Annotated in this window: 62 protein-coding genes and 3 pseudogenes (2 of these 65 running past the window's edge); 52 read left to right on the forward strand and 13 right to left on the reverse strand. The window is 42.8% G+C overall.

Features of this window, described 5'->3' with window-relative positions; all coding sequences use genetic code 11:
- A protein-coding gene (pyc, locus tag MAMMFC1_RS14170) for a pyruvate carboxylase (protein WP_126309123.1) crosses the window boundary here: on the reverse strand, positions 1-752 show its beginning. Its footprint begins 2,698 nt before the window's first position; 752 of the gene's 3,450 nt are visible here — the first part of the coding sequence; its start codon is at positions 750-752; its stop codon lies off the left edge, out of view.
- Between the two features lie 438 nt (positions 753-1,190).
- Between pyc and MAMMFC1_RS14175 the strand changes: the two genes are divergently transcribed.
- The 6 genes from MAMMFC1_RS14175 to MAMMFC1_RS14200 all read left to right on the forward strand — a co-directional run bounded on the left by MAMMFC1_RS14175 (position 1,191) and on the right by MAMMFC1_RS14200 (position 6,663).
- On the forward strand, positions 1,191-1,868 hold the full coding sequence (locus MAMMFC1_RS14175; protein WP_126309124.1) for a response regulator transcription factor: 678 nt from the start codon (positions 1,191-1,193) through the stop codon (positions 1,866-1,868).
- A complete protein-coding gene (locus MAMMFC1_RS14180) occupies positions 1,869-3,140 on the forward strand; it encodes a sensor histidine kinase (RefSeq protein ID WP_126309125.1) in 1,272 nt (423 codons plus the stop codon). It abuts the gene before it with no gap.
- A gap of 116 nt (positions 3,141-3,256) precedes the next feature.
- Positions 3,257-4,543 carry a TolC family protein gene (locus tag MAMMFC1_RS14185; protein WP_126309126.1) on the forward strand — a complete coding sequence of 429 codons (1,287 nt, stop codon included), beginning with the start codon at positions 3,257-3,259 and terminating at the stop codon, positions 4,541-4,543.
- Between the two features lie 186 nt (positions 4,544-4,729).
- Positions 4,730-5,404: a DUF3794 domain-containing protein gene (locus MAMMFC1_RS14190; protein ID WP_126309127.1), complete on the forward strand. Its 675-nt coding sequence runs from the start codon at positions 4,730-4,732 to the stop codon at positions 5,402-5,404.
- A gap of 217 nt (positions 5,405-5,621) precedes the next feature.
- Positions 5,622-5,825: a TOBE domain-containing protein gene (locus MAMMFC1_RS14195; protein ID WP_126309128.1), complete on the forward strand. Its 204-nt coding sequence runs from the start codon at positions 5,622-5,624 to the stop codon at positions 5,823-5,825.
- A gap of 379 nt (positions 5,826-6,204) precedes the next feature.
- The gene (locus MAMMFC1_RS14200) at positions 6,205-6,663 is read left to right on the forward strand and encodes an OmpH family outer membrane protein (protein ID WP_126309129.1); all 459 of its coding nucleotides are present in this window, start codon (positions 6,205-6,207) and stop codon (positions 6,661-6,663) included.
- Positions 6,664-6,721: 58 nt separating this feature from the next.
- Here the strand turns inward: MAMMFC1_RS14200 and htpG are convergent, their stop codons facing one another.
- Positions 6,722-8,686 (reverse strand): molecular chaperone HtpG, encoded by a 1,965-nt coding sequence (gene htpG / locus MAMMFC1_RS14205; RefSeq protein ID WP_126309130.1) that lies wholly within the window; start codon positions 8,684-8,686, stop codon positions 6,722-6,724.
- Positions 8,687-9,551: 865 nt separating this feature from the next.
- Here htpG and MAMMFC1_RS14210 point away from each other — a divergent pair.
- From MAMMFC1_RS14210 to msrB, 6 genes are all read left to right on the forward strand, one after another.
- Complete coding sequence (locus MAMMFC1_RS14210; RefSeq protein ID WP_126309131.1) at positions 9,552-10,133, forward strand: TetR/AcrR family transcriptional regulator; 582 nt, start codon at positions 9,552-9,554, stop codon at positions 10,131-10,133.
- 143 nt (positions 10,134-10,276) lie between these two features.
- Complete coding sequence (locus MAMMFC1_RS14215) at positions 10,277-10,759, forward strand: LptA/OstA family protein (protein ID WP_126309132.1); 483 nt, start codon at positions 10,277-10,279, stop codon at positions 10,757-10,759.
- Between the two features lie 171 nt (positions 10,760-10,930).
- Positions 10,931-11,614 (forward strand): 4Fe-4S binding protein, encoded by a 684-nt coding sequence (locus MAMMFC1_RS14220; protein WP_126309133.1) that lies wholly within the window; start codon positions 10,931-10,933, stop codon positions 11,612-11,614.
- A gap of 481 nt (positions 11,615-12,095) precedes the next feature.
- Positions 12,096-12,668, forward strand: a complete 573-nt coding sequence (locus MAMMFC1_RS14225; RefSeq protein WP_232035818.1) for a flavodoxin family protein — start codon at positions 12,096-12,098, stop codon at positions 12,666-12,668.
- A gap of 42 nt (positions 12,669-12,710) precedes the next feature.
- Positions 12,711-12,827: a DUF2148 domain-containing protein gene (locus MAMMFC1_RS14230; protein ID WP_126309135.1), complete on the forward strand. Its 117-nt coding sequence runs from the start codon at positions 12,711-12,713 to the stop codon at positions 12,825-12,827.
- 212 nt (positions 12,828-13,039) lie between these two features.
- On the forward strand, positions 13,040-13,489 hold the full coding sequence (msrB, locus tag MAMMFC1_RS14235; RefSeq protein WP_126309136.1) for a peptide-methionine (R)-S-oxide reductase MsrB: 450 nt from the start codon (positions 13,040-13,042) through the stop codon (positions 13,487-13,489).
- A 105-nt stretch (positions 13,490-13,594) separates the two neighbouring features.
- Here the strand turns inward: msrB and MAMMFC1_RS14240 are convergent, their stop codons facing one another.
- Positions 13,595-14,944, reverse strand: coding sequence for a HAMP domain-containing sensor histidine kinase (locus tag MAMMFC1_RS14240; protein WP_126309137.1), 1,350 nt, complete (start codon positions 14,942-14,944; stop codon positions 13,595-13,597).
- Positions 14,941-15,612: a response regulator transcription factor gene (locus MAMMFC1_RS14245; RefSeq protein ID WP_126309138.1), complete on the reverse strand. Its 672-nt coding sequence runs from the start codon at positions 15,610-15,612 to the stop codon at positions 14,941-14,943. The genes MAMMFC1_RS14240 and MAMMFC1_RS14245 overlap by 4 nt, the downstream gene beginning before the upstream one ends.
- 514 nt (positions 15,613-16,126) lie before the next feature.
- On the opposite strand from MAMMFC1_RS14245, the gene MAMMFC1_RS14250 reads away from it, so the two are divergent.
- From MAMMFC1_RS14250 to MAMMFC1_RS14270, 5 genes and pseudogenes are all read left to right on the forward strand, one after another.
- Positions 16,127-16,327, forward strand: a complete 201-nt coding sequence (locus MAMMFC1_RS14250) for a hypothetical protein (RefSeq protein ID WP_126309139.1) — start codon at positions 16,127-16,129, stop codon at positions 16,325-16,327.
- A 181-nt stretch (positions 16,328-16,508) separates the two neighbouring features.
- A pseudogene (locus MAMMFC1_RS22945) lies at positions 16,509-16,814 on the forward strand (hypothetical protein); the annotation flags it as partial.
- A 317-nt stretch (positions 16,815-17,131) separates the two neighbouring features.
- Complete coding sequence (locus MAMMFC1_RS14260; RefSeq protein WP_126310625.1) at positions 17,132-18,301, forward strand: efflux RND transporter periplasmic adaptor subunit; 1,170 nt, start codon at positions 17,132-17,134, stop codon at positions 18,299-18,301.
- A 14-nt stretch (positions 18,302-18,315) separates the two neighbouring features.
- Entirely contained in the window at positions 18,316-21,486 is a 3,171-nt protein-coding gene (locus MAMMFC1_RS14265) for an efflux RND transporter permease subunit (protein ID WP_126309141.1), read from the forward strand.
- A gap of 356 nt (positions 21,487-21,842) precedes the next feature.
- Complete coding sequence (locus MAMMFC1_RS14270; RefSeq protein WP_126309142.1) at positions 21,843-22,604, forward strand: SDR family NAD(P)-dependent oxidoreductase; 762 nt, start codon at positions 21,843-21,845, stop codon at positions 22,602-22,604.
- A gap of 198 nt (positions 22,605-22,802) precedes the next feature.
- Here MAMMFC1_RS14270 and MAMMFC1_RS14280 read toward each other — a convergent pair whose 3' ends face one another.
- Positions 22,803-23,339, reverse strand: a complete 537-nt coding sequence (locus MAMMFC1_RS14280) for a DUF4405 domain-containing protein (protein WP_331852784.1) — start codon at positions 23,337-23,339, stop codon at positions 22,803-22,805.
- Between the two features lie 118 nt (positions 23,340-23,457).
- Here MAMMFC1_RS14280 and MAMMFC1_RS14285 point away from each other — a divergent pair, with 118 nt between their 5' ends.
- Positions 23,458-24,282 carry a hypothetical protein gene (locus MAMMFC1_RS14285; protein WP_126309144.1) on the forward strand — a complete coding sequence of 275 codons (825 nt, stop codon included), beginning with the start codon at positions 23,458-23,460 and terminating at the stop codon, positions 24,280-24,282.
- A 365-nt stretch (positions 24,283-24,647) separates the two neighbouring features.
- Here MAMMFC1_RS14285 and MAMMFC1_RS14290 read toward each other — a convergent pair whose 3' ends face one another.
- Positions 24,648-25,574: a C40 family peptidase gene (locus MAMMFC1_RS14290; protein WP_126309145.1), complete on the reverse strand. Its 927-nt coding sequence runs from the start codon at positions 25,572-25,574 to the stop codon at positions 24,648-24,650.
- 772 nt (positions 25,575-26,346) lie between these two features.
- Here MAMMFC1_RS14290 and MAMMFC1_RS14300 point away from each other — a divergent pair.
- From MAMMFC1_RS14300 to MAMMFC1_RS14310, 4 genes are all read left to right on the forward strand, one after another.
- Positions 26,347-26,511, forward strand: a complete 165-nt coding sequence (locus MAMMFC1_RS14300; protein WP_324332201.1) for a DUF255 domain-containing protein — start codon at positions 26,347-26,349, stop codon at positions 26,509-26,511.
- Positions 26,512-26,656: 145 nt separating this feature from the next.
- A complete protein-coding gene (locus tag MAMMFC1_RS14305; RefSeq protein ID WP_232035466.1) occupies positions 26,657-27,082 on the forward strand; it encodes a TetR/AcrR family transcriptional regulator in 426 nt (141 codons plus the stop codon).
- 11 nt (positions 27,083-27,093) lie between these two features.
- The gene (locus tag MAMMFC1_RS22950; protein WP_408631211.1) at positions 27,094-27,228 is read left to right on the forward strand and encodes a hypothetical protein; all 135 of its coding nucleotides are present in this window, start codon (positions 27,094-27,096) and stop codon (positions 27,226-27,228) included.
- 166 nt (positions 27,229-27,394) lie between these two features.
- On the forward strand, positions 27,395-28,513 hold the full coding sequence (locus MAMMFC1_RS14310; protein WP_126309146.1) for an aldo/keto reductase: 1,119 nt from the start codon (positions 27,395-27,397) through the stop codon (positions 28,511-28,513).
- A 212-nt stretch (positions 28,514-28,725) separates the two neighbouring features.
- Here MAMMFC1_RS14310 and MAMMFC1_RS14315 read toward each other — a convergent pair whose 3' ends face one another.
- Both MAMMFC1_RS14315 and MAMMFC1_RS14320 read right to left on the reverse strand, forming a co-directional pair.
- Entirely contained in the window at positions 28,726-28,935 is a 210-nt protein-coding gene (locus MAMMFC1_RS14315) for a hypothetical protein (RefSeq protein ID WP_126309147.1), read from the reverse strand.
- A 346-nt stretch (positions 28,936-29,281) separates the two neighbouring features.
- On the reverse strand, positions 29,282-29,608 hold the full coding sequence (locus tag MAMMFC1_RS14320) for a helix-turn-helix domain-containing protein (protein ID WP_126309148.1): 327 nt from the start codon (positions 29,606-29,608) through the stop codon (positions 29,282-29,284).
- 160 nt (positions 29,609-29,768) lie between these two features.
- Between MAMMFC1_RS14320 and MAMMFC1_RS14325 the strand changes: the two genes are divergently transcribed.
- The 4 genes from MAMMFC1_RS14325 to MAMMFC1_RS14340 all read left to right on the forward strand — a co-directional run bounded on the left by MAMMFC1_RS14325 (position 29,769) and on the right by MAMMFC1_RS14340 (position 32,578).
- Positions 29,769-30,422 (forward strand): GGDEF domain-containing protein, encoded by a 654-nt coding sequence (locus MAMMFC1_RS14325; RefSeq protein WP_126309149.1) that lies wholly within the window; start codon positions 29,769-29,771, stop codon positions 30,420-30,422.
- A gap of 325 nt (positions 30,423-30,747) precedes the next feature.
- Entirely contained in the window at positions 30,748-31,059 is a 312-nt protein-coding gene (locus MAMMFC1_RS14330; RefSeq protein ID WP_126309150.1) for an ArsR/SmtB family transcription factor, read from the forward strand.
- Between the two features lie 139 nt (positions 31,060-31,198).
- On the forward strand, positions 31,199-31,870 hold the full coding sequence (locus tag MAMMFC1_RS14335) for a flavodoxin family protein (protein ID WP_126309151.1): 672 nt from the start codon (positions 31,199-31,201) through the stop codon (positions 31,868-31,870).
- A gap of 249 nt (positions 31,871-32,119) precedes the next feature.
- The gene (locus MAMMFC1_RS14340) at positions 32,120-32,578 is read left to right on the forward strand and encodes a GrpB family protein (protein WP_197723822.1); all 459 of its coding nucleotides are present in this window, start codon (positions 32,120-32,122) and stop codon (positions 32,576-32,578) included.
- A 24-nt stretch (positions 32,579-32,602) separates the two neighbouring features.
- Here the strand turns inward: MAMMFC1_RS14340 and MAMMFC1_RS21545 are convergent, their stop codons facing one another.
- Positions 32,603-32,746, reverse strand: coding sequence for a hypothetical protein (locus tag MAMMFC1_RS21545; protein WP_158618781.1), 144 nt, complete (start codon positions 32,744-32,746; stop codon positions 32,603-32,605).
- 61 nt (positions 32,747-32,807) lie between these two features.
- On the opposite strand from MAMMFC1_RS21545, the gene MAMMFC1_RS14345 reads away from it, so the two are divergent.
- Positions 32,808-34,367 (forward strand): ASKHA domain-containing protein, encoded by a 1,560-nt coding sequence (locus MAMMFC1_RS14345; protein ID WP_126309152.1) that lies wholly within the window; start codon positions 32,808-32,810, stop codon positions 34,365-34,367.
- Between the two features lie 467 nt (positions 34,368-34,834).
- Here MAMMFC1_RS14345 and MAMMFC1_RS14350 read toward each other — a convergent pair whose 3' ends face one another.
- Positions 34,835-35,515, reverse strand: coding sequence for an ExeA family protein (locus tag MAMMFC1_RS14350; protein ID WP_197724010.1), 681 nt, complete (start codon positions 35,513-35,515; stop codon positions 34,835-34,837).
- 149 nt (positions 35,516-35,664) lie between these two features.
- Here MAMMFC1_RS14350 and MAMMFC1_RS14355 point away from each other — a divergent pair, with 149 nt between their 5' ends.
- The 13 genes from MAMMFC1_RS14355 (at position 35,665) to MAMMFC1_RS14420 (ending at position 46,228) form a co-directional block, all read left to right on the forward strand.
- Entirely contained in the window at positions 35,665-35,856 is a 192-nt protein-coding gene (locus MAMMFC1_RS14355; RefSeq protein ID WP_197723823.1) for a DUF255 domain-containing protein, read from the forward strand.
- Positions 35,857-35,910: 54 nt separating this feature from the next.
- On the forward strand, positions 35,911-36,741 hold the full coding sequence (locus MAMMFC1_RS14360; RefSeq protein ID WP_126309153.1) for a ParA family protein: 831 nt from the start codon (positions 35,911-35,913) through the stop codon (positions 36,739-36,741).
- On the forward strand, positions 36,741-37,901 hold the full coding sequence (locus MAMMFC1_RS14365) for a ParB/RepB/Spo0J family partition protein (protein WP_126309154.1): 1,161 nt from the start codon (positions 36,741-36,743) through the stop codon (positions 37,899-37,901). The genes MAMMFC1_RS14360 and MAMMFC1_RS14365 overlap by 1 nt, the downstream gene beginning before the upstream one ends.
- 198 nt (positions 37,902-38,099) lie before the next feature.
- The gene (locus tag MAMMFC1_RS14370) at positions 38,100-38,483 is read left to right on the forward strand and encodes a hypothetical protein (protein ID WP_126309155.1); all 384 of its coding nucleotides are present in this window, start codon (positions 38,100-38,102) and stop codon (positions 38,481-38,483) included.
- A 12-nt stretch (positions 38,484-38,495) separates the two neighbouring features.
- Positions 38,496-38,771, forward strand: coding sequence for a helix-turn-helix domain-containing protein (locus MAMMFC1_RS14375; protein ID WP_126309156.1), 276 nt, complete (start codon positions 38,496-38,498; stop codon positions 38,769-38,771).
- Entirely contained in the window at positions 38,768-39,211 is a 444-nt protein-coding gene (locus MAMMFC1_RS14380; RefSeq protein ID WP_126309157.1) for a helix-turn-helix domain-containing protein, read from the forward strand. Before MAMMFC1_RS14375 ends, MAMMFC1_RS14380 begins: the two co-directional genes overlap by 4 nt.
- A gap of 106 nt (positions 39,212-39,317) precedes the next feature.
- Positions 39,318-39,521 carry a hypothetical protein gene (locus MAMMFC1_RS14390; RefSeq protein WP_126309158.1) on the forward strand — a complete coding sequence of 68 codons (204 nt, stop codon included), beginning with the start codon at positions 39,318-39,320 and terminating at the stop codon, positions 39,519-39,521.
- Entirely contained in the window at positions 39,522-40,388 is an 867-nt protein-coding gene (locus MAMMFC1_RS14395) for a hypothetical protein (RefSeq protein WP_126309159.1), read from the forward strand.
- Positions 40,389-40,639: 251 nt separating this feature from the next.
- Positions 40,640-40,834: an IS3 family transposase gene (locus tag MAMMFC1_RS22955; RefSeq protein WP_408631212.1), complete on the forward strand. Its 195-nt coding sequence runs from the start codon at positions 40,640-40,642 to the stop codon at positions 40,832-40,834.
- A 586-nt stretch (positions 40,835-41,420) separates the two neighbouring features.
- Entirely contained in the window at positions 41,421-42,350 is a 930-nt protein-coding gene (locus tag MAMMFC1_RS14405) for an HNH endonuclease (protein ID WP_126310626.1), read from the forward strand.
- Positions 42,351-42,559: 209 nt separating this feature from the next.
- On the forward strand, positions 42,560-43,504 hold the full coding sequence (locus tag MAMMFC1_RS14410) for a phosphoribosyltransferase-like protein (protein WP_126309160.1): 945 nt from the start codon (positions 42,560-42,562) through the stop codon (positions 43,502-43,504).
- Positions 43,497-45,437, forward strand: a complete 1,941-nt coding sequence (locus MAMMFC1_RS14415) for an ORC-CDC6 family AAA ATPase (RefSeq protein ID WP_126309161.1) — start codon at positions 43,497-43,499, stop codon at positions 45,435-45,437. The genes MAMMFC1_RS14410 and MAMMFC1_RS14415 overlap by 8 nt, the downstream gene beginning before the upstream one ends.
- Positions 45,434-46,228: a hypothetical protein gene (locus MAMMFC1_RS14420; RefSeq protein WP_126309162.1), complete on the forward strand. Its 795-nt coding sequence runs from the start codon at positions 45,434-45,436 to the stop codon at positions 46,226-46,228. The genes MAMMFC1_RS14415 and MAMMFC1_RS14420 overlap by 4 nt, the downstream gene beginning before the upstream one ends.
- A 192-nt stretch (positions 46,229-46,420) precedes the next feature.
- Here the strand turns inward: MAMMFC1_RS14420 and MAMMFC1_RS14425 are convergent, their stop codons facing one another.
- The 3 genes from MAMMFC1_RS14425 to MAMMFC1_RS14435 all read right to left on the reverse strand — a co-directional run bounded on the left by MAMMFC1_RS14425 (position 46,421) and on the right by MAMMFC1_RS14435 (position 49,174).
- A complete protein-coding gene (locus MAMMFC1_RS14425; protein WP_126305554.1) occupies positions 46,421-47,221 on the reverse strand; it encodes an ExeA family protein in 801 nt (266 codons plus the stop codon).
- Positions 47,221-48,504 carry a DDE-type integrase/transposase/recombinase gene (locus MAMMFC1_RS14430; RefSeq protein WP_126305553.1) on the reverse strand — a complete coding sequence of 428 codons (1,284 nt, stop codon included), beginning with the start codon at positions 48,502-48,504 and terminating at the stop codon, positions 47,221-47,223. Before MAMMFC1_RS14430 ends, MAMMFC1_RS14425 begins: the two co-directional genes overlap by 1 nt.
- 91 nt (positions 48,505-48,595) lie before the next feature.
- Positions 48,596-49,174: a DUF6431 domain-containing protein gene (locus MAMMFC1_RS14435; RefSeq protein ID WP_126305552.1), complete on the reverse strand. Its 579-nt coding sequence runs from the start codon at positions 49,172-49,174 to the stop codon at positions 48,596-48,598.
- Positions 49,175-49,457: 283 nt separating this feature from the next.
- On the opposite strand from MAMMFC1_RS14435, the gene MAMMFC1_RS14440 reads away from it, so the two are divergent.
- From MAMMFC1_RS14440 to MAMMFC1_RS14495, 12 genes and pseudogenes are all read left to right on the forward strand, one after another.
- Entirely contained in the window at positions 49,458-50,534 is a 1,077-nt protein-coding gene (locus tag MAMMFC1_RS14440; protein WP_126309163.1) for an HsdM family class I SAM-dependent methyltransferase, read from the forward strand.
- 360 nt (positions 50,535-50,894) lie between these two features.
- Positions 50,895-51,308: pseudogene (locus tag MAMMFC1_RS14445) on the forward strand (transposase); the annotation flags it as partial.
- A 74-nt stretch (positions 51,309-51,382) separates the two neighbouring features.
- A complete protein-coding gene (gene tnpA, locus MAMMFC1_RS14450; protein ID WP_126308041.1) occupies positions 51,383-51,703 on the forward strand; it encodes an IS66 family insertion sequence element accessory protein TnpA in 321 nt (106 codons plus the stop codon).
- The gene (gene tnpB, locus MAMMFC1_RS14455; protein ID WP_126308039.1) at positions 51,697-52,047 is read left to right on the forward strand and encodes an IS66 family insertion sequence element accessory protein TnpB; all 351 of its coding nucleotides are present in this window, start codon (positions 51,697-51,699) and stop codon (positions 52,045-52,047) included. The genes tnpA and tnpB overlap by 7 nt, the downstream gene beginning before the upstream one ends.
- 80 nt (positions 52,048-52,127) lie before the next feature.
- Positions 52,128-53,675 carry an IS66 family transposase gene (gene tnpC, locus MAMMFC1_RS14460; RefSeq protein WP_126308037.1) on the forward strand — a complete coding sequence of 516 codons (1,548 nt, stop codon included), beginning with the start codon at positions 52,128-52,130 and terminating at the stop codon, positions 53,673-53,675.
- 89 nt (positions 53,676-53,764) lie between these two features.
- Positions 53,765-54,547: pseudogene (locus MAMMFC1_RS14465) on the forward strand (IS256 family transposase); the annotation flags it as partial.
- Between the two features lie 133 nt (positions 54,548-54,680).
- Positions 54,681-54,863 (forward strand): DUF255 domain-containing protein, encoded by a 183-nt coding sequence (locus MAMMFC1_RS14470; protein WP_197723825.1) that lies wholly within the window; start codon positions 54,681-54,683, stop codon positions 54,861-54,863.
- 148 nt (positions 54,864-55,011) lie between these two features.
- Complete coding sequence (locus tag MAMMFC1_RS14475; protein WP_126309164.1) at positions 55,012-55,350, forward strand: AbrB/MazE/SpoVT family DNA-binding domain-containing protein; 339 nt, start codon at positions 55,012-55,014, stop codon at positions 55,348-55,350.
- Positions 55,343-55,576 (forward strand): type II toxin-antitoxin system RelE family toxin, encoded by a 234-nt coding sequence (locus tag MAMMFC1_RS14480; protein WP_126309165.1) that lies wholly within the window; start codon positions 55,343-55,345, stop codon positions 55,574-55,576. Before MAMMFC1_RS14475 ends, MAMMFC1_RS14480 begins: the two co-directional genes overlap by 8 nt.
- A 465-nt stretch (positions 55,577-56,041) precedes the next feature.
- The gene (locus MAMMFC1_RS14485; protein WP_126309166.1) at positions 56,042-56,374 is read left to right on the forward strand and encodes a nucleotidyltransferase domain-containing protein; all 333 of its coding nucleotides are present in this window, start codon (positions 56,042-56,044) and stop codon (positions 56,372-56,374) included.
- The gene (locus tag MAMMFC1_RS14490) at positions 56,364-56,753 is read left to right on the forward strand and encodes a HEPN domain-containing protein (protein WP_126309167.1); all 390 of its coding nucleotides are present in this window, start codon (positions 56,364-56,366) and stop codon (positions 56,751-56,753) included. The genes MAMMFC1_RS14485 and MAMMFC1_RS14490 overlap by 11 nt, the downstream gene beginning before the upstream one ends.
- Positions 56,754-56,815: 62 nt before the next feature.
- Positions 56,816-56,981 carry the start of a plasmid pRiA4b ORF-3 family protein gene (locus MAMMFC1_RS14495; RefSeq protein ID WP_126309168.1) on the forward strand. It continues 923 nt past the right edge of the window, so 166 of the gene's 1,089 nt are visible here — the first part of the coding sequence; it begins with the start codon at positions 56,816-56,818; its stop codon lies off the right edge, out of view.

Here is a 56,981-nt window from a genome sequence, read left to right on the forward strand (position 1 = left end):
GATAAAGATATGCTGGGAGCAATTTCAATAACCTTTTGATGACGCCGCTGCACTGAGCAATCCCGTTCAAAAAGGTGGACGATATTCCCGAATTTGTCACCCAATATCTGAACTTCAATATGTTTAGGGTATTCAATAAGTTTTTCCAGGTATATCTCATCATTGCCAAAAGACGATTGGGCTTCGGATTTCGCCCGGTGGTACGATTCTTCCAGGGCGGCGGCAGTGCGGACAATGCGCATGCCGCGGCCGCCCCCGCCCAAGATGGCTTTGATGATGAAAGGAAAGCCGTGCTGAGCGGCAAAAGTTTTTACTTCTTCAATGTCCGTGACTGGTCCGTCGCTGCCGGGGATGACCGGTAATCCTACTTCGACGGCTTTTTTACGGGCGTTTATTTTATCACCAAACATCTGTAAATGCTGCATTTCAGGTCCAATAAAAATAAACCCTTCCTCAGCGCAGCGTTTAGCCAGATTAATATTTTCCGATAAAAAACCGTAGCCCGGATGAATGGCGTCTACACCGCGCTTTTTAGCGATTTCCATGATGCCTTCAATATCGAGATAAGCGCCGATAGGGCCTTTACCTTCACCGATTAAATAGGCTTCATCCGCTGTGTACCGGTGCAAAGAAAAAATATCTTCTTTGGAATAAATTGCTATAGTGCGTATACCTAATTCATTGCAGGCCCGGAATACCCGTATGGCAATTTCTCCCCGATTGGCGACCAGTACAGTATGTATTTTTTTCAACAATGTTCCCCTCCTTTAAGGTGAAAACAATTAAGCTAATTATACGTATCAGAAATTTGTAACTATTCGGAAAGATGCAAGCAGCTGATTTATTGTAATCAGCCGAAAAGTAACCTAAATTCTCTACAGCTTCGAAAACATTTCGCATTTTCTTACACAATTAATAGTAAGTTACCATGAAATGTACGGCTGTGCAATACTGCAAATATAAGTATACTGTATAAAGTATGCTCAAAGGTACAAGGTAGGGTGGAACAGTCAGAGGCAACGAGGGAGGGACGCCAAGAGCGCCAAGAATGCCAAAGGAAAAATAGGAGAATATGATTTACTTAAAATAGGCGGTAACGATAAAGTAAGATAAATAATTTACAGAAGAATTTCCTAAATTAAGAGTAACTTAATTTATATTTAATTTATTTATTAGATGGAGGCATTCAGATGAGAATCCTGGTCGTAGAGGATGATGAACCGCTGCGGGAGGCGGTTATGGCGGCCCTTGCGGAAGATAGTTACTCGGTTGATTTTAGCGGTTCAGGCGATGAAGGATTGTATTTGGCCAGCCAAGGCATCTACGATTTGGTGATTCTTGACGTTATGCTGCCGGGACTAAGCGGCTTAGAGGTTGTTAAGCGTTTGCGGGCCGATGCCGTCACGCTACCCGTATTGCTGCTTACAGCGAAAGACAGTGTGGCGGACAAGGTTAAAGGGCTGGACGCGGGCGCCGACGATTACCTGGTAAAACCTTTTGCCGTGCCGGAACTCTTAGCAAGGGTAAAGGCGTTGCTCCGACGGGTAAATCCCGGGGGCCGGGACGGGGATGTAAGCTATGGCGGCATATCTGTCAATTCTAAATGCAAGGATGGGTTTGTAGACGGATGTGCTCTCCAGTTAACTTCTAAAGAGTTTGAGTTGTTGGAATTTCTGATATTAAACCATGATCAAATCTTAACCAGAGAACAAATATTTGACCGCATATGGGGTTTCGACTCGGAAACAACTATTGGCATTGTGGACCTATATATTCACTATCTGCGGAAAAAACTGACTCCCTATCAGCGGGACGGCCTGATTCGAACGGTACGCGGAGCCGGTTTTATGCTGAAGGAGACAAAATAGATGTTTCGCAAAACATTATTGAAGCTAACTGCTCTCAACTCCATTGTTTTTTTTATCATTTTTATCGTTTCAGGAGCTATGCTTTACGGCTATGTGGCCAACCAGCTTCTTGACAATGTGGACAGAGACATGCGGCAGAAAAGTCAAGCCTTCCGCGTTTTAAACGGACGTCCCGGATTTGCACCCAGTTCTCCGGGCATACTGGATCCAAGAATATTTATCCTGGTCCGCGATACGGAAGGAAATATCATGAATCCATTTTCGTTTCCGTTTGCGGATATGGACCGCGTTGCTTCATTTCTGCCAGGACTGGAAACAGGAGCTTTCCAAACCAGAAAAATCAATGAACATGTTTACCGCATGCTGAGTCAACCATATGCTCGGGCTGAAAACATAATACTCCCGCCGGATGGCGCCCGGGTAATTGTTCAAGAAGTGCTGGCAGTCAGCATAGTGGACTCGGAAGTGTCTATGCTCAGACATTTGATGGTAGTCATATTGACAGACTTGATTACCGGTACGTTGGTTATTGTCCTGGCCGGATATTTTTTAGCAAGGCGGGCTTTGATCCCCATCCAGGTAGCCTGGGACAAACAGCAGCAATTTGTTGCCGACGCGTCCCATGAATTGCGAACACCGCTAGCAGTCATCAAAAGCAATGCCGAGCTTATGTTGCGGCACCCGGAACACTCTGTTGAAGATGAAAGCATAAAAATTACCAGTATTATCCGGGAAGCTATCCGCATGCGCCGTTTGGTTTCCACATTACTTACCTTAGCCCGGGCAGATGCCAATCAAGCCGAGCTTCACTTCCAGCCGGTAAATTTAAATAAGACTGTGACTGAGGTTGCCGGGCAATTCTATCCTTTAGCTGAAATGAAAGATATTTCCCTGCAAGTGAATATCGTGGGGGAATTGCGGCTAACAGCTGATAAAGAAAGGTTGCACCAGCTTCTGGTTATACTTTTGGACAACGCCGTTAAATATACCTTGGCTCAAGGTAATATTGCCGTCTCTTGTTGCCGGCAGTCCGGTCAAGCGGTAATTTCGGTGAAAGACACCGGCGCCGGTATTGCCCCGGAAGAACTGCCGCGAATATTTGATCGTTTTTACCGGGGAGATAAAGCTCGTTCCCGTGAAGACGGCGGCACAGGGCTTGGCTTGGCGATCGCCAAATGGATAGTTGAGAAACACGGCGGCAAGATACGGATGAACAGCCAGGTCGGAATTGGTACGGAAGTGGTGGTGACATTACCTTTGTCAAATTCATAGTTTAAGTTCACAGTGCCTGCTAAAACAGGTGCTTTTTTCATGCTCCTATCTAAAGAAAAACTAAAAAAAATTCTATAGAATAAACACAGCACTTTTACTTATGGGAGGAACTGCTCATGCCTAATATAAAACGTCTCAAAAAGCCGGCTGCTGCTATTTTCGCTTTCGGATTGCTGTTTATGAACGCAACTCTTGCAGCAGCCGCTTCGCCGGAGCTGTCACTGGATGACAGCATTGCTCTGGCCCTGAAAAACAGTCCCGCAATCAAAATGGCAAATGCCGATAAAGATAAAGCTGATGGTGGATTAGACGCGGCCAAAACCGGAAACTTGCCAACCTTGTCGTTAGGCAGTACCTATGCTTTTCAGCAAAGCCAGCCCACGCTGGGGGAAGACCATGACTTTAGCAATTCCTTGCGCTTAAACTGGCAGCTCTATTCCGGCGGCAGAGTAGAAGGACAGATCGATCAGGCCCGTAAAAATCTCGATTTGGCTGGACTGGATGTCAAGAAAACCGGCCAGCAGGTAATACTTGATGCTACAACGGCCTACTACAATGTGTTGCAGGCGCGGCGGATGGTCGCTGTTAACCAAGAAACGACCGACAGTTTACGAGAGCATTTAAAAGATGTTCAAGTGAAATATGAGGCGGGTGTTGTAGCTAAAGCAGACGTTTTGCGTTCGGAAGTGGAACTGGCGAATGCGGAGCAAAATTTAACTAAAGCGCAAAATGGTTATGATTTGGCTGTTGCCAGCTTGAACAACATCATGGGAGTTAACGCAAATTCAGAATATGCGTTAAAAGATGAACTGGCCTATGCTAAATATGATCATACTTTCGATGAAAGCATGGAAATCGCCATGAAAAACCGTCCTGATATTGCTCAGGCCGATATCGGGGTTAATGTTGCCCAGGACGGTGTGAAAATTGCCGACAGCGGCAGACTGCCGACAATCGCAATGACCGGTTCCACCGCCTGGAATGATTCAGTTTTGCCCGATAATAGCAATAATTGGGCAGTAGGTTTAACAGCTAACTTTAATATATTTGACGCCGGTCTTACCAAAGCTAATGTAAAACAATCACAAGCTTCTTTGGATAAGGCCCGTGAACAGGCGCAACAAACGCGGGACAGTGTACAATTGGAAGTCCGCAAAAATTACTTGAGCATGCAGGAAGCCGAAAAACGTATTGAGACCACCAATGTTGCTGTCGATAAAGCGAAGGAAGATCTTAATATTGCCCGTGAAAAATACAATGCCGGGGTAGGCATAAACTTGGATGTAATTGATGCCCAGGTGGCTTTTACGCAAGCAAATACCAACTATCTCCAAGCTTTGTATGATTATAACGTAAATAAAGCCAAGCTCAATAAAGCAATGGGCGTAAATGCAGGACAGTGAATAAAATTCTGACAATATACTAAAACAACAGGGCAGATATATTTTTATGTCGCTCTGATAATATAGATTTTTTACCGGCGTCAGCGCTAAGCTGCGCCATTTTTTTATTACTTTTATCACCTTATATGTTCACTTCGATGGCGGTATTCCGCATATATTGTAGTAGAGCGGAAGGAGGAGAGTGCAATGAAAGGAAAAACCCAAAAGAAAAAGAACCAAAGGGCCAAGGTGCAAGGTAACTATGTATACGGTACGTATACCGGCCCGCAATGTATGGTTGTACAACAAGTTGTTGGCGAAGGAGAGACACAAAAATCTCTTGATATATGCGTAATTGTGCCGCGGCGAAAACCACTGATTGAACAAGTAATTGACGTATTTGTCAAAAGGCTGCGGATCACCTGTGTTGATGTTGTTACTGATAAAGTTATCATCCGCGGCGATTTTGAACTAAAAGTTTTATATACTGCGTGTAAACCTGCTCAGCCTGTTCATGCCATGGAAGTAAGATCTGTAAGGTTTACCGCCGGCGTAGATATTTGCGGCGCACGGTGCGGCATGGACGCAGATGCAAATGTGAAAGTGGAATTTATCGATTATGACTGCGAAGAATACACCAGAGCGCAATGGTATAAGAACTTTGGCCAGTGCGGGGATCATAGCTGTTGCGACGCCCACGATGCTTGCGGTCACCACAAGCATCATGAGCATCCTCAGACTGGCCTTTGCCCTTCTTATAAAAAACCCCGCAAGTGCGCCCGGAAATGTAATGTAGCGGTTGTCCTGAAAATTACCGCTAAGGTTTTAACCAACCGTCAAGTAATGATTAATCCTGGATTGCCGTATAAACCCAAAGGATAACTACATAGCTTTGGGTGGGCGACTGAATTCAGTCGCTTTTTTTGTTACCGGAAACTATTAAAGCATTAGGGCTTGCCAGGTATCATGAAAATTGAGTGATGAACATCTCCCATTCATTTACATATTATATAACAAATTATATAAGAAGCAGTACTTATTTTTGGAGTGGCAAATTGCCGGACTATCAGTCAAATCTTATGGGAGGGAGGCTTGCAAAATGGAGATAAGCGGTAGAAATCAAATACCGGGAATGGTGAGAAGAATTGAGTTCGGCGACGTCGTATCGAAAGTCGTAATTGAATACGAAGGAGGGGAAATAACGGCGATTATTACATCAGATGCAGTCCGAGAACTTCGTTTACGACCAGGAGATTATGTTTCTGCTTTGGTTAAGGCGACAGATGTAATGATTGTAAAGTAAACAAGAAAACTGGAACGGAATAAGACTTCTGGACGACATTGCCTATGCTAAACGGGCAATGGACGATGTCGGCGTAGACAGTATCGAGACGGTTATGGCTGGGCTTAGGCCCGGCTTTTTTACTGTAATTTAATATAATCAGCAGTAACAACAAGAAAGTAATAAAACATAACAAAAGATTATAATCTAAAACAAAATTACTTGATTTTAAAAAATCAAATAATAGATATAATAGATAATTTTGCACAAGATAAAAAAAGTGTTGTTGACTTACATATGGCTTTATATTACAATTTTATTAAATGATAATGAATGTCCGATTGCCAAAGGTGAACTTAAATAAATTATTGCCGATAATGTGGAAAGAAGGGAAATAACAATGATTATATTTGTCCCGAAGAAAATAATTAGTGTGTTACTGGCAGTATTCGTGCTGCTTGGGATAACGGGTATTGCGTTTGAACCCGGCAAAGCCTACGCTGCAACGGCATCGCCGGCAGTCGGCGTCGTTAACTACGGTCTGCTGATAGAACGGCATCCGGATACGCCGAAAGCTAATGAAGCTTTAAAAACTGAAAATGAACAAGCCAAGAAGGAATTCGACGCCAAAGCCGCCGGCCTGGGTGACAAGGAAAAGCAGGATCTGAGCATTCAGCTCACCCAGCGCGTGGATCAGAAGCGGCAGGAACTGCTGAAGGGCGTTACCGAAAAGATTAACGCGGCCGTCAAGGAAGTGGCTGATGCCAAAGGGCTGACCATTGTTGTGGACAAAGGTTCTGTTGTATACGGCGGCCAGGATATCACTGACGAAGTATTAAAGAAGATTGGCGGGAAGTGAATGAATGTTAAAAGAGTGCGGCCAACTGCCGCACTCTTTTAACATATGCTATAATAACTTATTTTCCATGGCAGCGTCCCATTAAGCCGGCGACTTTGTTGGCGAAGCCGATGGGATCTTCCGGGATGATGCCTTCAACCAATAGGGCCTGGGCATATAATAATTCGCAATAATCATTAAATGTTTCCGAACCGGGAGCCGTTTCATGCAAATTCTTTAAAGCGGCAAAGACTTCGTGATTAGGGTTCAGTTCCAGTATTCTTCTGGCTTTAAACATAGTATTATTCATTTCCGCCAGGATTTGTTCCATGGAAAGACTGATGCCTTTATCGTCGCTGACCAGACAAACTGCGCTCGATTTCAAACGGCTGCTGATCTTGACATCCGAGATTTTATCTTGCAAATGTTCCTTGATTGCCTTGATTAATGATTCATTTTCTTTGGAGACGGCTTCGGCGTCTTTTTTGGCTTCAGGAGAGTCGATATTGTCCAGTTCTAAGTCCCCGCGGCTGATTGACTGGAAATTTTTCTCTTTATATTCTCGCAGGGCGTCGATGGCAAATTCGTCAACCCGGTCAAACAGATAGAGGACTTCAAGGCCTTTCTCCCGCAGCAGTTCCATTTGCGGCAACCGTTCCACGGAAGCGTAGTCCTTGCCGGTGGCATAATAAATGACTTTTTGATTCTCCGGCATCCGTTTTACATAATCATCCAAGGTTGTCAGCTCATCGGCTGAGCGAGAAGAAGAGAAAAGCAACAAATCCTGCAGCTTGTCCCGGCTTTGAAAATCTGTATATATTCCGGTTTTGATGGCTTCGCCGAATTGCTTCCAGAACTTCTCGTATTTGGGACGATCTTTTGTCAGTAAATTTTCCAGAGTTTTTAATACGCTTTTTTCCAGGTTTTTGCCGATAAGTTTCAATTGTTTGCTGTGCTGGAGCAGCTCACGGGAGATGTTGAGGGAAAAGTCGGGAGAATCGACTAATCCCCGCATAAACCTTAAATATTCGGGGAGAAGATCCTGGCAGTTGCTCATGATAAAGACGTTCTTGGAGTAGAGCTGAATTCCGTATGAAAAGTCCCGCTGGTAGAAATCCAACGGTGCATGGGCGGGAATGAACAGCAAAGTAGTGTATTCTACGGTGCCTTCTACTTTGGAATGGATGATTTCCAGCGGGTCTTCCCAGTCATGGAAGAGGTTTTTATATAATTCATCATATTCTTCTTTTTTAATTTCATTTTTATTGCGGGTCCACAAAGAAGTCATGGAGTTCAGAGTGCGGAGTTCGATAACCTGTGCCGCCGGCTCGTCTTCTATTATTTTTCCGTCTGCGTCTCGCGGTTTTTCCTCTTTGATGAAATTCATCTTAATGGGATAACGAATATAATCGGAGTATTTTTTTACCAAACTTTGAATGGTGTAGCGGTTTAAATAATTTTCGCCGGGGTGCTCGGCGGAGCGATATTCTTCGTTGAGGGTCAAAATAATAGTGGTACCCCGTTTTTCTTTAGCAAACTCTTCAATGGTATACCTGCCGTCGCCGGTGGACTCCCACTTGACTCCTTTTTCCTGGCCGGGGGCACGGGTAATCAAAGTTACTTTATCGGCAACCATGAAGGCAGAATAAAAACCTACCCCAAACTGGCCAATCAATTCATTGTCCGGAGCTGCTTCCTTTTCCTTCAGTTTTTCCAGAAAAGCCTTGGTTCCTGATTTGGCGATCGTGCCAATGTTGTCGATAACTTCGTCATAGATCATGCCCATTCCATTGTCCGAGATGGTTAAGGTATTAGCGGTTTCATCAGGCTCGATCACAATTTCAAAGTCGGAATCTCCCGCCAACAGATCCAGGTTGGTTAAGGATTCAAACCGGATCTTATCAATGGCATCCGAGGCATTGGAAATTAGTTCCCGCAAAAAAATCTCCCGGTTGGTGTAAATGGAATGAACCATCAGGTCCAACAGTTGCTTGGTTTCAGCTTGAAACTCCCGGGTTTCCTTAGAGATTGCTTCTTGAACCATATATCAAATCTCCTTTTTCCTTATAATTTAATCTGGCTTAGTACGAATCTATATAGTCTTCAAAAATGATTTATGATTACAATTGCACAATCGCAATGCCAGGATAAAAATCATTTTTGAATTCCATATATGTTGTTAGCACTCTTGTGATATGAGTGCTAATTTTGTTTATATAATACTCTAATTTTTTTTCGAAATCAATTTGGTTGTACCATAATTTTGTTTAAATAATGGCATTTTATTGCTGCTTATATTTAAATAGCTATTGTATATGCAATCTATTTTTCCTTTTTATATTGTACTACATATTGTCCAGAATCCTAGTTTGCGAATAATTAACATTATCTTAATATTGCGCGAGCTTTGTCTTTGTATAATAAAGGTAATAAATAGAAATTGGCAGAAAGCAAAAAATGTACTGAATATTTTGTAAAGAACATTAACGATATTGCTAAATAGTTGTTTTCTTTAGATAATTATATCATTTATGCTAAATTTGTCATAGACGGTTTGAAGCTTAAGCAGCGTTATTAACCTATAATTAACATTGATTTTGTTGACGGGAAAAAGTTGATTATTTATCCTATAGACGTATAGATTATTAATCAGCGGTATTGCAAAATGTAAGAACTCTAATGATGGCAATATAGCAATATGGTAATATGGTAATATAGTAATAATGAGGAAAAATTTCTAAATGATATATTGATTTCCGGAAACTGTAATACTATAATGGTTTTAGGGGGTAATCAAAAGTTTATTTTGCCAGAGATAACTTTATAACATTATAACTTTTTAATAACTGTTTTATTTATTTAAGAACGAGTTAATAAACGATGCATACGTACAAGTAGGTGATGGGTTTTTGGATGAACTAAAAGATCTTATTCTTGATAAAGCAAAAGACAGATTTGACCGGTTCGGTTTTAAAAAGACGACGATGGACGAAATTAGCAGGGATTGCAAAATTTCAAAAAAGACGATTTATGAACAATTTAAAGACAAGGAAGATTTGTTCATATGTTTATTTATCAGAGAAAGCCGTAAGGCCCGGGAAATCATATTTGCCCGTATGGGTGAAATCATTGACCCCCTTGACAAGTTAATCCAATTGGTTAAAACGGCAACATCGTATTTTAATGAAGACAACTTTTTAACTCGACTCTTAAAAAGTAATGATGATTTGTTTTCCCCCTTTCTGATTATGAAATATCGTTGCATCGCTGAAGAAGAGGTCATTTCGATCATTGCCGACATTATCAGTGAGGGGAAAAAACAGGGAAAACTCCGGGATGTGGACGAAAAGGTTACTGCTTACGCTGGTTTAAAACTTTTCCAGGCATTCAGTTACATGCAAACAATGGAATTTTGCAAGGAAAAGGAAGCGCAGGGTTATTACACTGATGTACTAGTCGATTTTCTGGTAAATGCCATTATCAAGAAGTAGTACTAGGATTAGGAGAGGGAATTTTTACCCTGCAAAAACTTAAATACCGAAATAGTTTATGAGTCAAAAATAGTGGTGTAAAATTTTTAGGTTGGTAGTGTTATGAACATGGTGTGATATCGATTCTGGGAGGCGAAGTTTGTATGAAGCGAAAAGTTTTCGTGGCTCTGGTGTTGTTCCTATTTACTTTTACCAGCATAGCGGCGGTTGCATTGGCGAAACCTATCATCAAAGCCGATACTACTTACTACGATATAAATACCGGTCTTTATGTGCTGAAAGGCAATGTATATGTTGAGGTAAAAGATCGAATCATAACTGCCGGTGTGGCAAGAGTCAGCATGGGTTCACTCGAAGTCTGGGGCTCGGAAGGTATAACACTTACGCAAGGTGGTATTTCTCTAGTCGCCGATAGGGTTCATGTATACGGCACCGAGAATAGGGCTGTTATTGACGGCAACGTAAATTTTAAACAGACGGACTTGACTATAGTCGCCGATAAAGCGGATTTTGACTGGCGCACCAAACTGGGCGTATTTAGCGGTAACGTGCAGATCACACAGGGGAACAGCAGTTGGTCGGCTGACTCTGCAACTTATAACGTCGAAACAAATACTCTGCTATAGGGCAAAGTGAATCATACAGTTAGTGCCATGACGCCGGGTACCGCACGAAACTAATGCGACCGTCCAAAAGGTTAGAAACTTTTGGGCGGTCTTTTGCTTAGGTTATTGTCATTCAAATTTTAAAAAGCTAAGATATAAATAACGAAGCCAAAAGAGGGGGGACTTCATCATATGCATTTTGAAGGCAAGGATGAATTTCTTGAGGAACGTTTAGCTAAATTTGATAATTGGATAAAGGAAGGCAAAATTCCCACATCCTCCAAAGTTATTCCTGTATTGGAATCTTTGTCAGGGCTTCAGTGGATATTACCGACCCAGCAGGCGGTAGAGATTTTGCGCAATATGCGAACCTTTGCTTTAGCCAATTGTATGTGTCGTGAACGCTATAATCGTTGTGACAATCCATTGGAGATATGTATTCTTACTAATGACGCTGCTGATCAATGGGTTGCGGAGGGAAAGGCCCGATATGTCACCCTTGACGAAGCTAAGGCAAGGTTAAAGATGGCTCATGAATATGGTTTGGTACATCTTACTTTCTATAATCCCAGCCAATATATTTATGCCTTATGCAGTTGTTGCGAATGCTGTTGTCATGACCTTCAATTCATGAAAAAGTATCAACGACCTGATCTTATCGCTCATGCCGATTATGTTGCAGAAGTGGACACAAATGCTTGCGTACAGTGCGGCGCTTGCGTCAAACGTTGTGTTTTCGACGCCCAGGAGCATAATGGAAAATCAGTATTGTTTCATCAGGAAAAATGCTACGGCTGCGGCTTATGTGTTACTACTTGCCCAACCAATGCTATCGGGATGAAATTGCGGCAAAAATTAACACGTCAAAGGTTTTAATTATAATCAAAGTGACGAAGAATTATTCGATTTTCCGCTGCCGCTTTCCCCAACGATACCGAGTATCTCCCGTTCGTTAATCGCCATAGTTACTTTATTTGCAGCGGAAACATGGCCCTGATACGTGATTGATACGTTATTCAGCCGCAGAAGTTCCAGCAGGTTATTTTACTATAACATTGTTGTCCCTGCCAAGGTCTCCAAGGGGACGTGGGATAGGATAGAGCGGGATAGTGGGTGAGATAGGGGACGGGGGTTTTTGTTGGCATAATTTTGCTGAGAATGATTAAGTTACAGTATAGAAATGGATACTATAAAACAATTAAGTGCGTACTTGTCTGAAAGGATATCCTATAGTTTAATAGTATAGTAAGAGCCATTCTCTGGAAAGCAGCAATATATGGCGATTGTTTGCCTGTCGGACTGTAACGCCGGAGGATGGTCATGATGAATCCAGAAAGGGAGTGTGTTTGTTTTGAAAGTGGTCGCTTTTAACGGGAGTCCGAGAAGCAACGGCAATACTGCGCAGAGCCTGCAACTGGTCCTGGCGGAACTCAACAAGGAGGGCATCGAAACCGAACTGGTCCAACTGGGGGGAAAGAAAGTATTCGGCTGTCTTGCCTGCGGCAAGTGCTGGGAAACCCAAAATAACCGATGTATTCGCCAGGACGATGAAATGAATACGTTCATCGAGAAAATAATCGAGGCGGACGGGATTCTGATCGGTTCGCCCACATATTTCAGCAATGTGTCTACCGAAGTAAAGGCACTCATTGACCGCTGCGGCTTTGTGGCGAAGGCGAATGGCGGCGGCATGCTACGGGGTAAGGTGGGATCTGCCGTTATTGCCGTGCGCCGTGCCGGATCAACTTTTGCCTATTCGGCAATTAATTTCTTTTTCGGCATTGCCGAGATGAATATAGTTTCTTCCAGCTACTGGAACATGACGCTGGCTTTGGAGCCAGGCGATGTGCAAAAAGATGAAGAAGGGATACAGACCTTTCAGACACTAGGACAAAATATGGCGAAACTTTTGAAGCAGACGCGCGCGTAATGCTGAATTTATGGCTGCATCATAGGGAGGAATGATAAGAGAATGATGTTCAGCGCCGGCAAAACCGCAGTCGATCTCGGTTTTCTAGGCGAAGCCGTCAAAGTTGCCTATGGTATCCCGCTGAGTATCAGCGGCAAAAGTCCGTTTTTTGACCGATAAGAAAAATGAGGACAGGGGCCCCTAGCTAGGCCCCTGTCCCGTAATTATAGCTATAAGAGCGACTAAAGGCCTCTGCCGGTGTTCTTTAGGACTTGGCACAAGCTTGAATGTTGTAAGGAGAAATTCCCATGCATGTACAATTGATAATTGTACACCTTATGGATTGAGGATGACAATTGACGGGTCTTCCCAATTTGCCGGGAGGTAGACAAATGAACGGAAAAAAGGATGAATATGATAAAAAGGTGATGTTAAAAAACAAACTTACCGGGATGCAATATCATGTCACGCAGGAAAACGGCACCGAGCCGCCGTTTCAAAATGAATACTGGGATAATGAAAGCGAGGGACTATACGTCGATATTGTCAGCGGTGAGCCATTGTTCACTTCACTTGACAAGTTTGATTCCGGCTGCGGCTGGCCAAGTTTTACCAAACCTCTTGCCAACAGCAAGATCAGGAAAAAGACAGACCGAAGCCATAACATGGTCCGCACTGAAGTGCGGAGTATGGCGTCGGACTCGCATCTGGGGCATGTATTCGACGACGGACCTGCTCCCGGCGGACTTCGCTACTGCATCAATTCGGCTGCGTTGCGCTTTGTTCCCAAAAGCGACTTGGAGAAAGAAGGCTACGGAGAATTTCTGGAGTTATTTAAATAATAAAGCGATTGCGGGCAGCGCCTTTTAGTATCACCCGTTTGATGATAGGACAAAAAGGATGCAAGTTGACTTAGCAACTTGCATCTTTTTATCAAATATAAGGCTTTACTTTTGCCAAGGTATGCGGATTTTAAAAACGGTTCCTTTTTCACTTTCTACCGCTATCGTTCCTCCCATTGCTTCCACTAAACCGCGGCTTATGGACAAACCCAGACCACTCCCGCCCAGCGAGCGGGTACGGGATTTGTCAACACGATAGAAGCGTTCCCAGATCAACGGTAAATCTTCGCTGGCAATCCCTTCTCCCTGATCAGACACGGAAATTTGCAGCCAGTTATTTTCTTCGGTCAATAGTAAGCCAATCTGTGAACCGGCTGGAGCGTGCCGTATGGCATTACTCAGCAGATTATCCAAAACCTGCGCAAACCGGTCGGCATCACCGAAAACATAACGCTTATCCGTCTCGATCCGCAGCAGAAGAGACAGATTTTTTTTCTTTAACAACAGTTCGATCGTATCGGCTTGATGCAGCAGCAACGCGGCTACATCAAGCCGTTCCTGTTTGATAAACATCTTTCCGGCTTCCAATTGCTCCATATCCATAATATCGTGGACTAACCGGGACATGCGATCCGTTTCCGCTAATATCCTTTCTAAATAGTGCGTTTTTTCCTGATCATTTACCGCAATACCGTCAAGGAGGGCTTCAGTTGTGGCTTTTATACAGCTTAGCGGTGTTTTGAGTTCATGGGAAATGTTGGAGTAAAAATCACGTCTGGTTTGCTGGGTATGAAGAATGGCGTCGGCCATAGCATTGAAGGTTTTGCCAAGTGTCCCGATTTCGTCTTTTGTAGTGGCACGGGTACGGCTGGTATAATCTCCAGCGGAGAAGCGCTTGGCGGCCGCTGCAATATCGGCAATCGACCGGGTTAATTTCCGCGATAGCAATACGGCTAATAAAAAGGCGGCCGCAAGTCCGACAATAAACGGAAAAGAATAAGAGCGGATGATGGTTTCCAGGAGGCCCGGGTTGAACTGATAGTAGGCCATCAATAGCCCTGACTTATCTTCTATTGTCACCGGGACTGAAATCATAATGGCATTTAGCCTTTTTGTGGAAAAAAGGAACGTATGGGAATAGCTTGCCGTATGACTGGTTTTATGAGAATTTGCATTCAAATCAGCGGGCGGATTTCCCTGAATAAGCCGACCATCGTTGTCTTCTAGCCAGAATACGGCTCCGCTGGCCCGACCGACCAGCTCCAGCTCACGGTCCGATATGTACCCTGTTTTCAACTCCTCGGCGAAAAAGGCGGCAATATTTTTAACATTAGCAGCTAGAGTGCCGCCATGATGTGCAAAATACAGAATTGAACCTAACAAGGTTAGGGCCATACAGAGAATGATTGCCACATGGCTGGATAGCTGGCGAAAAAACAATGAACGGGTGATCATACTTTATCCGCCTCAAACTTATAACCGCTTCCCCGCACCGTTTTGATAAAATCTTCGGCTACGCCCATTTTTTTGCGTATTCTTCTTATCGTAGAATCGACAGTACGCTCATCCCCGTCAAAGTCATAACCCCATAAATTAACCAGCAGATTCTCTCTGGTAAAAACCGTATGGGGATGACGGATCAGAAAGTATAATAATTCAAATTCTTTGGCGGATAGTTCAACCACTTGTTCATTAACCGAAACTTTCTGTGTTCCCGGTTCTAAGGATAAGGGCGGAAACTGCAGAACATCGCCTGGCAAAGCTAATGTTCCAGTTCGGCGTAAAATAACCTGGACTCTGGCGACTAATTCCCGCGGGCTAAACGGTTTGGCAATATAATCATCCGCGCCCAGTTTGAAGCCATGGATTTTATCGTTTTCTTCGTTTAATGCGGTTAAAAAAATAATGGGGACCTTCCGCTGTACAGTCTTGGCAATTTCCCAGCCGGATAGGCCGGGCATCATGACGTCTAATATGAGTAAATCAGGTAAGTGAGCGGTCTCGATATCCATGGCCGCATGTCCGTCGGCTGCTGCGAAAACCTCAAACCCTTCGCGGCTAAGATACCAGGTAACAATATCGCGGATATCTTTCTCATCATCGGCAATTAGAATTTTCACCATGCTATACAATCCTCTCTATATTTAAAATGTACATTCCCTCTGTTTAAGGATAACACAAGATTATGGCAGTAATATGGCTAATTTAGCGCGGATAGGAATTTTGGGAGAACTTGACACATTCATGACATATTGGCTTGCTATAATTTGCTAAAGCATAGCAATGAGAATTTTAGCCATACGTGGTCCGCAGCAACTGTAACCTACAATATTAAAACTGGTATGCTGGAGTAGGTTTAGCCGTCTTCTGTTGATGGTGATTGTGCTTAGTGGTCTATAGATAAACGCCGAGAGAGGCGAAACTGGCCGAAGTTCGCGGTAAAACAAAGGAGGTATCGGTAATATGGAATGGTGTAGCGGGTTACCCCTATTGAGATTCGTAATGGGCGCAGTATTGATAGTCGGTGTACTCTTTATGGCTCCGGTAATTTGGTCTTTTTCAAAAGATTTCTTGCATCTTGATTGACAATGGCGTTGATTCGGGGCAGTCGCATCATCGAAAAAGGGGAAGGAAGCTTTGGAGCCAAAACTATACTACGCCCAAAAAGAACAATTGCTAGTAAAAATAGACGGCTTAAGCCGTGATTTGGAACAATTACGGCAAAGTGGGAATCAACAATGTATTCTCGCCGTAACGAATCTGTTGGAAGAAAGCTTACGGGAATTGACTGCCTTGCGCCAAGCAAACACCAGCTGCAACCGTTGGCGAAAATGGTGAGTTGGGGGGATTAGGAAGGGAAACACTTCGTGTTGCCGTGCCTCATCGATGTAGAGTGGGCATTTTGGCTGGTTATAGGCAGTACTGGAAGAAATTACGGCTGGCGGTATGGTTAACATCGAAATCGATTGCAGGAAAGTCCAATGATAATTTAACTTAGAAATTGAAGGAGGACAAAATTATGAACAGCTTAGCCAAAAAAGCCATTATATATTCCATGATCGGTGTCATGCAAATCGGATTTGGTGCATCGGTAATTGAAGCAGCGCCAAGAGATCATGATCAACGCCAGGAACGACGTTATGAAGACGCCGATCGTGATCACGGCCGGGAACGAAATTATGATGAGCGAATTCGTAGAGAAAATGAGCGCCATGAGCGGGAAATGCGGCGGCGTCCGCACGAAAGCAAGAGAGAGTGGCAAGAGCGACAACAGCGCGAAAAGAACCGCCATGACCGTGAAATACGGGAGATTCGGGAACAGCGTGACCGTGAGCGGAAGCACGATGAGCGAGTGCGCAGAGAAAATGAACGCCACGAGCGGGAAATGCGGCGGCGTGAACATGAGAGCGACAGAGAATGGCATGAGCGGCAAGAACGCGAACGGGACCGTCATGACCGGGAAATACGCGAGATTGCGGCCTTCCTGATTGGCATTGCCATTGGCTCGTCGAATAATTAAAGCAATGTGGAGTGGCCTCATGGGACGAGGTTTTTTCCAAAAGCCGCCCTAGCCTGGAAGGTGAGGCGGGCATGACAAATTGCGGCAATATCATCGAAGGACAGGAGGCATAGCAATTGAGGATGAAGTCTTCCCCAAAATTGATTGTTGGTATTATCCTATTGATCGGCTTAGCGGGATGGGCATTTATGCGGCTGAGTGCCGGCGGCAAAACTGCCGTTAGCCCCCAGATGCCCGGTGGAGCGGTAGCAGTCAAGGCGCTGCGCGTTGCGCAGCAGGACATACCCATCAGCTATGAGTTCGCCGGGAAAGTGACGGCCAAGGATGAGGTCAAAATCATGTCCAAAGTGTCAGGCAATATCGTGGCCAAAATGGTCCAGGGCGGTGATACGGTTTACAAGGGTCAGCCTTTATTTAAGATCGACAATAAACAGTATTTGTCGTCTATCAGTTCTGCCCGGGCAACATTGACCAAGTCGCAGGCGACGCTGCGAAACACCCAAAGAGATGTGGAAAGATACAGGAGTTTGGCGGCGAATGGGGCGATTGCCCGACAAACGCTGGATTCGTATGAAGCCCAAGCCGAGGAAGAAATGGCAACCGTGGAGGCCAACCGGGCCAGTTTGCAGCAGTCAATCGAGGACGAACAGGATACTCTGATTGTCTCGCCGGTAGACGGCCGGATTGATGTCAACGAGGTTAGCATTGGGCAATTCGTGACAGCCGGTACGACGACAATGGCTACCGTATCTTCCGTGGACCCCATCTGGGTGCAATTTAGTATGAGTGAAACCGAGTATATTAAATTTGCCCGCCTGGGGGGCGGGACATTACCGGATACATTTAGAGACAATTTGAAGCTTATCGTTACCGATGGCTCGGAGTATAACCTTACCGGGCGGGTTAAGCAGATTGACAGGGGGATCGGGGACACTACCGGCACCATCACGCTAAAGGCGTTTTTCGATAATCCCCAGCAGTTTCTGCTCCCCGGGATGTTTGCCAAAATCGTAGTCCCGGGTGAATTTCGCCAAGGGGCGATCCTGATTCCGCAACGGGCCGTAAGAGAACTCTTGGATGAAACGTTCGTCACCATCGTTACCGCCGATAACAAGGCGGCGAGCCGCAAGGTCAAAATAGCCGAAAAAGCAGGCAATATGTGGGTGGTGGCCGAAGGGCTTGCGGCGGGCGACTGCGTGGTTGTCGAAGGCATGGATAAGGTGAAGAAAGATACAGCATTACTTGTTACCATGATAACACCGGAAGATTTGCTGGTTCCGGCCAAGAAATAGGGGGGGATTATTATATGGCCAACTTCTTTATTAATCGCCCCGTATTTGCCATCGTCTTGTCGGTCCTCATTACGATAATCGGCGGTATTGCCGCCTTTAACCTGCCGGTGGCCCAGTATCCTCAGATTTCCCCGCCAACGATTGCGGTAAGCACCAATTACTGGGGGGCCAACGCGGAGGTCGTCAATCAAACGGTCGCCCAGGTGATCGAACAGCAGGTCAACGGTGTAGAAGGAATGATTTCGATGTCTTCCACCAGTTCGGATGCCGGTATGTATTCGCTCAGTGTCCAGTTTGAATCCGGGAAAGACGCCGATAATGCCGCTGTGCAGACGCAAAACAGAGTAGCGGAGGCGACGGCCGGCTTGCCCGCATCTGTCCAGGCGGGCGGTGTCACGACCCGGAAGTCTTCCTCAGATATGTCGCTGGTGTTTAGCCTGTGGGCGGACAACGACACGTACAGTCCGAATTTTTTAAAGAACTATGGCAGTATTTATCTGGTGGACAATATCAAACGGGTCAAAGGGGTCGGCGAAGTCGTGGAGTTTGGCTCGGACTACAGTATGAGGATCTGGCTGCAGCCGGAAAAAATGGCCCAGTTGGGGATTTCGGCCAGCGATGTCATTACGGCGATTGAAAAGCAAAATGTGCAGGCGCCGGCCGGCGCCCTCGGCAAGATGCCTGTCGATGCCGGGCAGGAATTCCAGTACACCGCCAGGGTCAAGGGTCGTCTGAGCGATGTAAAGGATTTTGAAGATATTATCATCCTGGCCCAGGCCGATGGCTCTTCCGTTCGGTTAAAAGATGTGGCCAGACTGGAGTTAGGCAGCCGTGATTATACCTATGAAAGCCTGACTAACGGACACCCCGCGACTATGCTGGCCGTGAAGCTGACCAGCGACGCCAATGCAATGGAGACGATAACCAACGTTAAAAAGGTTATCGAAGAGGCGGAAAAAAGCTTTCCGGAAGGCATGCATTATCAAATTGTCATCGATACAACCCAATTTGTCCGCGAATCGATGACTGAGGTGATGAAAACATTTACCGAAGCGTTGCTGCTGGTCGTGGTTGTCGTCTTTCTGTTCTTACAGAGCTGGCGGGCTACGCTAATCCCCGTACTGGCCATACCAGTATCGCTGATCGGCACGTTTGGGGCCTTTATCATCCTGGGCTTTACCATCAATACACTGACTTTGTTCGCCATGGTGCTGGCCATCGGCCTGGTTGTCGATGACGCCATTGTTGTCATTGAGGCGGTTGAATACCACATGCGCTACTCGGGGCTGACGCCGCTGGCAGCAACGCGGCGGGCGATGAACGAGGTTTCGGGACCGGTTGTGGCCATTGCCTTCGTGCTGGCGGCCGTGTTTATTCCGGTGGCCTTCTTTGGCGGCATGATGGGAGTACTCTACAAGCAATTCGCCCTGACCATCGCCGTATCCATGGCGTTGTCGGCGGTGGTGGCGCTGTCCTTGACACCGGCACTCTGTACACTGATCCTAAAACCACATAATCCCAATACACATGATGGGGCTCTTGGCCGTTTTTTTTCCTCCTTTAATGCCTGGTTCGAACAGCAAACCGAAGGCTATGGCAGGCAGTTGAAAAAAATTATCGCGAGATCCCGCCTGTGCATGGCGCTGTTGGCCGTTGTCGTGATTTTGCTGGGCGGATTGTATCAGCTCGTGCCTTCTTCCTTTGTGCCGCAGGAAGATCAAGGCTATTATATGGCTTCGGTTTCTTTGCCGGACGCGGCCAGTTTAAATCGCACCGGCAAAACGGTACAGAGTTTTTCAGCAACGCTGAAAACTCAGCCCGGGGTTGCCGACGTCTTGGCAGTGACGGGCATGGACATCGTAGGGGGTGGCGCCAAATCGAATGCAGGAACGATGTTTATTGGCCTGGCCCCTTGGTCGGAACGCAACACGCCGGAACTGCAGATCAATACGAACATTAGGCAGACATTTATGCTCGGTGCCAAGCTGCCGGAAGGAACGGTGATTGCTTTCAACCCTCCGGCGCTGCCTGGTTTAGGGATGGTAGGCGGATTTACCATGATGCTGCAGAACCTCAACGGTGACTCATTGGCGAAGTTGGATGACATCTCCCGGCAGTTCATTGCTGCGGCCCAGCAGCGTCCGGAAATCGGTTCCATTACCTCGAATTTCAAAGCGGACACGCCGGGCTATGAATTTGACGTTGATCGGCAAAAGGCTGAGAAAATGGGCGTTTCGGTCGATGATATATTTATGGCTTTACAGGTGTTTCTCGGCGGTACGGAGGTCAATGATTTCAATAAATTTGGCCGCATCTACAAGGTAGTTGTCCAGGCGGAAACGCCCTTTCGCAGTGATATCGACGCGATGCGGCACTTGTATGTGAAAAGTAGTGCCAATAACACCATGGTGCCGCTGAATACGTTGATACAACCCCGAAAAGTAAGCGCTCCATCCACTATTAGCCGGTTTAACGGCGTCCAGGCCGTCCAATTGAGCGGCAGCCCGGCGGCAGGCTACAGTTCGGGTCAGGCCCTGGCAGCGCTGGAGGAAGTGGCGGCGCAAATCCTCCCCAGCGGCTATGGCTACGAATGGTCCGGCCAAAGCCGGGAGGAAAAGGAATCCGGTAACCGGGCGCCGCTAGTTTTCGGCTTGGCTATTGTGTTTGTATTTTTGTGCCTGGCTGCATTATATGAAAGCTGGAGTGTGCCGTTCGCGGTGCTGCTTGGCGTTCCGCTGGGATTGTTCGGTGCGTTTCTGTTTCAGTATGCGCGCAATCTGGAGAACAGCGTTTATATGCAGATCGGTCTGGTGATGTTAATCGGTCTGGCAGCAAAAAACGCCATCCTTATCGTCGAGTTCGCCAAGGTCAGGGTGGACAAAGGCATGGAGCCGGTCCAGGCGGCCATTGAAGCGGCCAAGGTTCGCTTACGGCCGATTATCATGACCTCCCTGGCGTTTATTATCGGCTGCGTGCCGCTGATGCTGGCCGGCGGCGCCGGAGCCGGCGCCCGGAATGCGATGGGAACGGCAGTAGTGGGTGGTATGCTGGTAGCAACTGTCCTGGGGATATTTTTGATTCCCGTCTTTTTTGTGGTTGTTGAGAAGGTAACCGAGAAGCTTAAAGTATTGAGCAATAAGGAAGCTCGCCGTACCGAAGCGACTTCGAAAATCATAATCAAATAATGTATGCGTTATTAATTTCCGCTATAAATAAGCTGTTCGGCGGGTGCTTGGCTATGTGATCTAGTAGGCGCAGAATGGGATTTTGACGGTTCGGGACATTTTTGTCGACCAAAGTAATTTTTGTTGCATTAAAGGCAGACAGTTTCAGAAGAGTACCCATCCAGGCATCGCATAGCTGTACAAAACCGCGAAAATATTTCATGATATTTCGTATTGCTTCACAAAGAGACGGTGAGTTCATGACGCAAAGTTTTAGCATAACAATCAATGGTGATACTGCTAAGTCTAAGCGCTCAACTTCAGATACTATAGGGAATTGCAATGAATAAGATCATAAGCAAGAAAAGGGGGTTTTTATGGGTATTTTAGAGGGAAGAACAGCGCTTGTGGTAGGAGCCAGTTCCGGTGTAGGGTATGGCTGCGCGTTACGTTTTGCCGAAGAAGGTGCCAATGTCCTGGCTTGTGCAAGACGGTTAGACAGATTAGGGCAATTGGCCAGGGAAGCAGAAGGTATGTCCGGTAAAATCATGCCAACGACCTGCGATATTGCAAAAGAGGAAGACCTGGACAAAGTTGTGGCAGAAACCATCAAAGAATTTGGAAAAATAGAAATTCTGGCCTGCATTGCTCAAGGAGGGTTGGAGCATCCTACCCATCTTCTGGAGACAAAACCGGAACTGGCCCTTGAAAGCTATGTAACCGGTCCCCTTTATACAATGCTCTTAATGCAAAAGTGCTTTTCTTACATGAAGGAACGTCATTATGGACGTATTATCACCTGCGCCTCGGGCTCTGCCGTCTCAGGCACACCCGGTTTTGCCGGCTATGCCATGGCTAAGGGCGCTATCATGTCACTTACCCGTTTTGCCGCCAAGGAATGGGGGCAATTTGGCATCACTACCAATTGCTTTTTGCCGGTAATTAAATCGGAAGGTTTTGCTCAAAGCCTCCAAGGCCAGGAAGCTGAGGCAATGGTAAAAAAGATAAGCCCAGTGGGCTATTTTGGTGATGCCTATAAGGATTGCGGCCCTATTGTTGCTTTTATGGCCAGCGAAGGCTCTCATTACATGAACGGGCAGATGATTGGCATCTGCGGTGGCATCCAAATTATTGCTTAACACAGTGTTACTGTTGGAGGAAAATAAAAAAAGACCAAGGTTAAATACCTTGATCCATATAATATCTCGGGTTTCCGGAGAGAGTACTACCAGGGATTATAGGGAGGAAGAACTGCAATTGGGTCGAATTTATCAAATGCATGCGAGATGCAGGGCTTTCGATTGAAGCCTTGACTGAGTATATCTTGCTACGTATGATCAAATCTTTCTTACAGAGCTTCGCTGCATCAGCTTTACCGTATAATAAGTCACGCAGACACAGAGCCCCATGATGGCCAGGTAATCAACAAAAAAGATCACAAGGGATTGGTCATAGTTCCAGAAATCAAAGGTATAATATAGAATCAGCTTGGCTCCTATTTCTCTGCTAAAGAAAGCATATACTTCATATATCGCAAGCAATACCGCCATAATTTGCAGCGTAAAGGTCCGGTTGCGGCTCGCCGAAGTAATTTTCGCCATCTTTCGCACCGCATCTATAATGAAACCCCAGTGCATTCCAAGATGCACTGACGTGAGGATAAAGCCCCAATATACGGACAGCATATGCAGCTTACGAGCGGATAAGCCGCCGTTGAGGTCCATAAAGGCAAACACAGTGCGGGAAAGCGTTACGCCGTTTATTAGCAGTGCCAGCATCGTGATAAGAAGGAGTAGATTGACTGCGCTATGAAAAATATGAAATGTATTGTATATTGTACCTTCCTTGCAGCAGCGTCTTATACCATCCCCAATTCAAAATATTGCGGATGATAAATAGTACAAACAAGGTAACGCCCAATAGCTCATGAATTGTGGTCCCGGTTAGGCGGAAACAGAGATAAAGTAAGGGGCGGCAGGTATCAATAAGTAGATGCAAACATTGTTGAATGTATTGATTATGAGTATAACAGAGATGATTTATTTATTAGGAATATTAATAGCAGTAGGTTTTTTACTGGGTTGGATTGAATCTGTTTCAAACCGATGGGCATATCAAGCCTTCGGTAAACCGGGTATAATGTTAACCGCATGTATAGGAACACCAGTGCATGAAGTCGGCCATGCCCTGATGTGTTTAATATTTGGGCATAAGATTATCTCGATAAAACTCTTTGATATCAATCCAAAGAATTCAACCCTGGGATATGTAAAGCATAGTTATAATAAGCATAATCTATATCAAGTAATTGGAAATTTTTTTATAAGCCTGGGGCCGATATTTAGTGGAACAGCAGCTATATTATTTTTTATGTGTATACTGGAGCCTGATACCTTCCAAGCATTGCGGCAGCACATAATATCAGCACCTGTAAATAGTAATGATCTGGTAAACTTTATAAAATGGTCGGGTCGCTCCATAATGATAGTGTATAGAGGAATATTTAACAGCGGAAGCATTGGTTCTCCAAGTTTTTGGATATTTTTATGGTTGGCAATATGTACAGCATCACATATTGCATTAAGCAGGGAAGATATAAAGAGTGCTATATCGGGGCTGGCAGTTACTTTATTTGTGGTTGTCCTATTTAATTTCGGTGCAGTATTATGTGGATTTGGGACATTAAAATATGTGTTGATAGTTGCCAAGTATAATATATATCTGGTATCTGTATTATCTGTAGCGGTAACATTTTCCCTGGTAACAGCCTTAATAATGGGAATACTTTACAAGATTAGGAGATTAATTACGGGTTGATTCATTAAAATATTATTTCATCGATTTACATATAGCACAGAAAGCCGAACATGTCTTACTCATAATCTACCTAGTTAGTAGACTTATGGGTAGTTTCTCTCTTAAATTTATCATAGCGATAAAATAAAGACAATTTAAAGCTAGTACTCTGCGTCACTTAAATCATTAGATAAGGTTGCAAGGATTTTTTTGTCCTGCGAGGCGGAGGAGCCGCGCATATCGGACATATGTAAGGAGACGACAACGAAGCAGGACGAAAAAAGACTGCAAGATTATCCATGTATTTAGGTGACGCAGAGTACTAGAGTCTCTAATTGGGATAACTAACCTGTCCCCTTTTCCCTTCAGTTAATCGTGATAACGTTTCAGCAGTAGACATAACGCCTGCCGCCCCAGTATTCTTCGTGGTAGTGACCAATATCAAAGCGACTCTCTTGTATTGCGGATCTACTTTGTGGAGCATGAATCATTATGCCGTTTCCCACACACATGCCTACATGGTGAATGTTGCCTTTGCCTCCTTCACTCGCAAAAAAAACGAGATCACCGGGCAGAAGATTATTTTCCTCAATCGGAATACCTTCTTGTGATTGCTGTTTAGAGTTGCGGTAAAGGGATATGCCTTGGGACTGATATAGGCGAAAGGTATACCCAGAGCAATCAAACCCATAACAGGAAGTGCCGCCCCATAAATAGCGCAGCCCTAAAAATTGCCTGGCTTGTGCCACAATACATTCTCTAGAAAAGAAAAGCTCAGAGACTTTTTTTGTTTCTAATCGAGAGACATGACCTGTGCCGCCGTCTGGTAGGCGAACTTTAAAAACAGATTTCTCTTCTAAAAGGATGGGCAGTCGGACTTGGAAACTGAGTTCGTTAATGGGCTGGGTCCAACAGGTTGTATCCCAAAATAACGCTGCCTTTGGTATAGATACTACAGCCTGCGGTAAACAGGATTGCTCTACGAGATAATCACTATTATAGCTGATTTGGTTTTCCGGCACCCAGCCGGCTTGACCCCATTTGTTATCTTTGGTGCGTTGGGCCATTGCGGCTACTTGCAGCCAGTTGTTTTGTCCATCTAGTATTGTGACTCTTTCGCCGTATATTGCCATGGTATTTACTTTATTAACTAGCCACAGTCTTTGTTGTACATCCAAGCTTTGTGACCATGACGTAGGATTGACAGCCGCAGCTAAGCTGATCTTTCGATATTGAGCATCTGGATTAGACCAAAAGATAGCCAACGGTACATTGATGGCACCAGAGACCATCTGCCTTGCATGTTGTTCCATCTTGTCACTTTCCTTTGATATTGTATTGAATTAGTCTATAGGACCGCATACGAATCTTCCTATTTAATTCGCATTTATATAGACTATATTACATAATATGCATACTCTTCGTGAAAGGACATTCGAGGCTTCGTAGAGTATTTAACTAGAAATTTGCTGCACCATATGCATATTACCATATAGAAATGTCGTCAAAAAAACTTCTAAACTTCTAAAATAATAGAGCAAATGGCGGCTGGTGTAGAGCAACACGGATAATGTTGCCGCAACCTCAAATGAGGCGGCAAATGCGGCTAAGGAAGGAAGCCAGCCAGGCTATTGAGACGGCTAATAGACAGATGAAAAACATTGAAAAAACTATGGAGAATTCTGTATATGTAGTGAGCCAATTTGGAACGGTTTTCATATTTATGCGGTAGACGCAAGTACTATACAAATCCCGGACTCTATAGAAAATGTTGAAAGCTTTGGAGGAAACCCCAATAAAACAGGAAAATTGTCACCACTTGCTTCTGTTGCTGTCCTCTATGATGTTATATGACATACTGGTAGATGGTCAGCTTTGATTTTAGATAGCTGATTTATTATAAGCATACCCTTGACTTACCACAACATACCAATTAAAATAACATCTAATTAATAATTACTATCCGCTATTTGATGTATGTAAAATCAATCGCAAGCAAATTCTAAATGGTAGCTATGAAAACGAGGTGAAGCGAATGTCTGAGAAGCACGTTAACTACCTGGCGAATGAGAAGAGTCTGTACTTATTACAGCACGCGCAAATTCGATAGATTGGTATCCGTGGGGCGAAGAAGCGTTTGCTAAAGCGAGAGAAGAAGATAAGCCGATATTTTTTAGTTGTGGCTATAGTACATGCCAGTGGTGCCATGTACACATTAGAGTAAAAGTTTTTATCTGCACAATAGCATAAGAATGGTACCAGACTGAATTAAACATTATTAAGAGAAAAAAGTTGTGTAAGGAGATTGACGAATTTATTTTTTTGTAGTAAATTTAATTCAAAATAGGAATGAATATTCATTCGATAATTGCTAACTTTTATGTCGGAGGCTATTATGCAGGATAAACCACAGGATAAAAAATCAGCTGCGCTTCGGGCAACTCTTGCGCTTATATCCGAGCAAGGATTTCAGGGTACTCCTATGTCACAAATTGCTCAGAGAGCCAATATCGGAGTAGGTACAATTTACCGCTATTTTTCTAGTAAAGAAGATTTGATAAATGCACTGTATATTGATGTCAAAGCTCGTCTAGTCCAGTATACCCTACGAAATTACGTAGAGGGTATGCCTGCTCGTGAGAGCTTTTTATTGATATTGCGTAATATTGTTGATTACTTTATTGAAAAACCGGTAGAATTACTTTTTATGGAGCAATATGCAAACTCTCCGCTTATCACCACTGCCACCCATGAGGAAGGCTTGCGAATGTTTGAACCAGTCAATAACTTATTAAGCGCGCCAGAGAAGAACAACTGCTAAAAGAACTGCCGATGGAAATATTGAATACGCTTGCTTTTGGAGCGATGATATCTCTCGCTAAACTTTGTTTGTCTGGTGAGGTTAAATTTGATAGTACTATTCTCAATGCGGGATTGGATGCTATATGGGATGCAATCAAACGGTAAATCCCGTATCTCTTTTTTTAAAGCACAGGAATGAATATTCATTTCTGTGCTTTAGCAGAACCTAGAAGTATAAACATAAAAAGATTAGAACAGCAATGGCGGATTTACAGAAAGTGCTAGATATGAAACTCAAAAAATTAAAATAAAAGAAAAAATGGAGGTAAGTATGGCATATTTAGGTGAAAACATTCTAAAACTTGGTTTTGGGTTTATGCGGCTTCCGATGATCGGTAAAGAAATTGATATTGAACAGACAAAGGAAATGGTCGATCTATTTATGTCCAAAGGATTCAGCTATTTTGATTCCTCCTGGTATTATAACGACGGAAAATCCGAAGAGGCGATGAAAACCGCAATCGTTGACCGCTACCCACGCGAGAGCTTTCAAATCGCGACAAAGTGCCCTGTATTTATTGTGAAAACTGAAGAAGAAGCCAAGGACATGATCTGGACTTCGCTGAAGCGCACCGGAGCGGGTTATATAGATTATTACCTGCTTCATAACTTGGGCGAAAGCCGTACGAAAAGTTTTGATGACTTTGGTATGTGGGATTATGCCCGGGAGCTGAAAGAGAAAGGGATTGTACGACATATAGGCTTTTCGATTCATGACAAGGCGGATGCGATAGACAAAATCCTCACCGAGCACCCGGAGATGGAATTTGTACAGTTTCAACTGAACTATGCCGATTGGGAAAGCTATTCAATCGAGGCGCGCAAATGCTACGAGGTGGCATTGAAGCACAACAAGCCCATCATCGTTATGGAGCCGCTCAAGGGAGGCGCTCTGGCAAACCCGGTTGACAGTGTCAAAAAAATATTCGAAGAAGCCAATCCTAAAATGTCTGTTGCCTCTTGGGGAATCCGCTATGCGGCTTCTTTAGACAATATCGTCACCGTGCTTAGCGGAATGTCGTCAATCGAGCAGGTCAAAGACAATGTTTTATACATGGAACATTTCGAGCCGCTTACTGAGGGTGAGAGAGCCGTTGTTGAGAAGGCGCGGAAAGTGTTCGCCGAGATACCGTGTATTCCCTGTACCTCATGCGAATATTGCGTAAAAGGCTGTTCGCAAAAAATACACATCCCTAATGTCTTTGATGCGTATAACCGTAAATTGGTCTATGACGATTTTTTAAGCGCACAGGGCGCCTATCAGTTTACGGCTATGCAGGGAGGAAAGGCTTCAGACTGTATTGCCTGCGGCAACTGTGAAAAAGTCTGTCCTCAGCATATTAATATTATTGAGAACTTAAAAACGATTGCTGAGGAGCTGGAAAAATAAAAATGGCATGATTGTTGCATCAAGTACATTGAAAGCACAACGGGATGACTTATTTTTTGATGAGTTGTGCTATTTTTATTTGTTTATTTAGGCTAAATGAATGGAGCAGACCGGTGTCATGGGGGTTATTTTTGGCGATTTTCCGCTCTGAGACGCATAGCAGCAACAAAGAGAAGCCTGCAATCATCGCGGTAAGATGATTGCAGGCTTCTTTATTTCCGCCAGCGCAGCAGATAGCCGGTAAAACGCTGGTACATGGTCATTAGTGTCAGCACAACGGCACCGATGACAATAATGCCGGCAACAACCCGGGCATAATCGGCAAAGTCGGAGAAGTACTTTACATACCAGCCCAGACCGCTGGTGGCGCCGCCGCTGACAATATGCGGCATGGCACCCGGCAGGAGAATATGGAGCAGCATGGATTTCTTGCTGACGCCGATACCGTATGGGTGGGTACTGCTCTAAAGATGCGATAAAAGTAGAGTGAGGATAAATAAAAATTGCTTGCTAATTCATCTAACTCAATAGAATCAAAAAGAGTTTCTTCAATATAATCGATGGTGGTATTAACGATTTTCAGGTAATCCAAAGTACCACTTTCCGCCAGATAGTATCACTATTTTATTAGTAATAATTACCAAATTGAAACACGCGGATAGGGATAATGTTTTAAATATAAGTAAAACACTTTCCCTTCCCCGTATATTTTTGTTTCGTAATTCGAATCTACATTATTAATTGCTCAGTATCATCTTAATTCAGAATTTATTTGTACTTAGTAATAAGTTTTGCTATATCAATTATTAGCTGGCGTTGTTCAGGTGGAAAATCTTTAAGAAACTGGGCTATATCAGATTTCAAATAATCTTTTGTAGTGTAGGAAACACCAGTAATAAAATAGCCAGGATCAGTGTCTAGCAGACTCGCTATACGTATTAGCATTTCCAGACTCAGTTTCGTTTTGCCGTTTTCTACCTGGCTTATATAAACGGTGGAAACCTCCAGGTTCTCAGCAAGCTTTTCTTGTGTAAAGTACTTTTGTTTGCGGATTTTTTTTATTCGCTGCCCAATGGCATTGTAATCAATATACATTCAACATCACCTAGCTTAACTATATCAATGGCAAAAAATGTTAACATATAGTTTTTATAAGTTAGAATTAATTAATGGATTAATATTAAGTATAAATTTGTTTTGATATGTGTGTCGAACTCTCTTGTATTTAAGGAAATAGAGGGGGGGGCAACTCTAAGTGTTTTACAATCATGCACGTTTCATACTTACAATGCTTGGAATAGTGACAGGCATGGCTGGGTATTATTTGGAAATATCCTGTCAGGTCGACTATGGAAGGATATTGTGGCTAGGGAGTACCCTAACTTTTGCTATAGGTGGATTTATAATCGGAGGGGTAATCGAACATTTAAGTATCCGTTCCCATACCGATTATTTGACAGGCTTATGGAACCGGAGCTACTTTTATCTAAAGCTGCGTGAGCAAGTAGTACGAATGGCTAAAGGAAAAGGCCAGATGTGTGTCGCCATGATAGATGTGGATGGCTTCAAGAAGGTTAACGATCTGTACGGACATGCTATCGGTGACGTACTACTGTCTGGTATTGCAGCGATATTAAAACAAGACACCCGGAATAAGGATATTGTAATCCGCTGGGGTGGCGATGAATTCGCCGTCATTTTCGCGGAGACCTCTTTAAAAAATGCATTTGAAATCATGGAGAGAATCCGTCATAAGGTAGAGGGAACTTTTTCATCATATCACTTAACAATAAGCACTGGAATTATCTCATTCGAACAGGATAAGGATTTAAAAGACCTTTTGATCAAAGCCGATCAAACCCTGTATAAAGCAAAAGAACTGAAAAATTCGGTTATCGCGAGTAACTGACTCATGAAAATCAGACACCGGGATTTTAAGAAAACAAGAAACTAAGTTATATGATAAAATCCAGGAACTATCAGCAGAGTTTGATTGCAGAATAAAGCGGGAAAAGATACAACGGTTATTATCCGGGAATTGGGGAATGCATTGACAGAGTTTTTATTGTTCAGGCAACAGAAATGAGCCCCAGACGTTAAACTGTTTTTTTAAGAGACAAAAATACAGTGTCTATACTATCTTACATAAGAAAAGGGACAACATTTTAAGGAATTTGAATTATAAAAACACAAGCGAATATTGACATATATAGAAAAATAGATATAATAAAAACATGGAAGCTTTACTAATATTTAAAGTTTTGTCAAATGAAACTCGTCGCCAAATTTTAGAATGGTTGAAAAACCCGGATGAAAATTTTGGTACGCAAACATGCTTACCTGCTGACGCCGATTTTAAGGGAGGCATTTGCGTAGGAAGCATTCAAGCCAAAGCCGGACTGACGCAATCTGTTGTTTCGAGCTATTTATTGATGATGCAAAAGGCTGGGCTTTTGGAGTCTAGGCGGTATGGGCAGTGGACTTATTATCGCCGGAATGAAAAGTGCATTCAAGAGTTCTCAGATTACATCAGAAATGAATTATAAGAAAGTCCCCAAATTTACAAGTTATTTACTTTTTTTGTAAATAAATATCTACATTTTTGGATATTTATATTTAAAGATATGTATGGCTTGCATTATGGCAAATAATCAAATAATCAGTTAATTAGAGGGAGGTATTATCATGAAAAAAACCGTCATAGCTATCAACGGGAGCCCGCGGAAAAGCTGGAATACAGCGAATCTATTGACAAAAGCACTGGAGGGGGCAGCATCACAGGGGGCTGAAACGGAATTGATACATCTTTATGATCTCAATTTCAAAGGCTGCACCAGTTGTTTCGCCTGTAAAAGAAAAGGCGGCAAAAGTTACGGGAAATGTGCAATGAACGATGATTTGACCCCGGTCCTTGAGAAAGTGGAGTCAGTCGATGCCATCATTCTGGGGTCGCCCATCTATCTTGGAGCCGCTACGGGAGAAATGAGATCATTTATGGAGCGGCTTGTATTTCCCTACATCGTATATGATGAAAACTACTCTTCTCTTTTTAAGAGGAAGATACCGGCAGGCTTTATTTATACCATGAATGTCACCGAAAGCATGATGCAGGAATGGGGATACGACCAGCACTTCAAGGTGAGCGAAAGAATGCTTGGGAAGACCTTTGGCTTGGCGGAATCGCTTTGTGTTACTGATACATATCAGTTTGATGATTATTCAAAATATGTTGTCAGTGTCTTCGACCCGGACAAAAAAGCCGCCAGACGGAAGGAAGTTTTCCCGCAGGATTGTGAAAAAGCATATAACATGGGTATGCGATTTGCAAAGGAGACCTTTACAGATTCTGGGAAGTAGGATGGGAATGGGAGGGCGGGACAGGTTTATTGTCCTGCTTTAGCTTGGAAAAGCAATGGACAATGAACCTGTCTTGTGTCCCTTTAAATTAATAGGCTTTTGGGCTAAAAGACGAATTAAGAGGCGATGGCATGAAAGAAATGAGTTTAGAAGAATTGTGGCAGCTTTATCCTATTATTCTTAAAGACCATAACCCAAATTATCAATCGTGGTACGCGGAGGAAAAGCAGCGGCTACTTCACATCTTGCATGACTACGATATTTGTCCGTATCAATCATATAGGAAGCACGTCTGTTGAAGGACTTATTGCGAAACCAACCATTGATATTCTATTGGAATTACCTAAAGACTATGCTGTGAATGACATTGCTCAGCTGTTGCAGAACGATGAGTGGATTCTAATGCAAAAAGATGATAAACAAAGAACGCTTGATCTGGGAAAAGGATATACGCCCAACGGCTTTGCAGAAAAGGTATACCATCTTCATGTGAAACCGTTGGGAGATTGGAACGAACTTTATTTTAGAGACTATCTGCGACAATACCCTAATGTTGCACGGCAATACGAGGCGTTGAAGCTGGGTCTTAAAGAGTACTTCGAACATAACCGTGATGCCTATACCTATGCAAAGTCGGATTTTGTCATGGAACAATCTCAAAAGGCTAAATTGGAATTTGCAGGACGTTATTTGCCACCTGAACACTAATTCGCCTTTCAAGCAGTAGACGCCCTAATCCTGTTCTTTGGAGGAGGTCCGGGCGCGCAGCCCCGCAAAACTTCCGATAACCGCCGCGCCAGTGGAGCCGGTTTTGCCGTAAAGTGAAGCGCACGAAAACGGGGAAGTGGGGACAAGAGGGACACAGGTACGTCCCAAGAAGCCCCCACCTCTTAGGTGGGGGTAGTATGTTACATAATACACATAAAGAGGAAGACTTATGAAGAATGTAATTTGTAAAAAAATATACCTTGAATTGAGAACGCCGGGTAACGGAGATTTTGTGGCCGACATTGACAGAATCCTTCAAGCTTTAAAACCGGAGTATGGAGCGGTTCAGATTTCTATTGAAACCATTAAATTGTCCTATAAGCTGCTGCGGGATTTTGACTGGAAGCTCACAGTTACCTTAGTACAAAAAGGTTTTGCCTGGGAAATTGTAAACCTTGAGAGGGGAAATACTTCAGATAAGAATTTTGCTTATGCAGCTGATCTTGGGAGCACAACGGTTGTCATGCAGCTGATCGATTTGAATACTGGAAATATTTTGTGTGAAGAAAGCGGGGTCAATCATCAAGTCCGTTTTGGTGAGGACATCCTTAGTCGAATCGTTTACGTTAAGGATGATGATGCTCATTTAAGGGAAATCCAGCAATGTACGCTGCTGAATTTTATTGAACTCATGGATAAAATTCAAACTGTGACAGGCATTTCTCCGGACAAATGCGGTACATTCATTATCGGCGGCAATACTACCATGATTCATTTTCTGTTGGGGATTGACCCTTGGTTTATTTTCTATACTCCCTATACACCAGCTTTTAACCGGACCGGTTTCTTTGTTGGCCGTGAAATAGGCTTACCCTTTAATGGATTAGTATACTGTTTTCCTTCTAAAGCTAATTATTTAGGTGGCGATATTATCAGCGGGCTGTTGGCGTCCAAGATGTATGAACAAAGTGAACTAGCTCTCTATATGGATATTGGAACAAACGGCGAGATGCTTTTGGGCAACAATGAATTTCTGATTTCAGCTGCGGGTGCGGCAGGACCTGCCTTGGAAGGCGGTATCAGCAAGCAGGGAATGCGGGCGAAAGCAGGGGCGGTAGATTCGGTGCAAATTGTTCAAAATCAGTTGCAGATTACTACAATAGAGAATGCAAAGCCAGTGGGTATATGCGGTTCAGGGATTGTTGATCTTCTTGCTGGAATGTTGCTGGAAGGCTGGATTGATTACTCGGGTCGGTTTATTCCCGGCAGATCAGAGAGAATCCTTATGCGGGACGGAGAATATGTCATTGTTTACGCATGGGAGTACGAATCAGCCTTAAATGAAGATTTAATATTCAGTCAGGCTGATATTTTAAGATTTATGGATACAAAAGCGGCAGCGAACACCATGGTAGCGTTTTTAGTGGATGCATTGGGTATTACACCGGATAAGATTCAACGGGTATATCTGGCCGGAGCCTTTGGAACCTACATAAATATTGAGTCAGGAATTACCATTGGGTTATATCCCGACCTTCCCAGGGAGCGGTTTGTTCAGATGGGAAACGGCTCTATAAAAGGAGCCTACAAGTTGCTAAAAGATGCAGATCAATTATTGGTTGTAGAAGATCTAATTAGCAGTATAATCTATCTTTCCTTAGCTGAGGCAACGGATTTTCTGAATAAAATGTCAGCGGCCAAATTTTTGCCCCACACGGATTTTTCATTATATCCCACGGTCATTGAAAAGATCAAGAGCCGTAAACACTTGGAAAGTAGTTCCCATTAATCGTCTTTCCATCGATTGGACAATCCCTAACTGGCAACCTATCTTGGAGGTCGGTATGTTGCATTAAAAATCTACCCCTTTTCTTACAAAGAGGTGTTGGATAATGAAAAATCTGGCCAGATGCTTGTATTTAATAGTTTTAAAACTGCTGAAAAAACGATTTGTGGAATACGCTACACCGTTTGACCTGATATGGAGAACCGTATCATTGGTAATGGCGAAATGCATGATATCTCAAAACATCAAATCCATATATCCATAATTAACTATAGTATTTTTGTTAATTACAGGGGGGCTGGGAGGATTCTGAATCACGCTTAAATAGACATTGGTGTTACTGCTGCCTCATAATGTCCAGCAATAGACGGTATTTTTTGACCTAAACTTGACGGAAATCCGGTCCAGCATAACCACCCTCCTTGAAGAGGGGGAGGGAGAATTATGCTAATTCTCCCTGAATCACTGTCTTAACCATATGATCGTCGATAATACGGCGGCCGTTTTGTGCACCATAAAGCAACAATCAGTACATGCTTTATTGATAAGGCGAGCAATGCCGCTGGAAAACCGAAAAATTTCATCAATGGCATTGTCTGAAAAAATCGGATTGCAGCACCTGCGAACGAAAGATGCTGGTTGATATATTCACCGACCTGAGCTCTGTCATAGTAAGATAGTTTGCACTGTAAATCAATACGCTGTCTAATTGCAGCATAGGCTTGCAATTGCAGCCGTTCCCAAAGCTCCATTTGTCCAACCAAGATAAGTGCCATGGGGCTTTGGGCATCCATTCGAAAGTTCAAGAGAAACCTGACTTCTTCTAGCATTTCTTTATCCAATAGATGGACTTCATCCGCGATAACGACCGGTGATAAATGATGGATACCCTGCAAAAGCTCAATTTCCCGGTGAAGTTGTCGTTTCGCATCCCCACGGTAAAACTTGGATTCACAACCGAGTTGCTCCAATAGCCCTTTGTAGAAATGACGAGGTGTCAACTGTGAATCTGCCAAGTACATAACCGAAAACTTCGCTGGATCAAGCAACGCCTTAAAGCGGCGAATCGTCGTTGTTTTTCCTGTGCCGCAGTCACCGGTAACAACTGCAAACCATTGGCGCTGCGCGGCATATTTAATGATCCTTATAATATGGCTGAATTTAGATTTTTATGGATGATGCGAATTTACCGGGGGAAGATTTAGAAATTGTTTTTTTTTTCAATTGTTAAAAATTGTAAGTATTTTGTAACAGATGATAAAGGAATTTTGAAAAAATATATGTTCTCGGGGTGAAGCGAATGTCTGAGAAGCACGTTAACCACCTGGCGAATGAGAAGAGTCCGTATTTATTGCAGCATGTACATAATCCGATAGACTGGTATCCGTGGGGCGAGGAAGCTTTTGCGAAGGCGAGAGAAGAAGACAAACCAATATTTTTTAGTTGTGGCTATAGTACGTGCCACTGGTGTCAAGTTCACAATTGCAAGTAGACGTCTGCTAATAAAAGGGACGTCTATTTTTTTTCGAAAAAGGGGGAAAAAATTGTGGAGCAAAGCACGGGCATGATTATATTCTGCTTCATGAATCTCAAGGGGGGCGTGGGAAAAACGACACTTTCCACACACGTTGCTTGCGCCTTGGCCAAGCTAGGAGTTAAAGTACTTTTCATTGATAATGACAAACAGGGGAATGCCAGCCGCTTTTTTCAAGCGCAGACAGAAAATACTTTAGCCGAAGTTTTAGACAGCAGCATTTCAGCAGCACAGGCAATTCAAAAAACCGCATATAAAAACCTTGATCTTATTTCAGCGGATATGGGACTAGCTGCAGTGAATTTTGACATTATGCTTTTCGATAAGTATAAAAATCGCAATCAAAAGTTTTTACTCAAAGAGGCATTAGAGCCAGTTCGTACACAATATGACTTTTGCATTATCGATAATCCGCCAGATATCAATACCAGTGTCTACAACGCGTTGATGGTCGCTAATGAGGTTATTTTTGTAACGACACCGGATTGCTATGCACGTGATGGCATGAACTTAATGTACGAACAGCTGCAAGCGGCAAAGAATGATCGAATCACGATGGACCAGGGATATAATGAATTGTTGCCGGACCGGCGCCTTCGTTTCCGGGGTTGTGTGCTAAACAAATATACGCCAGATTCCGGCCCAATTTTAGAAACCATCCAGAAGAAAATGCCCACTTTTTCTACCACCATTCGTTTAACCAAGACGGGAGCTAACCGGTTGCGTGAATCAGCCGAGCGTGGGATTTCCGTGCAAACACTTTCACCAACTTGCGGTTTTTCGCGGGATTTTAAACATTTTATGGAAGAGTTGTTCTACACAAAAGAAAGTGAGAACAGCTAATGGCAAAAAGACTGGATATGAATGATTATTTCAATCGGGCATCACAAAACTCGGAGACACTGCCGGAATTGGTACACATGCTGGAAATGTCTGCACTTGTTGTGAATCAACAAAACTTTTACAGTATCGCAGATATAGAGGCGTTGGCGGCGGACATTCTGCGCAACGGGATTCGTCAGCCGCTTGTAGTGGTGATGCAACAGGATGGGGCCACCTATCGTCTGATTTCAGGGCATCGGCGCCTGGTCGCTTTACAGTATCTAAAAGATCAGGGAGAAGCCGTTCCGGAAAAGATCCCTTGCATCATACGCCGTTTTGAAACAGAGGCAGATGAAATCGAAGCAATCATTTCGGCCAATTGCCAACGCGACAAAACCATAGAGGATGAACTCAATGAACTGAAATATTTGCAGCCGATTTTTCGCAGACGGTTTGAGAAAGACAAGCCAGGAGGAAAGTTCCGCGCATATTTTGCTCGCCAGTTGGGATTGTCCGAGTCGACACTGAAAAGAAAGCTGGAGCTATTGAAGCTTTCGCCGGCAATTTTAAACCGTCTCAAAGAAGGAAAACTGCCGTTGTCGGCAGCGTATGAATTAACCGGCCTATCGCCGGAAGAGCAAGAAGAGGCGGAACAGGCCTTGCCGGAAGACGGGAGTGTGCAGGCGGCCATTGAGGTGAAAACGGAAATCCGGTCGCAGAAGCCTGCGGCGGTGGTCCGGGAAGAAGATGCTGGTGAGAAGGAGCTTACTGTAGAAGGGGAAACGGTAGGAACTCCTGACAGCAAGAAAAGCAGAAAAAAGCCTTCACCAAAAGCAGAGAGTTCTTCCCAAGAGGAACTCGGCGGCGTATCCCCCATCCATGCGAATCAACCCCTGCCGAACGATCTTCCTGAACAATTTGCGGCGGCCGTTTACGAAGAAGATGAAGTAGAGGGTATGGCAAAAGAACAAATCGAAACAGCTGAATTTTGCAGCCTGTCCGTACAAATTCAAAGAAAGAGCATCCTGTGGGTAGCGGATTTTTGCCGCAATCAGATGCGGCAGACAGCCGAGCGTTTGGTAGAAGAAAAAGATACCTCGAAACAAACCGTGGGCAGAATCGCTGTATGGAAGGAGTTACTTTCCCATCTGGACAGTTTGGAAAAGAACATAGCGGGATAAAGTTCTATTTACTAGCGGCAGAGATTCTGCCGCTTTTTTTATGCTGCTAAAGGAGAGATCAGACGTTACCTTTGCTAAATTCTCTTACGAATATTTTAGCATCAGGGGATTCAAATCCGGGTAGTAAAAAATAAAATAAGCTTTGTAAACAATGGCGGATTATTGCCTACAAAACTTATTATACGAGGAGGGAATTCCATGGAAAAAACAAGCCGGGAAGAATTAGAAATTGTCATTGCCGCGCTGCAAGAGAAAATTATGGTCCTGGAAACGGAGTTAAACGAGCGCGGCGTATTGAATGTCGAGCAAATTATTGAGCCGAAGGATTATCAGGAAATAAAAGCCCATGCCGGGAAACTGGAGAAAGACGTCGAGGCCCTGCGATATATCCTGTCCTTTTCCGGTGTCCAGTCGTTGGACATGCTGGCCGCAGAGTTTCTTGCGATTTTACAAACGCGGCTAAAACAAATCGCGGTGGAATTTGAGAACTTTCCAGCAGGTCTGGAAGAACGGAATATATTGAAAAAAATTATTCACAGCCTGCACAGCGGCGCGCGCCAACTTGATGAACTGCTCAAGTAGGAGGTGCTTAGCATGACATTAGCGGAAAAAATTCGCGGTTTGCGGGTAAAAAACGGTTACAGCATTTCCAAGCTTTCCCGGCACGTAGGCGTCGACCGGACAAGCATTTACCGATGGGAAGAAGGAATGACGACGCCAACCCTGGCCAGCCTCACGCTGCTTGCGCAATTTTATGGGATCGACGTTAAGAAGCTCCTAGAAGATGATGAGCTTATTGATTTACGGCTGCTGGTTAAAAATCTCGAAGAACGTGTAGAAAAACTGGAGCGGAAAGGGGAGGGGCCATGAGCATCATTCGAGTAGAAAAACAACAGAAATACACCTGTGTAAGCAATGTTCCCTTGCGGGATGCCCGCCTGTCCCTAAAAGCGCGTGGCCTTATTACCTACTGCTTGAGTCTGCCGGATAACTGGACGTACAGCGTTAGCGGGCTAGTGAAAGTGATTGGCACCGAAGGAAAAAGCTCTATTCAGTCGGCGCTGCACGAATTAGAAGCTTGCGGTTATCTTATTCGTAGGCGCTTGCACGATAATAGCGGCAAATTTACCGGTACGGAATATGTTCTTTACGAAGAGCCGCAAATACAGGCAGAACAGCCATTTACCGAAAATCGGTCAATGGCTGTTTCGGAGGAAAAGGAACCATTTACCGATTTTCCGTCAACGGTAAACCCGCCGACGGCTAAACCGTCAACGGAAAATCAGCCACTACAAAATACGTATTCTTGACTTACCTCCGTGTACAAATTGTGGGGCTAATCGACTAAGTGAAAATCAAAAATTTTGTCATGCATGTGGCAAGGAGCTAGTTTCAAAATCTTCTTTTGAAAAGTGTATGCAGCTTACCATTGATGAATTGCCTTTAACCAAATGGCAAAAAGAAAAAATAAAAAGAGAAACATCCTTAAAAACTGTCAAAGATTTTATTTCTAGGATTGATATCGGAGACGAATTAATAAAGCCTTTTGGGTTTGGGAAAAAAAGGGCAGAAAAAATTAGTAATACGATCAATAAATTTATAGAGGAGTTTTTGGCATAAATGGCAAAATTTAATTATTCAGTTAGTGCTTATACTCCCGTAAGTAATTTTACAACAACTGGGCTCTTTGATGATGCTTATGAGCATTCTAGCAGGTCAGCGATCGATGAATTTATTGATAAGAGAACATCTTTATTTGCGTTGTTAAGCCCATATGGCCAAGCTATAGGGACTGCTCCATATGAATTGACGAACATGATTTTACTTGGGTGTGTTTCTGCGGTAGAAAGTTATATTAGGAAAATAGTGAGAAGTATAATTAATACTGATAGTTTTTCTCGTAAAAAGTGTGAATCGCAAACGCTTACGTATGGTGCAGCCATTTCACATCAAGATAAAGAGATGCTACCCGAAGCATTATTAGAAGGATACTCATTTGCTAATGGAAAGAATATTAAAGATACAATAAAAGCATTCTTGGATATTCAATGTGATCAAAATGCAGCCTTAAAGACAACGCTTTCCGAATTCTCCATGGTTTGCCAATTACGACATTGTATAGTTCATCGTTTTGGATTTTTGGGTTCGAATAATGCAATAACTTTAGGATTGGCAACACATAAGAATTATTTGGAGAAACCCCTAAAAATTAACTTTGATCATTTAAATGAAATGGTGCAAGTATGCGAAAATACCGTAAAGCTTCTCAATAATTTTCTTTTTTGCGAAATTCTAGAGAGAACGTTTGGTCAATGTACTGAAAGATGGCATTTTGACTATAGAAGAGATAAAAGAGCTTTTATGAAATACTTTAATCTGTTTAAAGACTCGTCACAAAATAGTAATGAAAGAGACATTTATAGAAATTTTATTATATGTATGAAAAATAGTTATGGAGAGGGATTTCAAGATAGACGCTCTGGCTAGATATTATACGGAAGAGAAGATTGATCTTAACCAGATTTGATGGACATGGAGAATACCCCGTATAATAGAAGAAAACGGAGGTATTCAAAATGAGCCAATCAAAGTATGACCGGGGATTCAAGAGCGGGTTGTTCAAAGAATTGTACGAGGCGAAACAACAACTACCGAGATGGCCCAAGAACTAGAACTACACTAAAATAAAAAAGTTCGACTTTATTTACGAACATCGCTCCAAATTTCGGATTGCGAAGATGTGCCATGCATTGCAAGTATCAAGGAGCGGTTATTATGCTTTTATAAAAAGGCCTCTTAGTTCTCAGCGTAGGCGTAGAAAAGAATTATTAGCAGCCATCAAAGAGGTATTTTATAAAAATCACCGGATTTATGGTGCGCCACGTGTTGCGGCCGACTTCCACAAGGCCGGAGAGTCAGCGTCAATACAGTAGCAAAAATTATGTGTGAGAATGGGTTGTGCTCAAAAACAACGAAAAAATATAAAGCTACCACGAACTCCAAGCATTCCCTGCCAGTAGCAGACAATGTTTTGAATCGAGATTTAATGCTACCCATCGTAATTAAAAGTGGGTGTCTGATATTACTTACATCAAAACAGACGAAGGTTGGCTCTACCTGGCAATTTGTCTGGGCTGAATCGAAAAGATATTGATAAAGCATTTAAAGAATTGAAAGAAGAAAATGCTATCATTTCGCCTGTACGTTGTAAATGGAAACTGGTGAAATGATAACTAGTTTTTCGGTAGTTCTCTGTTGTGATAGATGCTATTAAGGGTGTTCGCCTAGACTTCGGTTTAGGCGATTTTTTTGTTGTGAGGTGGTGCATTTTTAGAAGTTATAAAGGATTTTTTTGAAAATCGTGGAAGATTATAAAAATTGATGCCTGCAATGTCTGTGCGAAAGAGTTTTTCGAAAATTGATGAATTATATTTAGTAGAAAGTCTAAAATCAACATTCTTCACAATTAAATCGGTTATTTAGAAGTGCTACAGGTAGGATGTGATGATGCTTATGGCTATGCAGATGTATGTTGGTATTACAGATTTCGATTGGTTTAAGATTTTGAAGCAAGCAAACTGCGACGAAGTTAATTTTTGGAAACCAGGTGGTCGGACTAATTTTAAGGCATTGAATGAAGGGAATATGTTCTTATTTAAATTACACAGTCCGCAGGATTATATTGTTGGCGGAGGTTTTTTCTTAAAGTTTTCCATTCTACCCGCTTCATTAGCTTGGGAGGCATTCGGCATTGCAAATGGTGCAAAAAATTTGTCAGAACTCAAAGACCGAGTATACAAGTACAAAAAAACAAACCGATTATCTGACCCTGATCCGCAAATCGGCTGCATCATCCTTTCCATGCCCTTTTACTTGGAAGAAAGAGACTGGATTCCCGCTCCGAAAGACTGGAATCGCAATATCGTTCAAGGAAAAACATACGACGATTCTGAAATTTACGGATTAGCACTATTTGAACAGATTCAAGAGAAACTAAGAAATCGAGAATTCGTACCATTAGTTGTAAAAGAGGATGAATTAGAAAATCGCTACGGCAAAGGGCAGCTAATAAAACCAAGAATCGGCCAAGGAGCTTTTAAAGTATTAATTACAGATGCATATCAAAGAAGATGTGCGATTACTGGCGAAAAAACACTGCCTGTTCTTGAGGCGGCTCATATAAAACCATATAGTCTTGAGGGGCCGCATGCAATCAACAATGGATTGCTTCTAAGGCGGGATTTTCATACCTTGTTCGATCGAGGCTATATAACCGTTGATAAATCACTAACAGTAGAAGTTAGTCATCGAATTAAAGAAGATTTTGGTAATGGTAAAGAGTACTATGCCCATCATGGTCGTAAACTGATTATTCTTCCGGAGCGGAGAGATCAACTGCCAAGCCCACATTATTTGGAGTGGCATAATAAGAATGTCTATCTCGGGTGAACAACTGGTCATTTCAAACCGTTGGTGACTACTGTGCTTAGTCAACCGGATCAGATTTCAGCCGAGACAAGAGTTGATATCTTCAGGCAATTAAACAGTTTGAAAAATATATTGCTTCTTAATATGGTTTTACTAATTTGGGGATTGCAATGAATGCGAAAGAAACGACGTGAAGCTTTTTATTTGAATAGATATGGAGATGTGTGTCAATGACTGAGGAAACTATAAAGTTACATATCAACAAATATAAATCATATGTTGATTTTATGCTGTCACAGCAGCAATGGTCGGGACTTACAAAAGTTGAAGTTGAACAATGGCTGAGTAATTTTCGTGATTTGAACCTTCAAGAAAAGTATTTAGTCTACAAACTACTTACAAATCTTATTTACTACTCAGAAAAGGATGTTCTTGATGCTTTACGAGAAGGTATATTTAATTGCTTATTTTACGAGATTGTCTTAAGCAAGCAGATTTCAGCTGATTTCGGACTCAGCCAGCAAGCTCTTTCAAATATAATTAGAAATGAGCTGCGAAATACTTGTTTTATACCGTTGTTAGATAGTAATTCTCCTCATGAAAGTGGAAACTATGTAACAAGGCTTCTTGTACAACAAGGATTGATTCATACTGATCAATCTATGTTCCTTGATAAAGTTGTTTCTGCGTTCCAATCAAGAGTTTTTTCTCATTTGGTAATTGTAGACGACTGCGTTGGTAGTGGGGATCAGCTCCGTACTTTTTGGAATGAAGCCCAAGTGTCGGTAGAGAATAGACCTGTATTGTTAAAGACATTTTGTTCCGATAACAATATCAATGCAAATTATCTTACACTATTTGCTTATGACCAAAGCATTGTTACACTTAAGCAAGAATGCCCAAATCTTAAAATATGTTGTGTTCGTACCTTAAGTGATATGCATAGAGTTTTTTCGGATAGTTCGTATGTTTGGGCAAGCGAAGCTGAACGACAAGCAGCTTATGAATTGTTTTCTGGTTTAACAACGAATAATGGAATTTCTCTTTATGGATACAAGGGGCTAGATTTTGCTTTTATTATGCATCAAACTATTCCTGATTGGACGCTTCCGCTTCTTTGGCAAGAAAATGCTGACTGGAAATTGTTGATGAGGAGGAAAAATTCAGATGCTTAATCAATACAATCCATTTAAAGACAACCGAACTGAACAGATGAGAGATCTGTGGAAATACTATGTTCCTTTTCCAGGATTGGATGGAGCCGGGAAGCCGATAGTAGTTGAAGGCGGGCGAGGAAGCGGAAAGACAATGTTTTTTCAGTGTAATTCATGGAGACAAATTCTGTCCCAAATAAGAAAGAGCGAACAACCGACTAGCTATTTATTTGATAAATACGACTTTGTTGGAATTTATTATCGAGTTGATACGACGTTTGTCTCTTCAATGCGTAATCGGGAGGAAACAGATTGGAGCTCAATATTCGAAACCTATTTAAGTATTTGTGTTTTGCAAGAAATACTTGAACTAATTTTAATTGTAAGAAATGACATGGCTATAGATGAAACAGAAATAAATAATTTTGTTGTAGATTTCTCTAAAAGGCTAAACCCTAATAGCCGAGTTGATACTTTGTTAGAGTTTCGACATGAAATAGATCTTTATTTAGATGCCATTGAAGATAGAATTAACGGTCTAGAAAATAATGATTCATTTAAAGTCAGATGGGTAAATGCCCATCGAATAATTAGAGATATCTGTATTGCCTGCAATCGGATGCTGAAAAGAGATATCTTATTCAAAATTTTTGTTGATGAATATGAAACGCTTCAAGACTATCAGCAAAAAATCATCAACACTCTGATAAAACACAGTACTTTACCAGTTATATTCAATATTGGATTACGACCACAAGGAATGAGAACTAATGAAACGATTTCTGCAACTGAAACAATAGAAGCTCCACATGACTATGAGATGTTGACACTAGGAATAGAAGGTTCAGCAATTTATCCCAAAATTCTCAAGGAAATATGCAAAAAGAGAATTGCTTTAGGTAAGGAACAGGGAAAAATCCCCAAATCGGCGCCTGAAGAAATTGAGTTTTATTTAGGTTCGTATTCACTTGAATATGAGTTGGAGCGAATTAATCGTTTCCCTTCATTACTTCCGCACTTAAAGAAACTGCGATTGCTAATTCAAGAGATTGGAAAAACAGAAGATATTCCTAAACAAAAAATTGAAGAATGTGTCTCTATTCTGTGTGACCAAGCTCCCAGTTTAAATTCCCGTTTGCACTACGCGCTTTTGTGCAAAAAAACACCGTTTACGCCTACTTTGTGTGAATTATATGAAGCTTATTCTTCAAATAGCAAACGCTATAATGACTGGATGCATAACAGAAAATTTGGTCTCATTTTTTTGCTGTGCAAAGAAGCAAAGAAAGAAAAAATGTATTATGGTTTCGAAGTATATACTGCGCTTTCATCAAATATTGTTAGATACTTTTTAGAACTTTGTGAACAAGTTTTTCGTATTGCATTTTTATCAAATTATTCATGGGATACGATGATTGTTCCGGAAATCCAGACAGAAGCTGCACGTTATGTGAGTGAATATAAGGTGGTAGATATTGCTGGATATGAGCCTTTCGGAAAAGAGCTTCGGTTATTTATTCAATATATTGGACAGATTTTCTACAGACTTCATACAGCAGAAAACAATACATTAGGGGAACCTGAGCCAAATCATTTTAATACGAAAGACTTATCATTGTCCAATCAAACTAAGCGTTTAATTTCATCTGCAATCATGTGGAACGTATTGCAAGAGGGAGAACCAACAAAAAGAAAACAATCAAAACTCTCACCAGAAACAGTTGATTACTATATAAATAAAATTTATGTTCCGTATTTTGGAATTTCGTATAGAAATCAAAGAAAAATTCAGTTAGATGTTGACATCTTGAATCAACTACTAAGTGGAGATGAAGGAGAAGCTAAAGCTGGATTTAGAAACTTTTTCAAGTTAAAAGAAGACCAACCTGTTATCAGTGAAAATCCTACCCATCAAGTTTCTCTTTTCGATTTTGGGCAAGGAGGTGGCGTATGATTCGTGAGGAATATTTGTTTGAAGATATTGCTGATTATTTATATAAAAGCAATGATTTATTGATTGCTGGAATGCCGAGCACAGAAGAAAGAAGTAGCTTTTTTAAAAATTTATGGACTGATAGATGCAAAAGTGTTCTGCTGTTGAAAAGATTAGATGATGGTAATATGTTTTTTCAGTTGTGTTGTGGGAAAGATGTTGTGCAGCAGAACACGGTTGATTTGTGTATTGCAACATCTAGATTGTTACGTTATTTAAACGTCGATGAAAAAAATGTCTTATTAGATATGTCTAGTTTGGATCATGTACTTATAATGTTTTTTACAAAGCAATTTTTAACGCAGGTAGTTCCTAAAACACTATTTGCTGCATATATTCGTCCCAAGCAGTATAGTCAACAATCAGGTAACGTTGGTTTTTCGCTTTGTGATCAAGTCCTTGCAGTAAATTCGGTTCCTGGATTTGCAAAACGCGAGAGTGGAAAACAAACGCTATGTTCTTTTTTGGGCTTTGAGGGAATTAGACTTAAGAGTATTTTAGAGTCAGTGCATAATGTTGATAAGTTTATTCCAGTAGTAGCCTTTCCTTCGGGTGCGCCTCAATGGTATAATGTAACAATGTGGAATAGTATGGATACATTGCAAAGTGAGAATCGAGATTACGCTATTCGAAAATGCTTTTCAGAAAGCATATTTGAAGCGGTCAATCTCTTACAGCAAAACATTCTGCACGATGAAAAAGTCGTTTTAGCTCCACTAGGAACACGGGCTCATTCAATGGCATGTTGTTAATTTGCAAAATAAATCATCCGTGATATAGCAGAATAAAAGAGCCGGAAATTTGGTCTAATTTACAAACCAAGAGGAATCATGCAGCAGAGCAAAAAGCGGTTTTGCAAATTGATACAACGTGAGTTTGCCCATTCATTCATCCGCAGAAAAAAGCCCGCAACAACGTGGTTGCGGGAAAATAGAGAAGTAAAATCACAATCCGGATTCCGAAGCGACTGCGAAAACGGCCTCGTCATCAATTAATTCAAGTTTTTTGGCACAGCCGTAAAGCAAGCAATTGGTTGCCAGATTGTTAATCAAGCGAGGAAACCCACGAGAACGTGAAGTAATGGCCTCAATGGCCTGGGGAGAAAAAATATCATGAAGAGCGCCAGCCAACTTAAGCTGATGCAGGATGTAGTGCCTGACCTCATCTTTCGAAAGGGAATTCATCTGATAACGCATCACCACCCGTTGGGCCAGGGGCTGATTGTGACTTAACCGTAACCGTTCCATAAAATGAGGAAGGCCAACCATAATCAGTATAAACGGATTGGCAGAATCCATCGCAAAATTGAACAACAAGCTAATGTCGTTTAAAAACTGATTGGAGACCATTTGCATCTCATCCAGAATGAAAACCGGTGTCATCTTTTGGTTGTGAAACAGATGAAGCGTGGCCTGCTGGATTTGAGCAAACAGGTCGACCTTGCGAAACTTCGGCTCCTGTCCTAACCCTACGGTCAACCCCCTGTAAAAGTCAGATACGGTGACAGTAGACAAGGGAAAGTAGATGGCCTTAAACAACGAAGGATTGAGCGAGGCAGCGAAATTTCTCATCAGCGAAGTTTTTCCTGCGCCAGCCTCGCCAATCACAACGCCCATACCGCGAGTCGACTTTAAATATTCCAGTCTGGCCGTGCCTTCGGAGAATCCTTGCGAGGAAAAGAAGTGTTTGGTTTCAAGCTCTTTGCGAAAGGGCACCGACGAGAGAGAATAAAAGGATTGGAACATCACACATCCTCCTTTTGGCAGGCCAGTAAACTGCCAAAAGAAATCGCAGTCTCTTTGGGAAAGTCCCTGCGTTCCCGTTTGACTTGGGAGTTGTCCCGAAACGATACCGGCGCAGCCACACCTACCTGGATGTCATTGTCATAGATATAGACTTGCTCGGGCGACTCCGGATCATAGCGTACTTCAATCCGTTGCCCGACTAGCTTGGCCGGGACTTCAAACAAACGGTTTGACAGCGTGATCGTTGCGTCGTGCTTCACCTTACGGTATTCCCGCTTAAAAAAGAGTCGTTCCAAAGCATAGGGATCCGTATATAATCGGACAGAAGACGGCTGTGACAAAAATAAGTCAAAAGGAGACATGTCCAGTGCGGAATGCGGTTTGCGATTGTAATCGCTCTCCAGCCACTTCCAAAACTGAGCATTTAAATCATCCAGGGATTTAGGCATATTGTTGGCAAGGAGCGGGTAAAAACGACGGCGCACTGTGCCGAAAAAACGCTCAATTTTTCCTTTGCTCTGCGGATCATAAGGCTGAGTATGAGTCAGCGTAATACCAAGAGCGGCGCAAGCTAAATGAAGCTCCCTGGCATGATACACCTTGCCGTTGTCAACATAAATCATCTTCGGGACACCCCGGCGGAGAATGGACTCTTTGAGCACCGCTTTCATGGGACTAAACTTCTCCGTAAACGAGAACTGAGCAAAAGGAACCAGCCGGGAGCAGTCGTCAATAAAGGCGAACAAATGAGTTTTGAGCTTCTTGCCGCCAATCGTAAGGTAAGGGCCAATGGACATATCGCCCTGCCACAGAATATTCACCTTATCATAACTAAAGCGTTTGCGTTCCTTTAATGCTTTCTCCTCCGGCCATAAAAGCTGTTGTGATTTTAAGAGCCGGTAAACGCTGTGGTAAGACACTTTGTCAGGAGCCAACACCGTGTTCTTAACCAGCTTTTCATAAAACAGCACAACAGAAAGCTCCCTGTTTTTCTGACGCGAAGCAATAATCTGCTCCTTTAGCTCTGGTGAGATCACCCGGCTTCTCCCGCGGTCAGAACGGCCTTTGGGTTTTAAGGCCACAAATCCGCCGCGGCGATAATCGCGGAGCCAGCCCTCCAGAGTTTTCGGTGCAAATTCTTTGCGGCCATAATAGGGGACCTCATGGAACTTGGCGCAGATTTCGGACAGGTAGTCTTGTTTAGAATCGACTTGATCATTCAAAAGCGGGGCGATCAGCCCATAACGAAATAGAGCGACTTGCTCGCGATCTTCATTTGTCAATGAACACACCTCCGGTAAATGGGGAGGCTAGCCGGCTAACCTTGTACAAAAGCCATCATACCGCAACTTTCTGACCTTCGCCAGCGAAAAGTTATGTGGGAACGCACTGGTTTACGCTCAGATAGAACCTATGGTACAATGAATGTGCCATAAAAGTATGTTTGTAGTGTTGATGAAACCTTTGCGAAAGGGTTTCGGCTGTGGGGACAGTTAACATACAAACCATTTTTGTGGCTTTTTCTTTTACATCTTGCGGAGTGACTTCAGGCCAGCCCTGGTCGCGGAAAAACATCTCCAGAAATAGCAAGTTGCCATGGAATCGTCTTCGATAAAAGCGCAGTAGGGCTGAACAAATTCTTGACGTGGTTGCCTTGGCAAGAAAGATTTGTTGCAACGCGGTCACAATGAACTCCAGTGAATACTGGAAATAGGGCAGTGCAAAGGAAGGCAGCATCGATATCGTCAGTTTGCACGTTTTGCAGTAGAACCTGGCTACCGGAATCCGTTTTTCCCATTGCTCATTCAAGATATTGCGCCAATAGCTGCCATGCCGATGAATCGAGTGAACGGCTCCGCAGACGGGACACTTTTCCGGTCGAACAATTTCTAATGCCTGAAATCGGGTAATGTATTGCGTAATAGTTTCTTTAACTGTAATCAGAATCTGCAAAAAATCCGCTCCCGTTGCTGTTGTAATGTGCAATATATTATAGCAAATTGGAACGGATCTGAAAAAACGCTTCGTCCGTATGATTCTGCAATATTTTCCCCGGCCAAGGATTAGATTTTTTGCAAGCTAACAGCATGTGCAATCTTTGCCTGCCAGCATCCAAATACGCGAATAATTTATGATTATGTTATAGAAAGCAATCAGCGGGCAGTAGGCATTGCGAATATAACGATTTATCATCTCTCGTCTTTTTTAAATACATAAATAAGAAAGGAGTGCTACTGTGGTCGATTACAGCAAATTCTACACACCGCCAGAGGTTGCGGATCTCTTAGTTAAACAATTGAACATTTCTGCACCTTCTAAGATTGTAGATATTTGTTGTGGGAGTTGCAACCTTTTACATGCAGCGGGTAAACGATGGGGTAAAGCGAGTCTGTTTGGCATTGATGTTATAAAGCATACAAGTACAGATGTAATATGTGTACAATCTGATGGGCGAAAATTTGCACTTGAGCATACATCTCAATATCCCCTTGTGTTGGCAAATCCCCCTTTTGACTTTGGTGCTTCAAAAAAAGAATATTTGGAATTATACAGTAGTATTCCAATAGGATATAACACCTCACGCCTAGAAATAGAAATGTTGTTAGCTAATCTTCGACTGCTAGCGGAGCAAGGCATATTAATGATAATTATGCCAAGTACCTTTGTCACTGCTGAAAGCCATTATAGAATTCGAGCGTATCTCGGCCAGGAATTTTATATTCAAAAAATAATTCATATGCCAGATGAAATATTTGGTTCTGCAAAAATTAGTAGTTGTGCATTAGTAATTAAACGTGATAAATCGCAACGTCGATATACTAAGCGTTTCTATGTTGCTATTGAGAACAATAAATATTCTATTTTAAAGCCAACAAATATTCCCCAAAGTCTAATCAGAGATGGAAAATGGGATGGTACTCTATTACCAGATTCAAAAACTATTAAACTCACTTTTCGCCGTGGAAACATTTCTAGTCAGTTTTTTCAAGATAAGGGGGTTCCTATATTACATACTGCAAAAATACAATATCCTTGGGAGCCGTCCATACGTTATGTTGCTACGTCCAATGAAATGATGGTTTGCGCAGAATCTGGGGATATTATTGTAAGTCGAATTGGAAAGTCTGCGGGACAATGGTATAAATACAACGGGCCTAAAGTTTTGATTTCTGATTGCCTTTACGTCATAAAAGATCCAGCAGGAGACGTTGCCCGAAAATTAAATGGACAACAATATTCTTATCCACTAAAAGGGGTTGCTACTCGCTATATTACAATGGCTGACTTCAGTGCATGGCTTGAAGCGCTCTAGAGGTCAGTGCACAGGATACAAGGGGACGGTTTGTTTTCCTTGAAGATGGTGTATTGATAAGTGAAAGAAGGAGACAGGTTAGTTCAGAATAAAATTTGCTTAGCAATAATCCGACAAAAATAAAACACCGCAAAATAATAGCCCCATCAACTGGCTATTATTTTGCGGTGTTTTTATTTGACGATAGGAAATATCATTAGCAGTTGATCGGCTGATGGAAACTTACTATATAAAATCTAAAAAAGAGATAACGTATAATAAATTGCGCAAATTGAAAAAGACATAAAAAAGGACAAGTTTGCAGTCCGATGGTAAAATGAAGTCACCACAACACCATTTACCGAAAGGGGAATTGCAAACATGTCCAAGAAAATTATACAGTTGAATGAGGAAATCATCAAGGGAGAGCTTAAAGAGCTGGTACGCAGTAGCGTAGAAGAAACACTTAATAATCTGTTAGAACAGGAAGCGAAAGATCTAACTCAAGCTGCTAAATATGAACGAACAGAAAGCCGTCAGGGCTATCGTTCTGGCCACTATGACCGGGATTTAACAACTACTTCAGGCAATGTTACGCTAAAAATGCCAAGACTCAAAGGTATTCCTTTTGAAACAGCCATCATCGAAAGATACCGTCGACGGGAAAGTTCTGTAGAAGAAGCTCTGATCGAAATGTATTTAGCCGGAGTCTCCGTACGACGGGTCGAAGATATTACAGAAGCGCTTTGGGGTACTAAAGTGTCTCCAGGGACCATCAGCGAGTTAAACAAAAAAGGGTAAGCGTCAACCAGTCCCCACGTGGTGCTCACGCACTAGCCCTGAGATAATAATCTCGGGGGGATTGAAAGATGAAAACGAATAATCGGAAAACCTTTACGGACGTCGAGAAAGCAGCCTTGTTAAAATCTTATCATGACAGCGGCAAAACGAAAAAAGCATGGTGCAAAGAAACCGGCGTTGGGCTAAGTACTTTGCATCGCTGGTTACGTCCAGACAAAAGTCCAATAAGTCCTCAACTTCTGCCAAACTGGATTTCTGTAATTTTAACGGCTCCAGTGCCATCAAAAGATCTTGAAATTCATGTTGGCAAGTGCACCATCCCCATTGATCGGCAGACCGATTTGAATTTGCTGGCTGGCGTGCTCAAAGTTCTGGTTGAAGTATGCTGAAGATAGTAGATCAAACGCCGGTATTCTTAGCCTGTGGTGATACCGATATGAGAAAGTCCATTAACGGCCTCAGCGCCATCGTCAAAAATACCTTTCAACTCAATCCTTTTGACAAAGCCTTCTTTGTCTTCTGTAACCGCCAGCGCAATCGGATTAAAATACTGACCTGGGAAGATAATGGCTTCTGGCTGCATTTGAAACGCCTGGAGAGAGGTCATTTTAAATGGCCGGCAGTCGGTGAAACCACTACCATGATCCTTTCGGCCGATGAACTGTGGAATTTAATCCAAAGTCCTGGATTAGAGCAAAAGCTGCGTCGCACACAGGTGTTGGCAGGTCGATAAAGCCGCGTAATTCCTGGCTTTACACCTCGTTTTCTGGTATAATGAAAGAGACAGAACTGGACGGGAAATGAGGATTCTTTTTGAAAACACAAGCACAGTTAGAAGCAGAAAATGCGCAATTAAAAGCGCGCGTTCAAGAGCTGGAAGTATTAAATAAATGGTATGAGGAACAACTGAGACTGAATCGCCAAAAGCAGTTTGGTTCCTCGTCCGAAAAAAGCCAACGCGATGATTTAGCCCAACTGAATTTGTTTAACGAGGCGGAAGCGGAGCGCCAGCCGTTTATGGCGGAGCCGGATACGCAAACCATCAGTAATCAGCGCCAGAAAGGCAAACGCGGCGAATCAATCAAACACTTGCCGGTAGAAGTCATCGAATATACACTGCCTGAGACGGACCAAGCTTGTCCTCAGTGCGGCCAAGAGCTGCATGTCATGAGCAAGGAAGTTCGCAAAGAATTGACGATCATTCCCGCCAAAGTGAAGGTGATTGAGCACGTAAGCTATGTCTATAGCTGCCGCAATTGTGAAAAAACCAATATTGAGACGCCCGTTATCACCGCCGCAGCGCCCAAGGCGCTGCTACCCAAAAGCCTGGTGTCTGCTGAGTTTTTGGCCTATATTATGAGCCAAAAGTTTATCAATGCGATGCCGCTGTATCGCCAGGAGCAAGAATTCAAGCGATTAGGCGTTGTACTTTCCCGCCAAAACTTATCCAATTGGGTTATCAAAGGCGCGGGACTATTGGATCCTCTTTTAGCCATACTGAAGCAAGAGCTGCTCGCCCGGCCAGTGCTACACGCCGATGAGACCACGCTAGAAGTGTTGTGTGAACCGGGCAGGCCAGCGCAAGCCGATTCCTACATGTGGGTATATCGGACTTCTGGCGATACGAATCGCCCGATTGTGCTCTACGACTATCGTGAGGGGCGCAGCGGACAATTTGCCAAGGACTATCTGGCGGGCTTTACGGGCTATCTCCACACCGATGGTTGGAATGGCTATCACAAGGTCGAAGATGCGGGAGTTACCTTATGCGGTTGCTGGGCCCATGCGCGGAGAAAATTCAAGGAAGCGTTGGTTGGCGCAGGCACCAAGCAGGCCGATAGTCCGGAAGGTATAGGTTTTGCCTACTGCAATCAACTGTTTGCAGTCGAAAAAAAGGCAGAGCAAATGACTCCGGAAGATCGGCATGAGCTAAGGCAAAAAGAAAGCAAACTTATTGTTGAAGCTTTTTATCGATGGGTAGAAGCCTGCTGGGCCAATACCTTGCCGCAAAGTTTATTGGGCAAGGCGCTTACGTATGTCCAAAATCAGCAGAAATATTTGCTGGCCTTTTTGGCCGATGGCCGTATTGAACTATCGAACAACCGAGCGGAACGGTCGATCAAGCCTTTTGTCATCGGTCGCAAAAACTGGTTGTTCTGCAATACCCCTGGCGGAGCAAAATCCTCTGCCGCTATATACAGCCTGATTCAAACAGCCATGGAGAACAGTCTCAATCCGCAGGCTTATTTGGAATATGTCTTTAAGCAGATTCAGCAGCAAAACGATATCGATGTTGGAAAACTGCTTCCTTGGGCTAAAGAAATTCCCGAAAGCTGCAAGATGCTGATTAATGGATCATAGTCTCACCCGCGCGCATCACCTGGTACTTTGCTTTAGCGTACATCAGGTGATTTTTCATTTCCAGGTGGTGCTGCGTTGACGCTTACTAAAAAGCGTATGTCCACATTGAAACATGGCGAAATCGCTCTCTTCAGGGCGGTAAATATCCTTATGTTTACGTAGATGGAATTTACCTGAAGCGCAATTGGGGCGGCGAATACGAAAACGTAAGCATCCTTGTGGCTATTGCAGTCAATGAAGACGGCTATCGTGAAGTCATTGGCGCTGCAGAAGGAATGAAAGAAGATAAAACAAGCTGGCTGGAGTTTTTTCAGAGCCTGAGGGGGCGTGGGTTGGCCGCAGTTAGGCTAATTATTGGTGACAAATGCCTGGGCATGTTAGAAGCCGTTGGCGAAGTATTTCCCGAAGCCAAATATCAACGCTGTAGCATTCATTTTTATCGCAATGTTTTTTCTGTTGTAGCACGGTCTAAAGTCAAAATCGTAGCCAAAATGTTAAAAGCAATTCATGCTCAGGAAAGTAAAAAGGCAGCCCGAGAAAAGGCATTGCAAGTAGTGGAAACCTTGCGGGAAATGAAGTTAAAGGAGGCTGCTGCAAAAATAGAAACTGGCATTGATGAAACCTTAACCTATATGGAATTTCCTTTTGAACATTGGACAAGAATTCGAACCAATAACGCCATTGAGAGATTAAATCGGGAGATTCGGCGTCGCACCAGAGTCGTCGGGACCTTTCCTGACGGCAATTCTGCTTTAATGCTGGTCTGTGCTCGTCTTCGTCATGTAGCCGGAACACAATGGGGTAGTAAAAAATATATGAATATGAAACATCTGGAAATAACCGGCTTTGAGTCGGATTCTATAGCTGGCTGATCTTATTTCCATCTGACTGCAAACGAATTTGCGCAAAACTCTTGACGGTACCTAATTATCTATAATCTAACGTATGTAAAATCACCCACAAGCAAATCCTAAATGGTAGCTATGAAAAATGAGGTGATGGTAAGTGACGACGGAGCACGTTAACCACCTGGCGAATGAAAAGAGTCCATACCTATTACAGCACGCGCATAATCCGATTGACTGGTATCCGTGGGGTGAAAAAGCATTTGAGAAAGCTTTGATGGAAGATAAGCCGATTTTTTTAAGTATCGGCTATAGTACGTGCCATTGGTGCCAGGTTTGTTAAAGTAACAAGTTTTTTACGAGATTACAATATATGTATTCTTAGAAGCTCTAGCAATCGACTTGGAGCTTCTTTTGTGTTGATCATTCACAATTTGGGGATTATATCATATAATAAGAAGTAAGAAATCTTACTTCTTACGGAGGGCGACATGACCGAGTATAATGTGACAATTAGTAGTAAGGGGCAAATTGTTTTACCCAAGGAAGTTCGGGATCAATTTAAACTATCAAATGGTAGCAAGGTTAAAGTCATAGTGGATGGAGATACGATTGTGCTTAAACCCCGAAGTATAGCAGATGAATTGCAAGAGCTTGTTCTGGCGGACATAGTGAAAGATGGTAAACTGGTAACACCGGAAACCGTTAAAAAATATCAGACGCAGTTAAATAAAGCGTTGGACCATATGGTGGCGGAAGCAGAGCAAGAGTACAATAATAAAGAATATGTGTCTCTTGCTGATTTAAAACAGGAAAACAATCATGTATGAGTTGGTTGTTCTTAATTCTGCAGCCAAGCAACTAAGTAAATTTGATAAACCAGTTCGAAATAAAATAATTGCAGTGCTCGGAGAGATAGCCGCGAATCCTTTCATTGGAGATCGGTTAAAAGGAGATTTAGCAACACTATATTCTTATCATCTGAAAGCGGCGGGTGTTGAATATCGAATAGCTTATCAAATTAAAGAGCAAGAAGTAGTTGTCATCGTTATGTAGATCGGAACGCGAGAAAATTTTTACGAAGAACTAAAAAAACGATTTTAAATAAACGGTTCTAAGGGCATAGGATGGTATGTGTCTGGTAGTTTGCTTGCATTAGAGGGGTGACAGTTTATAGAAATGTCGGCTAGTGATTTAATTATAAAGGGAATATATTACATTACCTATACTATATCTGGTGATTCTGATTCACGTTTAAATAGACATTGGTTAAATTATTGACGGATGTATGTTTAATGTTTCGCGGCATGTACTGGAACATGAAAATGCCTATGGAGCCAGTAAATTCAAGGAGTTCTGTTTTTGTTCCATTTTGTCATGACAGTGGTGCCAGGTTCATTAAAGTAACAGGTAATCCGACTAGTTTAGCATTATTTTAGAACTGGCCGGATTATTTTTAATTGGAATTTATAAACAATTTATAGCTGTGTTATAATATAAATATGGAAGGGAGTGACGGGCGTGAGTAAGCAGACCAATGTCAGAGAAAATCTTGAAAGCGTAATTCGTGTTATTCAAAATAGTATAGATGTGAAAAAGATATATTTATTCGGTTCTTATACAGATAATACGTATACTGATGATAGTGATCTTGACTTATGTATCGTCGCTTCTTTAGCCGGTTTACGCAAAATTGATATTTTACGTAAGATAAGAAAAGCGATGATGCAGGATGTAGACATGCCGGTTGATTTGCTAGTATATGATGATGATGAATTCAATGAACGCGTAGTTTCAGCAGCAACCATGGAGCATAAAATTGCCCATGAGGGAGTACTCTTATATGAACAATAATTTGGTTGCGCAAGAATGGTTTCGCTATGCTAAGCAGGATTTAGATTCGGCTATTTATTTGCAAGAAATGCAGCCAGTTCCGGTTGAAATTATTTGTTATCATTGTCAGCAGAGTGCGGAAAAATATTTAAAAGGATTTATTGCTTTTCATGGTGGAGCAATTCAGCGGGTTCATGATTTAGTGGCTTTAAACAAGACCTGCATGAAATATGACGAAAATTTCATGCAGATCAGGGAAGAATGTTTAAATTTAACTGATTATGGAGTGCAGGCAAGATATCCATTTAGCTTGGAACTAAACGAGACCGATGCTCATTTAGCTGTTAAAAGTGCAGAGCAAGTACAGGCATTTTTAAAGGGAAAGATAAACATGACATAAAGAAATAGGCTCTAATCTTGCTAGTGGATTAGGGTTTATTTCTTTATTTGATGGAGGTTAGAATGCTAATTCAATGTACAAAAAAACTTCTTGAAGAATTAAAAATAGAACCTGTACTAGTAAATACCAGTGAGCCGGCATTATTTTCATGGCATGCTAACTTAATTACTGTCAATCGTAAAAAAACAGTGGTATTAGTGAACGACAGCAATCATTATGTCATAGTAC

It is taken from the genome of Methylomusa anaerophila (genome assembly GCF_003966895.1).
GTDB lineage: Bacteria > Bacillota > Negativicutes > Sporomusales > Sporomusaceae > Methylomusa > Methylomusa anaerophila.

Coding starts and splice junctions, on each gene's coding strand:
- htpG (WP_126309130.1), bottom strand. CDS start 8,686: ATGGTTCAAGAAGCAATCTCTAAGGAAACCCGGGAGTTTCAAGCTGAA.
- MAMMFC1_RS14180 (WP_126309125.1), top strand. CDS start 1,869: ATGTTTCGCAAAACATTATTGAAGCTAACTGCTCTCAACTCCATTGTT.
- MAMMFC1_RS14195 (WP_126309128.1), top strand. CDS start 5,622: ATGGAGATAAGCGGTAGAAATCAAATACCGGGAATGGTGAGAAGAATT.
- tnpB (WP_126308039.1), top strand. CDS start 51,697: ATGCTGAAGATAGTAGATCAAACGCCGGTATTCTTAGCCTGTGGTGAT.
- MAMMFC1_RS14315 (WP_126309147.1), bottom strand. CDS start 28,935: ATGCTGCTCCATATTCTCCTGCCGGGTGCCATGCCGCATATTGTCAGC.
- MAMMFC1_RS14175 (WP_126309124.1), top strand. CDS start 1,191: ATGAGAATCCTGGTCGTAGAGGATGATGAACCGCTGCGGGAGGCGGTT.
- tnpA (WP_126308041.1), top strand. CDS start 51,383: ATGAAAACGAATAATCGGAAAACCTTTACGGACGTCGAGAAAGCAGCC.
- MAMMFC1_RS14265 (WP_126309141.1), top strand. CDS start 18,316: ATGGCCAACTTCTTTATTAATCGCCCCGTATTTGCCATCGTCTTGTCG.
- MAMMFC1_RS14475 (WP_126309164.1), top strand. CDS start 55,012: ATGACCGAGTATAATGTGACAATTAGTAGTAAGGGGCAAATTGTTTTA.
- MAMMFC1_RS14310 (WP_126309146.1), top strand. CDS start 27,395: ATGGCATATTTAGGTGAAAACATTCTAAAACTTGGTTTTGGGTTTATG.
- MAMMFC1_RS14240 (WP_126309137.1), bottom strand. CDS start 14,944: ATGATCACCCGTTCATTGTTTTTTCGCCAGCTATCCAGCCATGTGGCA.
- MAMMFC1_RS14370 (WP_126309155.1), top strand. CDS start 38,100: ATGGAAAAAACAAGCCGGGAAGAATTAGAAATTGTCATTGCCGCGCTG.
- MAMMFC1_RS14245 (WP_126309138.1), bottom strand. CDS start 15,612: ATGGTGAAAATTCTAATTGCCGATGATGAGAAAGATATCCGCGATATT.
- MAMMFC1_RS14320 (WP_126309148.1), bottom strand. CDS start 29,608: ATGTATATTGATTACAATGCCATTGGGCAGCGAATAAAAAAAATCCGC.
- MAMMFC1_RS14425 (WP_126305554.1), bottom strand. CDS start 47,221: ATGTTCCAATCCTTTTATTCTCTCTCGTCGGTGCCCTTTCGCAAAGAG.
- MAMMFC1_RS14285 (WP_126309144.1), top strand. CDS start 23,458: ATGCAAACATTGTTGAATGTATTGATTATGAGTATAACAGAGATGATT.
- MAMMFC1_RS14345 (WP_126309152.1), top strand. CDS start 32,808: ATGAAGAATGTAATTTGTAAAAAAATATACCTTGAATTGAGAACGCCG.
- MAMMFC1_RS14340 (WP_197723822.1), top strand. CDS start 32,120: ATGACTACGATATTTGTCCGTATCAATCATATAGGAAGCACGTCTGTT.
- MAMMFC1_RS14420 (WP_126309162.1), top strand. CDS start 45,434: ATGATTCGTGAGGAATATTTGTTTGAAGATATTGCTGATTATTTATAT.
- msrB (WP_126309136.1), top strand. CDS start 13,040: ATGAACGGAAAAAAGGATGAATATGATAAAAAGGTGATGTTAAAAAAC.
- MAMMFC1_RS14365 (WP_126309154.1), top strand. CDS start 36,741: ATGGCAAAAAGACTGGATATGAATGATTATTTCAATCGGGCATCACAA.
- MAMMFC1_RS14260 (WP_126310625.1), top strand. CDS start 17,132: ATGAAGTCTTCCCCAAAATTGATTGTTGGTATTATCCTATTGATCGGC.
- MAMMFC1_RS14270 (WP_126309142.1), top strand. CDS start 21,843: ATGGGTATTTTAGAGGGAAGAACAGCGCTTGTGGTAGGAGCCAGTTCC.
- MAMMFC1_RS22955 (WP_408631212.1), top strand. CDS start 40,640: ATGTGCCATGCATTGCAAGTATCAAGGAGCGGTTATTATGCTTTTATA.
- MAMMFC1_RS14405 (WP_126310626.1), top strand. CDS start 41,421: ATGCAGATGTATGTTGGTATTACAGATTTCGATTGGTTTAAGATTTTG.
- MAMMFC1_RS22950 (WP_408631211.1), top strand. CDS start 27,094: ATGGAAATATTGAATACGCTTGCTTTTGGAGCGATGATATCTCTCGCT.
- MAMMFC1_RS14375 (WP_126309156.1), top strand. CDS start 38,496: ATGACATTAGCGGAAAAAATTCGCGGTTTGCGGGTAAAAAACGGTTAC.
- MAMMFC1_RS14410 (WP_126309160.1), top strand. CDS start 42,560: ATGACTGAGGAAACTATAAAGTTACATATCAACAAATATAAATCATAT.
- MAMMFC1_RS14415 (WP_126309161.1), top strand. CDS start 43,497: ATGCTTAATCAATACAATCCATTTAAAGACAACCGAACTGAACAGATG.
- MAMMFC1_RS14390 (WP_126309158.1), top strand. CDS start 39,318: ATGCAGCTTACCATTGATGAATTGCCTTTAACCAAATGGCAAAAAGAA.
- MAMMFC1_RS14185 (WP_126309126.1), top strand. CDS start 3,257: ATGCCTAATATAAAACGTCTCAAAAAGCCGGCTGCTGCTATTTTCGCT.
- MAMMFC1_RS14355 (WP_197723823.1), top strand. CDS start 35,665: ATGTCTGAGAAGCACGTTAACCACCTGGCGAATGAGAAGAGTCCGTAT.
- MAMMFC1_RS14220 (WP_126309133.1), top strand. CDS start 10,931: ATGCATTTTGAAGGCAAGGATGAATTTCTTGAGGAACGTTTAGCTAAA.
- MAMMFC1_RS14395 (WP_126309159.1), top strand. CDS start 39,522: ATGGCAAAATTTAATTATTCAGTTAGTGCTTATACTCCCGTAAGTAAT.
- MAMMFC1_RS14190 (WP_126309127.1), top strand. CDS start 4,730: ATGAAAGGAAAAACCCAAAAGAAAAAGAACCAAAGGGCCAAGGTGCAA.
- MAMMFC1_RS14480 (WP_126309165.1), top strand. CDS start 55,343: ATGTATGAGTTGGTTGTTCTTAATTCTGCAGCCAAGCAACTAAGTAAA.
- MAMMFC1_RS14200 (WP_126309129.1), top strand. CDS start 6,205: ATGATTATATTTGTCCCGAAGAAAATAATTAGTGTGTTACTGGCAGTA.
- MAMMFC1_RS14305 (WP_232035466.1), top strand. CDS start 26,657: ATGCAGGATAAACCACAGGATAAAAAATCAGCTGCGCTTCGGGCAACT.
- MAMMFC1_RS14215 (WP_126309132.1), top strand. CDS start 10,277: ATGAAGCGAAAAGTTTTCGTGGCTCTGGTGTTGTTCCTATTTACTTTT.
- MAMMFC1_RS14490 (WP_126309167.1), top strand. CDS start 56,364: ATGAACAATAATTTGGTTGCGCAAGAATGGTTTCGCTATGCTAAGCAG.
- MAMMFC1_RS14330 (WP_126309150.1), top strand. CDS start 30,748: ATGGAAGCTTTACTAATATTTAAAGTTTTGTCAAATGAAACTCGTCGC.
- MAMMFC1_RS14230 (WP_126309135.1), top strand. CDS start 12,711: ATGATGTTCAGCGCCGGCAAAACCGCAGTCGATCTCGGTTTTCTAGGC.
- MAMMFC1_RS14290 (WP_126309145.1), bottom strand. CDS start 25,574: ATGGAACAACATGCAAGGCAGATGGTCTCTGGTGCCATCAATGTACCG.
- MAMMFC1_RS14380 (WP_126309157.1), top strand. CDS start 38,768: ATGAGCATCATTCGAGTAGAAAAACAACAGAAATACACCTGTGTAAGC.
- MAMMFC1_RS14335 (WP_126309151.1), top strand. CDS start 31,199: ATGAAAAAAACCGTCATAGCTATCAACGGGAGCCCGCGGAAAAGCTGG.